At 71.2% G+C, this 57671-nt stretch carries 47 protein-coding genes and 1 pseudogene (2 of these 48 cut by a window edge); 26 read left to right on the top strand and 22 right to left on the bottom strand.

The annotated features are described in order from the left end of the window. Nucleotides 1-64, bottom strand: the start of a protein-coding gene (locus ACQP1V_RS23025; RefSeq protein WP_433411584.1) for an SDR family oxidoreductase. 851 nt of this gene lie to the left of the window's left edge; 64 of the gene's 915 nt are visible here — the first part of the coding sequence; the start codon lies at nucleotides 62-64; its stop codon lies off the left edge, out of view. Nucleotides 65-272: 208 nt separating this feature from the next. On the opposite strand from ACQP1V_RS23025, the gene ACQP1V_RS23020 reads away from it, so the two are divergent. Further along, entirely contained in the window at nucleotides 273-1052 is a 780-nt protein-coding gene (locus ACQP1V_RS23020) for a GNAT family N-acetyltransferase (protein WP_433411582.1), read from the top strand. Between the two features lies 1 nt (nucleotide 1053). On the opposite strand, the gene ACQP1V_RS23015 is transcribed toward ACQP1V_RS23020, so the two are convergent. Continuing rightward, a complete protein-coding gene (locus ACQP1V_RS23015) occupies nucleotides 1054-2388 on the bottom strand; it encodes an FAD-binding oxidoreductase (protein ID WP_433411580.1) in 1335 nt (444 codons plus the stop codon). Nucleotides 2389-2452: 64 nt separating this feature from the next. On the opposite strand from ACQP1V_RS23015, the gene ACQP1V_RS23010 reads away from it, so the two are divergent. Next, nucleotides 2453-3439 carry a helix-turn-helix transcriptional regulator gene (locus ACQP1V_RS23010; protein WP_433411579.1) on the top strand — a complete coding sequence of 329 codons (987 nt, stop codon included), beginning with the start codon at nucleotides 2453-2455 and terminating at the stop codon, nucleotides 3437-3439. On the opposite strand, the gene ACQP1V_RS23005 is transcribed toward ACQP1V_RS23010, so the two are convergent. The 4 genes from ACQP1V_RS23005 to ACQP1V_RS22990 form a co-directional block, all read right to left on the bottom strand. Beyond that, nucleotides 3436-3894, bottom strand: coding sequence for an ester cyclase (locus ACQP1V_RS23005; protein ID WP_433411577.1), 459 nt, complete (start codon nucleotides 3892-3894; stop codon nucleotides 3436-3438). The two genes, ACQP1V_RS23010 and ACQP1V_RS23005, sit on opposite strands and share 4 nt — an antisense overlap. 88 nt (nucleotides 3895-3982) lie before the next feature. Beyond that, entirely contained in the window at nucleotides 3983-4573 is a 591-nt protein-coding gene (locus ACQP1V_RS23000) for a TetR/AcrR family transcriptional regulator (protein ID WP_387414430.1), read from the bottom strand. A gap of 158 nt (nucleotides 4574-4731) precedes the next feature. Further along, nucleotides 4732-6171, bottom strand: a complete 1440-nt coding sequence (locus ACQP1V_RS22995) for an MFS transporter (protein ID WP_433411575.1) — start codon at nucleotides 6169-6171, stop codon at nucleotides 4732-4734. 171 nt (nucleotides 6172-6342) lie between these two features. Next, a complete protein-coding gene (locus tag ACQP1V_RS22990) occupies nucleotides 6343-7044 on the bottom strand; it encodes a TenA family protein (protein WP_433411573.1) in 702 nt (233 codons plus the stop codon). A 107-nt stretch (nucleotides 7045-7151) separates the two neighbouring features. Between ACQP1V_RS22990 and ACQP1V_RS22985 the strand changes: the two genes are divergently transcribed. From ACQP1V_RS22985 to ACQP1V_RS22965, 5 genes are all read left to right on the top strand, one after another. Then, nucleotides 7152-7259, top strand: coding sequence for a putative leader peptide (locus ACQP1V_RS22985; protein WP_369407201.1), 108 nt, complete (start codon nucleotides 7152-7154; stop codon nucleotides 7257-7259). A gap of 94 nt (nucleotides 7260-7353) precedes the next feature. Continuing rightward, nucleotides 7354-8649: a dicarboxylate/amino acid:cation symporter gene (locus ACQP1V_RS22980; RefSeq protein ID WP_433411571.1), complete on the top strand. Its 1296-nt coding sequence runs from the start codon at nucleotides 7354-7356 to the stop codon at nucleotides 8647-8649. A gap of 349 nt (nucleotides 8650-8998) precedes the next feature. After that, complete coding sequence (locus ACQP1V_RS22975; RefSeq protein ID WP_067133913.1) at nucleotides 8999-9523, top strand: PadR family transcriptional regulator; 525 nt, start codon at nucleotides 8999-9001, stop codon at nucleotides 9521-9523. Further along, nucleotides 9520-10209 (top strand): ABC transporter ATP-binding protein, encoded by a 690-nt coding sequence (locus ACQP1V_RS22970; RefSeq protein WP_433411569.1) that lies wholly within the window; start codon nucleotides 9520-9522, stop codon nucleotides 10207-10209. Before ACQP1V_RS22975 ends, ACQP1V_RS22970 begins: the two co-directional genes overlap by 4 nt. After that, the gene (locus ACQP1V_RS22965) at nucleotides 10206-12503 is read left to right on the top strand and encodes an FtsX-like permease family protein (RefSeq protein WP_433411567.1); all 2298 of its coding nucleotides are present in this window, start codon (nucleotides 10206-10208) and stop codon (nucleotides 12501-12503) included. Before ACQP1V_RS22970 ends, ACQP1V_RS22965 begins: the two co-directional genes overlap by 4 nt. A gap of 451 nt (nucleotides 12504-12954) precedes the next feature. Here the strand turns inward: ACQP1V_RS22965 and ACQP1V_RS22960 are convergent, their stop codons facing one another. Both ACQP1V_RS22960 and ACQP1V_RS22955 read right to left on the bottom strand, forming a co-directional pair. After that, nucleotides 12955-13392, bottom strand: a complete 438-nt coding sequence (locus ACQP1V_RS22960) for a hypothetical protein (protein ID WP_433411565.1) — start codon at nucleotides 13390-13392, stop codon at nucleotides 12955-12957. Between the two features lie 624 nt (nucleotides 13393-14016). Further along, nucleotides 14017-15960, bottom strand: coding sequence for a DUF222 domain-containing protein (locus ACQP1V_RS22955; protein WP_433411563.1), 1944 nt, complete (start codon nucleotides 15958-15960; stop codon nucleotides 14017-14019). 1853 nt (nucleotides 15961-17813) lie between these two features. Between ACQP1V_RS22955 and ACQP1V_RS22950 the strand changes: the two genes are divergently transcribed. The 6 genes from ACQP1V_RS22950 to ACQP1V_RS22925 all read left to right on the top strand — a co-directional run bounded on the left by ACQP1V_RS22950 (nucleotide 17814) and on the right by ACQP1V_RS22925 (nucleotide 27183). Beyond that, on the top strand, nucleotides 17814-18239 hold the full coding sequence (locus ACQP1V_RS22950) for a hypothetical protein (protein ID WP_433411561.1): 426 nt from the start codon (nucleotides 17814-17816) through the stop codon (nucleotides 18237-18239). Between the two features lie 464 nt (nucleotides 18240-18703). Next, nucleotides 18704-18949 carry a hypothetical protein gene (locus ACQP1V_RS22945; RefSeq protein WP_433411559.1) on the top strand — a complete coding sequence of 82 codons (246 nt, stop codon included), beginning with the start codon at nucleotides 18704-18706 and terminating at the stop codon, nucleotides 18947-18949. A 6-nt stretch (nucleotides 18950-18955) separates the two neighbouring features. Beyond that, nucleotides 18956-22633, top strand: coding sequence for an RICIN domain-containing protein (locus tag ACQP1V_RS22940; RefSeq protein WP_433411557.1), 3678 nt, complete (start codon nucleotides 18956-18958; stop codon nucleotides 22631-22633). A 195-nt stretch (nucleotides 22634-22828) separates the two neighbouring features. Continuing rightward, on the top strand, nucleotides 22829-24214 hold the full coding sequence (locus tag ACQP1V_RS22935) for a purine-cytosine permease family protein (protein WP_433411555.1): 1386 nt from the start codon (nucleotides 22829-22831) through the stop codon (nucleotides 24212-24214). Between the two features lie 199 nt (nucleotides 24215-24413). After that, nucleotides 24414-26168 carry an adenine deaminase gene (locus tag ACQP1V_RS22930; protein WP_433411553.1) on the top strand — a complete coding sequence of 585 codons (1755 nt, stop codon included), beginning with the start codon at nucleotides 24414-24416 and terminating at the stop codon, nucleotides 26166-26168. Nucleotides 26169-26181: 13 nt separating this feature from the next. Then, nucleotides 26182-27183, top strand: coding sequence for an adenosine deaminase (locus tag ACQP1V_RS22925; RefSeq protein ID WP_067139395.1), 1002 nt, complete (start codon nucleotides 26182-26184; stop codon nucleotides 27181-27183). Nucleotides 27184-27244: 61 nt separating this feature from the next. Here the strand turns inward: ACQP1V_RS22925 and ACQP1V_RS22920 are convergent, their stop codons facing one another. Further along, the gene (locus ACQP1V_RS22920; protein ID WP_433411551.1) at nucleotides 27245-27796 is read right to left on the bottom strand and encodes a hypothetical protein; all 552 of its coding nucleotides are present in this window, start codon (nucleotides 27794-27796) and stop codon (nucleotides 27245-27247) included. Beyond that, the gene (locus ACQP1V_RS22915) at nucleotides 27714-30467 is read right to left on the bottom strand and encodes a BTAD domain-containing putative transcriptional regulator (RefSeq protein WP_433411549.1); all 2754 of its coding nucleotides are present in this window, start codon (nucleotides 30465-30467) and stop codon (nucleotides 27714-27716) included. Before ACQP1V_RS22915 ends, ACQP1V_RS22920 begins: the two co-directional genes overlap by 83 nt. A 250-nt stretch (nucleotides 30468-30717) precedes the next feature. On the opposite strand from ACQP1V_RS22915, the gene ACQP1V_RS22910 reads away from it, so the two are divergent. Continuing rightward, the gene (locus ACQP1V_RS22910) at nucleotides 30718-32109 is read left to right on the top strand and encodes an FAD-binding oxidoreductase (protein WP_433411547.1); all 1392 of its coding nucleotides are present in this window, start codon (nucleotides 30718-30720) and stop codon (nucleotides 32107-32109) included. Nucleotides 32110-32150: 41 nt separating this feature from the next. On the opposite strand, the gene ACQP1V_RS22905 is transcribed toward ACQP1V_RS22910, so the two are convergent. From ACQP1V_RS22905 to ACQP1V_RS22895, 3 genes are all read right to left on the bottom strand, one after another. Further along, nucleotides 32151-33698: a PucR family transcriptional regulator gene (locus ACQP1V_RS22905; protein ID WP_433411545.1), complete on the bottom strand. Its 1548-nt coding sequence runs from the start codon at nucleotides 33696-33698 to the stop codon at nucleotides 32151-32153. A gap of 63 nt (nucleotides 33699-33761) precedes the next feature. Beyond that, nucleotides 33762-34427, bottom strand: a complete 666-nt coding sequence (tenA, locus tag ACQP1V_RS22900; protein ID WP_067139086.1) for a thiaminase II — start codon at nucleotides 34425-34427, stop codon at nucleotides 33762-33764. A gap of 62 nt (nucleotides 34428-34489) precedes the next feature. Further along, a complete protein-coding gene (locus ACQP1V_RS22895; protein WP_433411543.1) occupies nucleotides 34490-35437 on the bottom strand; it encodes a helix-turn-helix transcriptional regulator in 948 nt (315 codons plus the stop codon). Nucleotides 35438-35645: 208 nt separating this feature from the next. On the opposite strand from ACQP1V_RS22895, the gene ACQP1V_RS22890 reads away from it, so the two are divergent. Then, nucleotides 35646-36845 carry a hypothetical protein gene (locus ACQP1V_RS22890; protein WP_433411541.1) on the top strand — a complete coding sequence of 400 codons (1200 nt, stop codon included), beginning with the start codon at nucleotides 35646-35648 and terminating at the stop codon, nucleotides 36843-36845. Nucleotides 36846-36909: 64 nt separating this feature from the next. Here ACQP1V_RS22890 and ACQP1V_RS22885 read toward each other — a convergent pair whose 3' ends face one another. Beyond that, the gene (locus ACQP1V_RS22885) at nucleotides 36910-37878 is read right to left on the bottom strand and encodes a LysR substrate-binding domain-containing protein (protein ID WP_433411539.1); all 969 of its coding nucleotides are present in this window, start codon (nucleotides 37876-37878) and stop codon (nucleotides 36910-36912) included. A 31-nt stretch (nucleotides 37879-37909) separates the two neighbouring features. Beyond that, complete coding sequence (locus ACQP1V_RS22880; protein WP_387416720.1) at nucleotides 37910-39235, bottom strand: MFS transporter; 1326 nt, start codon at nucleotides 39233-39235, stop codon at nucleotides 37910-37912. A 177-nt stretch (nucleotides 39236-39412) separates the two neighbouring features. Between ACQP1V_RS22880 and ACQP1V_RS22875 the strand changes: the two genes are divergently transcribed. From ACQP1V_RS22875 to ACQP1V_RS22840, 8 genes are all read left to right on the top strand, one after another. Further along, nucleotides 39413-40846 carry a 2-hydroxymuconic semialdehyde dehydrogenase gene (locus ACQP1V_RS22875; RefSeq protein ID WP_433411537.1) on the top strand — a complete coding sequence of 478 codons (1434 nt, stop codon included), beginning with the start codon at nucleotides 39413-39415 and terminating at the stop codon, nucleotides 40844-40846. A gap of 8 nt (nucleotides 40847-40854) precedes the next feature. Further along, nucleotides 40855-41667, top strand: coding sequence for a 2-keto-4-pentenoate hydratase (locus tag ACQP1V_RS22870; protein WP_433411535.1), 813 nt, complete (start codon nucleotides 40855-40857; stop codon nucleotides 41665-41667). Then, the gene (locus ACQP1V_RS22865) at nucleotides 41664-42413 is read left to right on the top strand and encodes a 2-keto-4-pentenoate hydratase (RefSeq protein WP_433411533.1); all 750 of its coding nucleotides are present in this window, start codon (nucleotides 41664-41666) and stop codon (nucleotides 42411-42413) included. Before ACQP1V_RS22870 ends, ACQP1V_RS22865 begins: the two co-directional genes overlap by 4 nt. Beyond that, nucleotides 42410-42835 carry a RidA family protein gene (locus ACQP1V_RS22860; protein WP_433411531.1) on the top strand — a complete coding sequence of 142 codons (426 nt, stop codon included), beginning with the start codon at nucleotides 42410-42412 and terminating at the stop codon, nucleotides 42833-42835. The genes ACQP1V_RS22865 and ACQP1V_RS22860 overlap by 4 nt, the downstream gene beginning before the upstream one ends. After that, nucleotides 42832-43374 (top strand): 3-hydroxyanthranilate 3,4-dioxygenase, encoded by a 543-nt coding sequence (locus ACQP1V_RS22855; RefSeq protein ID WP_433411528.1) that lies wholly within the window; start codon nucleotides 42832-42834, stop codon nucleotides 43372-43374. The genes ACQP1V_RS22860 and ACQP1V_RS22855 overlap by 4 nt, the downstream gene beginning before the upstream one ends. Further along, the gene (locus tag ACQP1V_RS22850) at nucleotides 43371-44363 is read left to right on the top strand and encodes an amidohydrolase family protein (RefSeq protein ID WP_433411526.1); all 993 of its coding nucleotides are present in this window, start codon (nucleotides 43371-43373) and stop codon (nucleotides 44361-44363) included. The genes ACQP1V_RS22855 and ACQP1V_RS22850 overlap by 4 nt, the downstream gene beginning before the upstream one ends. Continuing rightward, nucleotides 44360-45541, top strand: coding sequence for a carboxylesterase family protein (locus tag ACQP1V_RS22845; RefSeq protein ID WP_387416727.1), 1182 nt, complete (start codon nucleotides 44360-44362; stop codon nucleotides 45539-45541). Before ACQP1V_RS22850 ends, ACQP1V_RS22845 begins: the two co-directional genes overlap by 4 nt. A 275-nt stretch (nucleotides 45542-45816) precedes the next feature. Next, nucleotides 45817-46638, top strand: coding sequence for a nitroreductase/quinone reductase family protein (locus ACQP1V_RS22840; RefSeq protein ID WP_433411524.1), 822 nt, complete (start codon nucleotides 45817-45819; stop codon nucleotides 46636-46638). Between the two features lie 43 nt (nucleotides 46639-46681). Here ACQP1V_RS22840 and ACQP1V_RS22835 read toward each other — a convergent pair whose 3' ends face one another. The 5 genes from ACQP1V_RS22835 to ACQP1V_RS22815 all read right to left on the bottom strand — a co-directional run bounded on the left by ACQP1V_RS22835 (nucleotide 46682) and on the right by ACQP1V_RS22815 (nucleotide 53820). Beyond that, the gene (locus ACQP1V_RS22835; RefSeq protein WP_433411522.1) at nucleotides 46682-47521 is read right to left on the bottom strand and encodes a patatin-like phospholipase family protein; all 840 of its coding nucleotides are present in this window, start codon (nucleotides 47519-47521) and stop codon (nucleotides 46682-46684) included. Between the two features lie 127 nt (nucleotides 47522-47648). Next, a complete protein-coding gene (locus ACQP1V_RS22830; RefSeq protein WP_433411520.1) occupies nucleotides 47649-49235 on the bottom strand; it encodes a hypothetical protein in 1587 nt (528 codons plus the stop codon). A gap of 88 nt (nucleotides 49236-49323) precedes the next feature. Further along, on the bottom strand, nucleotides 49324-51573 hold the full coding sequence (locus ACQP1V_RS22825; RefSeq protein ID WP_433411518.1) for an N-acetylmuramoyl-L-alanine amidase: 2250 nt from the start codon (nucleotides 51571-51573) through the stop codon (nucleotides 49324-49326). A gap of 166 nt (nucleotides 51574-51739) precedes the next feature. Continuing rightward, a complete protein-coding gene (locus ACQP1V_RS22820) occupies nucleotides 51740-52402 on the bottom strand; it encodes a CatB-related O-acetyltransferase (protein ID WP_433411516.1) in 663 nt (220 codons plus the stop codon). 134 nt (nucleotides 52403-52536) lie between these two features. Continuing rightward, nucleotides 52537-53820 carry an erythromycin esterase family protein gene (locus ACQP1V_RS22815; protein WP_433411514.1) on the bottom strand — a complete coding sequence of 428 codons (1284 nt, stop codon included), beginning with the start codon at nucleotides 53818-53820 and terminating at the stop codon, nucleotides 52537-52539. Nucleotides 53821-54451: 631 nt separating this feature from the next. Here ACQP1V_RS22815 and ACQP1V_RS22810 point away from each other — a divergent pair. After that, nucleotides 54452-55633 (top strand): annotated as a pseudogene (locus ACQP1V_RS22810) (RNA-guided endonuclease InsQ/TnpB family protein). Nucleotides 55634-55827: 194 nt separating this feature from the next. After that, the gene (locus ACQP1V_RS22805; RefSeq protein WP_433411512.1) at nucleotides 55828-56391 is read left to right on the top strand and encodes a dihydrofolate reductase family protein; all 564 of its coding nucleotides are present in this window, start codon (nucleotides 55828-55830) and stop codon (nucleotides 56389-56391) included. 198 nt (nucleotides 56392-56589) lie between these two features. Here ACQP1V_RS22805 and ACQP1V_RS22800 read toward each other — a convergent pair whose 3' ends face one another. Further along, a complete protein-coding gene (locus tag ACQP1V_RS22800) occupies nucleotides 56590-56946 on the bottom strand; it encodes a hypothetical protein (protein WP_433411510.1) in 357 nt (118 codons plus the stop codon). 58 nt (nucleotides 56947-57004) lie between these two features. On the opposite strand from ACQP1V_RS22800, the gene ACQP1V_RS22795 reads away from it, so the two are divergent. Then, nucleotides 57005-57169: a hypothetical protein gene (locus ACQP1V_RS22795; protein WP_433411508.1), complete on the top strand. Its 165-nt coding sequence runs from the start codon at nucleotides 57005-57007 to the stop codon at nucleotides 57167-57169. 218 nt (nucleotides 57170-57387) lie between these two features. Here the strand turns inward: ACQP1V_RS22795 and ACQP1V_RS22790 are convergent, their stop codons facing one another. Then, a protein-coding gene (locus tag ACQP1V_RS22790) for a DinB family protein (RefSeq protein WP_433411506.1) crosses the window boundary here: on the bottom strand, nucleotides 57388-57671 show its 3' portion. Its footprint extends 262 nt past the window's final position; 284 of the gene's 546 nt are visible here — the last part of the coding sequence; its start codon lies off the right edge, out of view — the gene reads right to left on this strand; the stop codon is at nucleotides 57388-57390.

The raw sequence follows: 57671 nt of genomic DNA, 5'->3' as shown, positions 1-57671 counted from the left end.
CCCGTCCCGCGCCCCGCGTCGCCCCCGCGACCAGGGCGACCTTGCCGGCCAGTGGTCCTGACATGGGTGTCCATCCTTTCGTCCGTGCTTCATTCCGCGCTTCATTCCGCGCTTCATTCCGCGCTGTCTTCTGTGTCCGGTCACGCATGATGTCGCGGATACCCGACACCCTCTGTCGCCTTTTCGTGGGCTTTTCTCGATGAGATCAGGAGGCGTCCTATCCCCGGGAAATCCGGTTGCCGGACGTGGGGCGCGGCTGGTGGGGTGTGCGGATGAATCAAGACATGGTGCTGGCGCTGTTCGACCGCCAGATGAGACAGGACGCCCGGCCCGACAACGCCGGAGCGCTGATCGAGCGGGCCGACGGGGTGGTCCGGCAGGTCGGCTCCGGCGACGACTGGAACGGCGTGCTCTGGTCGGACCTGGACGAGGCCGGCGCCGACGCCGCGATCGCCGCCCAGGTGCGCCGCTTCACCGCCGCCGGGCGCGAGTTCGAGTGGAAGCTGTACGCGCACGACCGGCCGGCCGACCTTCCCGCGCGGCTGCGCGCGGCCGGGTTCGCGCCCGAGCCGGAGGAGACCGTGATGGTGGCCGAGGTCACCGACGTGTCGACCGCCGTCGATCTCCCGGACGGCATCCGCCTGCAGCCGGTCACCGACGCCGCCTCGGCGAAGCCGATGGCCGAGGTCCACCGGTCTGCCTTCGGCGTGGACCGGCCCGAGATCGTGGCCGGCTTCCTCGCCCGGCTCGCCGAGGCGCCCGAGACGGCCGCCGCCGTCGTCGCCATGGCCGGAGACGTGCCGGTCAGCGCGGCGCGCATGGAGATCTACCCCGGCACGGACTTCGTGGGGCTCTGGGGCGGCGGCACCGTGCCGGAGTGGCGCGGCCGCGGCATCTACCGGGCCCTGGTCGCCTTCCGCGCCCGGCTCGCGGCCGAGCGCGGCTGCCGTTTCCTCCAGGTGGACGCGTCCGACCAGAGCCGGCCGATCCTGCTGCGGCTCGGCTTCGTGCCGCTGACCACCACCACGCCGTACGTGTACCGGCCCCGGTAGGTCAGCGGGCCGGCGCGATGTTGTGGTTGAACCGGAACATGTTGTCCGGATCGTGGCCGGCTTTCAGCCGGGTGAGGCGGAGCCAGGCGTCGGCGTCGTAGGCGGCGCGCACCTGCTCCGCGGTGGCCGGGCCGTAGTGGAAGTTCAGGAACGTGCCCGATCCGCCGAGCGCACCGACCAGGCGCCGGTGCGTCTCCTCGACGGCCGCCGGATCGTGGCCGTCGAGGACGGAGAGCACATACAGCGCGTATTCGGCGTCCCGGTGCCCGACGACGGCGGGGGACGGCTTGGCCAGCGCGCCACCCAGGTGGCGTACCTGCAGCACACACGGGACGGCTGCGCCCGGCCCGGCCAGGTCGAACGCGGTGGCCGCGTCCAGGCGGCCGAGCATGGCGGTCTCGCTTCTGTAGGCGTGTGCGAACGGCGGGTCGTTGCTGATCGACCCCGACTCGGTGTACGGCAGCTCGCGCAGCGTGTCCATGAGCACCGGGCCGGCCGTCCGCAACGGCGCGACGAGCCGCTCTCCGACAGACGGGTCGCCGGTGTAGGCGATCCGGACGTGGGCGATGTGCCGCCCGCGCAGCGGGGCGGGGACCACGGGCAGGTCGGGCATGGGGGCCAAAGCGATGGCCGAGGTCAGCTCCTCCGGCACGGTGGCGGTCCAGTCGCGCCACGCCTCCAGGACGTCGGCCGTGGCCGGGAAGTACAGGCCGCCGCCGTACAGGCGGGTGACGGGAACGAGCCCGATCTCCATGCCGGTCACCACGCCGAAGTTGCCGCCACCGCCCAGCAGCGCGGGGAACAGCTCGTCGTCGGGCGTGAGCCGGATCCGCCGGGCGCCGGCGGTGACCAGCTCGATCGCCCGCACGTGGTCGGCGGCGTAGCCGTACCGGCGGGCCAGCAGACCCAGACCGCCGCCGAGGGTGTAGCCGACCGCGCCGACGTGCGGCGAGCTGCCCGACAGCGGGGCGAGCCCGTGGCGGGCCGCCGCGTCGATCACCTGCCCCCAGCGCGCGCCCGCCTCCAGCCAGGCGGTCCGCGCCGCGGGATCCACCCGGACGCCGGTCATGGCGCGGGTACTGATCAGCACGCCCTCCTCGGCCGGAACGGCGACGCCGTGCCCGGTGGCCTGCACGGCGACCGGCAGGTTCGCGGCGGCGGCGTGCGCCACCGCGGCCCGCACGTCCTCCGGACCGGCCGCCCGCACGATCACCTGGGGCCGGTGCCGCCCGGCCAGTTGGAAACCGGTCCGCTCCTCGTCGTAACCGGCGTCACCGGGGCGGAGCACCGGGCCGTTCACGTGGATCATCTCGCCGTCCTCTCGTCGATCGATCAAGGTGCGCCGACGCTAGGGCCCCTTCAGGACAGGATCTGTCCGCAAGGTGTGGCAGATTCAAGAAATGAGCACCGACCTGCCCGCCCGGCTGCTGCGCCTGCTGTCCCTGCTACAGAGCAGGCGCGAATGGCCGGGCCCGGAGCTGGCCGAACGGCTCGGGGTCAGCGACAGGACCGTCCGGCGCGATGTGGGGCGGCTGCGCGAGCTGGGCTACCAGGTGGAGAGCACGACCGGGACGGCGGGTGGCTACCGGCTGGTCTCCGGCCGCGACCTGCCGCTGCTGCTGGACGACGACGAGGCGGTGGCGATCGCCGCCGGGCTGCTCACCGCCGCGGACGGCACGGTGACCGGCATCGCCGAGTCGGCGGTGCGGGCGCTGGCCAAGCTGCGGCAGGTCCTTCCCGTACGGCTCAGCGGCCGGGTCGCGGCCCTGGCCGAGGCCATCAGCCCCGTGGCCCGGGCCGGACTGCCGCGGGTGGATCCGATGGCGCTCGCGGCCATCGCCTCCGCCTGCCGCGACCGCGAGCTGCTGGCTTTCGAGCACCGCAGCCGGGAGGGGGTCGTCAGCCGGCGCCGGGTCGAGCCGTACAGCCTGCTCAGCACGCACGGCCTGTGGTACCTGCTGGCCTACGACCCGGACCGGGAGGACTGGCGGACCTTCCGGGTGGACCGGATCGGCGACCCCCGCTCCACGGGATGGCGGTTCACGCCGCGTGAGTTCGTCCCCGACGCGCGGGCGTACCTCTCCCAGGCGGTGGCGCGAACGCCGTACCGCTACCGGGCGCGGGCCACGGTACGGGCGTCCGCGGAGGAGGTGCGCGTCCGGGCGCCGTCGGTTCTGCCCGGCAGGATCGAGGCCGTGGACGAGCACACGTGCGTCGTCCACCTCGGCGCGGACTCACCGGAGCGGATCGCGCTCGACCTGGTCGCGCTCGACGCCGACTTCACCCTCGGCGGGCCCCCCGAGCCGCCCTCGGAGCTGCTTCGCCATCTGCGGGAGGTGGGCGAGCGGCTGCTGCGGGCCGGCGGGGAGATCAGGACGGCGGACTAACTGGGGAACGGCCCGCCACCGTCGGACAGGGTGAGCCCGAGCTGGGTGAATATCTGCAACTGGTCGTAGTAGAGGCGCTCGGAGGCGATGAGGTCGTCCTCGATGGTGAAGACCCAGCAGGAGCGGATGCTGACCCGCCGGCCCGTCGCCTGGAGCACGTAGCCGTTGAGGCCCAGGTAGGGGCCGCTGTGGGTGGCAGCGCCGAGCGCCTCGATCACGATGAGATCGCCGCACACCGCCTTTCCCATGACGGCCATCTTCACGCCGGGGAACCCCTGCCACATATGGGCGTGATAGGAGGCGATCTGCTCCCGGCCCTCGGCGACGATCTCGGGGGTCACCGCCACCGCCTGCGGGGTGTAACAACGCATCACCGCGTCCAGGTCATGGGCGTTGATCGCCTCGAAGAGGCGGTCCGTGGCGTCCGGTCTGGCGGCGGTCTCCTGCTCACCCACAACACCGACGCTAGCGAGCCGGCGGTAAAACCCGGTCCAAGACCGGCCGATGTTTGGCGTGCCGGGCTGGACGGCCGCCCGACGACGGCTACCGGCCCGCCGCGAGTACCGAGCGCAGGGTCGCTTCGAGCACGCGGGCCGCGTCGGCGCGGTCGAGCCGCCCCGCCTCCACCTCCTCGGCCGCGCTGTGCAGCGTGGCGTAGAAGTGCGTGACCAGCCAGCTCAGCGGCAGGTCCGTACGGAAGACCCCCTCGTCCCGGCCGCGGCGGATGAGCCGCTCGACGTGGGCGAGCGCGCCGTCATGGTGGTGGCGGATGCGTTCGGCGGGCAGGACGCGGTCGGCGGCGGTCCGCAGCCGGCGGCTCCCGTCGAGGATCTCCCACGCTGAGGCGATGAGCCGGCTCATCGCCTCCTGCGCGGGCAGCTCCTCGTACGCCGGGTCGTCGAGGGCGGCCTCCGCGAGGGCGACCGCGCGCTCGAGCACCGCTTCCACGAGCGCCTCCCGGGTGGGGAAGTGCCCGTAAAGGGTGACCCGTCCCACCCCGGCGGCCTTGGCGATGTCGGCGGTGCTCGCGTCGGGATCCTTGGCGAGCAGGTCGAGCGCCGCCGTGACGATCGCCGCGATGTTGCGCTCGGCGTCGGCGCGCCGGGCGGGCCGGGGCTGCCGGGGAGGCGTCATGGACGTGATCTCCTGCTCGCTTCGGAGCCGCGGGCACGGCGGCATGCCCGCGGCCGGGTACGGTGCGTCGCCCGCCGGGGGGCCGGCGACGGCGCCGGGCGCGTCCGCGAGGTCCGCGGAGCCGCGTGCCGGACGCAACGAGCCTAGTGCCCCTCCCGTCAGTGGACGCGGGGGCCGTCGAACGCGGGCAGGCGGCCCGGCGGCAGCAGGGCCAGGGCGACCAGCGCGGCGACCGCGCCGATGACTGCCCAGGACGTGAACGCGGTGCTGAACCCGGTGAGCACAGGGCCGATCAGGCTGGGCGCGGCGAGGCTGGACACCACGGCGACGCCGACCGCGCCGCCGAGCTCGTGGAAGGTGTTGACGACGCCGGAGGCGAGCCCCGACTCCTCGGGGGCGGCCAGCGCGAGCGCGGTGGTGGTCCCCGAGACGAAGACCGCTCCGAGCCCGATCGAGGCGACGGTCAGTCCCGTCACCATGACGGCCGGGGTGACGGCGAGCAGGGCGACCAGGCCGGTGCCGGCGGCGGCCAGGGTCAGGCCGATCGCCGCGGGGATCCGCCCGCCCAGGCGGTCCACCAGATGGCTGCCCAGGTGGGCGCCGAGGCCTGTGCCGACGGCCACCGGCAGGAACAGCAGGCCGGTCACCAGCGCGCTGTACCCCTGGTGGCGCTGCAGGTAGAAGGAGCCGAGGAAGAAGAGCCCGATCAGCATCCCGGTGGCGACGAGCATCAGGAACGCCCCGGACAGGACCGGCCGCTGGGCGAGCAGCCGCACCCGCATGAGCGGGGTGCGCACCGCCCGCTCCACGACGCCGAACACCGCGTACAGGACGGCCGCGGCCGCCACGGCCGCGAGCGTGACCGTGTCGCCCCAGCCTGCGTCGCCGGCGGTGACCAGGCCGTAGATCAGGGACGCGGTGGCGGCGGTGACGAGCAGCGCTCCGGGCAGGTCGACGCGCCGCGGGCCGGGACGCGCGGCGCCGCCCCGGACGACGAGGGGCAGCGCGACGAGCACGGCCACGCCGACCGGGACGTTGATGAAGAAGATCCAGCGCCAGCCGGGCCCCGCGGTCAGCGCTCCGCCGAGGAGCACGCCGACGGCCGAACCCGCCCCGCCGAGGGCTGCCCATACGCCGAGCGCCTTGGTGCGTTCGGCGCCGTGGAAGGTGGTGGTGAGGGTGGCCAGCGCGGCCGGGGACAGCAGCGCGGCGCCGAGGCCCTGGCCGACGCGTCCGCCGACGAGCGCGGCGGCGTCGTTCGCGAGGCCGGACGCCAGCGAGGCGAGGACGAAGATCCCGAGACCGGCGAGCATCAGGCGGCGGGCGCCGAACACGTCGGCCAGCCGGCCGCCGAGCAGCATCAACCCGCCGAAGAACAGCGTGTACGCGGTGACGACCCAGGTGAGGGTGGCCCGCCCCAGGCCGAGGTCGGCGCCGATGTCGGGCAGGGCGACGTTCACCACGGTGACATCGAGGATGAGCATGAGCTGGGCGACGCCGAGCAGCGCCAGCACCCGCCAGCGGCGGGGGTCGGGCGGCTCGGGACGGCCGACGGGAGAAACCGGGGAGGCGGGGGAGGCGGAAGAGCTGTGCGCCATGGCATCCTCATTAACTCGAACACTGATGTACGAGTTAATACCATAGGCGGGCAGGGTATGTGCAAGGCCGCGACGGCCCAGGGGAGATGTGGGCGCCCGGGCCGGCTGTATGCGGGCCCGGGCTGCCCGTGGCGCGTACGGTGCGGACGGCTACGAACGGCTACCAGGCGGCTATGGGCAGGCCTGGCCGGACGCCCCCGCGGCCATGTCGAAGAAGCGCCGCTCCAGGTGGGTGGCGCGGCGGAAGACGTCGAGGACCCGCCGCTGCTCCGCCTCCGGCAGGCCGGGGCCCAGGCGGTCCAGCTCGCCCCGGAGGAACCCCACCCAGGCGCGGAACTCCGGGCCCTCGTGCAGCTCGATCCACTCGCGGTGGACGAAGTTCTCCGGAAGCGGGCCGGTGGCCCGGCTCGCCCAGCCGAGATAGGTCCACTCTGCGACGCAGAGCACCGCGATGATCAGCGGATAGTCCGCGCTGGAGCGCGCCTCGTCCATGAGGGCGCGGAAGTCCGCAGTCACCGGCTCCGGCGTCGGCGCGGCGAAGTTCACGCCGAGCGCGGCCAGCGCGCGATGGAAGTAGCCGCGCTCGGTGTCGGCCACGGTCAGGCCGAGGAACCGGCCGATGGACACCCGGGCCTCGAACGAGTCGGCGCTCGCCACGGCGGCGCCGAGCAACGCGGTGAAGGCGTCCACGAACTGGAAGTCCTGCGCGAGGTAGTGCCGCATGTCGGCCTCGCCGCGCGTGATCGCCGCGGCGAACGGATGGGTCACCACGTCGGTCCAGTCCGGCTCACTGGAGGAGCGCAGCCATTCGCTGAAGGCGGGCGCGCCCGCCGTCACGCGCCATCGGTCGAAGGAAGTCACATCGTCACTCATGGGTTCCAGCCTGCCGCGACGGCCCTCTGCGGGACGCGGAGGGGGTCGGTTGCATCCGAAATCTGCGCCTTGTGAGGTACATCACAGATAAACCTGGAATAAGACCTATGTGCGTCGTGTTGGAGCGGCTCGTGAGGTTCTCGGTGGTCGTCGTGTTGCTCGTCGAGCGGTTGCACGTCGATCTGTGCCGCGTCAACGGCGATCTCTGTCGCTGACCCCGCGCTCGACTATTCCACTTTCTCCACCTTTCCCCCACCTCACCCGCGCGCCGTCTGAGTTTCGGCGCGCCCTCTTCCCGGAGTCTCGTTCGTGAAGAAGTTCTCGTTCTCCCTGCAGTTGTTGCTGGGCCTCCTCGTCGGCGTCGTCCTCGGGCTCGTCGCCCGCTCCGCAGAGGTCGGCTGGCTGACCGACACCCTGACCCAGGTCGGCAAGATCTTCGTCCAGCTCCTCAAGCTCGCCGTGCCGCCGCTGGTGTTCACCGCGGTCGTCGTCAGCGTCGCCAACCTCCGCAACGTCAACGGAGCCGCCAGGCTCGCCGGCAAGACCCTGCTCTGGTTCATGATCACTTCGCTGATCGCCGTGGCGGCCGGCATCGGCCTCGGTCTGGCGATCAACCCCGGCCAGGGCGTGACCATCGCGACCGAGGGCGCCAAGGCCGTCGACCTCGAAGGTGCCGGCACCTGGCTCGACTTCCTGACCGGAATCGTCCCGACCAACATCGTCACCGCGTTCACCGAGCTCAAGGTCCTGCAGATCGTCTTCATCGGCGTGGTTCTCGGCGCGGCGGCCATGGCGGTCGGCGAGAAGGCCGAGCCGTTCCTGAACCTCAGCCGGTCGGTCCTGGAACTGGTGCAGAAGGCCTTGTGGTGGGTCATCCGCCTGGCCCCGATCGGCACCGCCGGTCTGATCGGGAAGTCCGTCGCCACCTACGGCTGGGACCTGCTGGCCCCGCTGGCGAAGTTCAGCGCCGGAGTCTACGCCGGCTGCTTCATCGTGCTGCTGGTGATCTACCCGGTGCTGCTCGCCTTCGTGGGCAAGGTCAGCCCGCTCACCTTCTACCGCAACGCCTGGCCCGCGATCGAGCTGGGCTTCGTCTCCCGTTCGTCCGTCGGCACCATGCCGCTCACCCAGCGCGTCACCACCGAGCGGCTCGGCGTGGACCGCGACTACGCCTCCTTCGCGGTGCCGTTCGGCGCCACCACCAAGATGGACGGCTGCGCGGCGATCTACCCCGCGCTCGCCGCGATCTTCGTGGCGCAGGTGTTCGGCGTCCAGCTCGGCATCGGCGACTACCTGCTGATCGCGTTCGTCTCCGTGGTCGGCTCCGCCGCGACCGCCGGTCTGACCGGCGCCATCGTGATGCTGACCCTCACCCTGAGCACGCTCGGCCTTCCCCTGGAAGGTGTGGGCCTGCTGCTCGCCATCGACCCGATCCTCGACATGATCCGCACCGCCACCAACGTCGCGGGCCAGATGGTCGTCCCCGTCCTGGTCGGCCGCTCGGAGAACCGCCTCGACGAGGCCGTCTTCACGGCCCCGCCGCAGCCCCTCGACGACGCGCCCGCCCGTAAGACGGGCGGATCGGCCGAGCCTGCCCTGGCCTGAGCACCACGCGGGGGCGGCTCCTTCCCGGCCGGTGAATCCGGTCACGGGACGGGGTCGCCCCCGTCGTCTTTCCCCCTGCGGCCTGGCTCGGTCTCCAGCCCACCCCAACCGGTCCGGCTCGGTTTCCAATCCATCCCCTCCGGACTGACTCGGTCTCCAGTCCCACCCCCATTCGGCCGCCGAGTCGGCGGCCAAGGGCCTTCTCGTCGGCACGCCGGTGGCGGTGACGGACCGCGCCCGCAGACGTGATCCGACAGTCATTGGCACGCGGGCCCGAGCGGCCCGATTCCCCTGACCTGCGACTTCTCTCTATACATAGTGTGTATAGAGAGCGTGTATAGTCGCGGTCATGTCACTTTCCCACACGTTGCTGGCGCTACTGGAGCGCGGCCCCCGGCACGGATACGACCTCAAGCAGGAGTTCGACGCGCAGTTCGGCCAGGACCGCCCGCTGCACTACGGGCAGGTGTACGCCACGCTCGCGCGCCTGCTGAAGAACGGTCTGGTCGAGGTCGACGCGGTCGAGCACGGCGGCGGTCCGGAGCGCAAGCGGTACGCCATCACGACCGCCGGCGTCACGGACGTGGAGGAGTGGCTGTCCCAGCCGGAAAGCCCCGCGCTCTACCTGCACAGCACCCTCTACACCAAGGTGGTGCTCGCGCTGCTGACCGGCCGGGACGCGGCGGCGGTCCTCGACGCCCAGCGCGCGGCCCACCTCGACCTGATGCGGACCCTGACCCGGCGCAAGACTCGTGGCGACCTGGCGGACGCGCTCATCTGCGACCACGCCATCTTCCACCTGGAGGCCGACCTGCGCTGGCTTGAGCTGACCAGCGCCCGGCTGGACCGGCTGGCCGAGGAGGTCCGGTCGTGACCGGCGACGCTCCGCTGCTCATCGCCCGCGACCTGTCCAAGGTGTACGGCACGACCCGGGCCCTCGACGGGGTGAGCCTGGACGTGCGGGCCGGCGAGATTCTGGCGGTGATGGGCCCGTCGGGGTCGGGCAAGTCGACGCTGATGCACTGCCTGGCCGGGATCGTCCGCCCCGACTCCGGAGAGCTGCGCTACCGCGACCGGGACCTGATCGCCGCGTCCGACGCCGAGCGCAGCGCACTGCGCCGCGGCGAGTTCGGGTTCGTCTTCCAGTTCGGCCAGCTCGTCCCCGAGCTGACCTGCCTGGAGAACGTGGCGCTGCCGCTGCGGATGGAGGGCGTCCGGCGCAAGGAGGCAGAGCGGCGGGCCGCGTACTGGCTGGAGCGGCTCGACGTCGCCGACGTGGCCGGGAAGCGCCCCGGCCAGGCGTCCGGCGGGCAGGGGCAGCGGGTCGCGATCGCGCGGGCGCTGGTCACCGAGCCCAGCGTGGTGTTCGCCGACGAGCCGACCGGCGCGCTCGACTCACTCAACGGCGAGATGGTGATGCGGCTGCTCACCGAGTGCGCCGAGCAGTCGAGGACCGCCGTCGTGCTGGTGACCCACGAGCCGGCCGTCGCCGCCTACTCTCACCGCGAGATCGTCGTGCGCGACGGCAGAATCCGTACGAGCGCGGGGTCGGCCCGATGAGCGCGTCATGGCTGCGCCAGCTCGCCTTCGGCGTACGGCTCGCTTGCCGGGGCGGCGTCACCGGGTGGACCCGGGTGGCGCTGACCGCGACGGCCGTCGGCCTGGGCGTCGCCTTCCTGCTGCTGGCCGCGTCCGTGCCGAACCTCCTGGAGGCGAGGGACACGCGGGTCGCCGCCCGCGTGGACGACGCCCAGGATCCGGACCTCCCCGACGGCACCCTGCTGGTCGTGATGACCGACACCGAGTTCCGCGGCGTCACGATCCGGGGGCGCCTGCTGCAGCCGCAGAGTGCCGCCGCGCCCACGCCACCCGGCGTGTCCGCGCTGCCCAAGGCGGGCGAGATGGTGGTGTCGCCCGCGCTGGCCGAGCTGCTGGCCGAGCCGGGAGGCGCCCTGCTGCGGGCCAGGCTCGACTACCAGGTCGTGGGCCGCATCGCGGACGAGGGCCTGGCCGGGCCGGGTGAGTTCGCGTACTACGCGGGCGGCGACCGACTCGACGGCAAGGCGGGCGTACGGCGGGTGGCCGCCTTCGGCAATCCCTATCCGAGCCCGGGGCCCGATCCGCGGCTCATCCTGATGGCCGTCGTCGCCTTCGTGGTGCTGCTGGCACCGGTGGCGATCTTCATCGCGGCCGCCGTCCGCTTCGGCGGCGAGTCACGCGAGCGCCGGCTCGCCGCGCTCCGCCTCATGGGGGCCGACCTGGCGATGACCCGGCGGTTCGCTGCGGGGGAGGCGCTGGCGGGCGGCCTGCTGGGGCTCGGCGTCGGCGCCGTGATCTTCCTCGCCGGGCGGCAGCTGGTCGACCGGTTCACGCTGTGGGACATCAGCGCCTTCCCCGCGGACGTACGGCCCAGCCTCCCGCTGACGGCGCTGATCGCCGTCGCCGTCCCGGCGCTGGCCGTCGGGGTCGCCCTGGGTGTGCTGCGCAAGGTTGCCATCGAACCGCTCGGTGTGGTGCGCCGGGCCGGGCAGGGGCGCCGCCGGCTGTGGTGGCGGCTGCTGCCACCCGTCGCGGGCCTGGCCCTTCTTGCCCCGATGCTCGCCGGGCTGGTGGACACCGACGGACAGCTCGCCCGCGTCCAGGTGGGCGGCGGCGCGGTCCTCATGCTCATGGGGGTGGCGACGCTGCTGCCGTGGCTGGTGGAGGCGGTCGTACGGCGGCTCGGCGGCGGCGGCCTTTCCTGGCAGCTCGCCATCCGCCGGATCCAGATGGACAGCGCGTCCGCCGCCCGCCTCGTCAGCGGGGTCGCGGTGGCCGTCGCCGGGGCCATCGCCCTGCAGACGTTCGTCGCCGGGATGGAGTCGGCCTTCACCGACGCGACCGGCGCGGACCTCAGCCGCGCCCAGGTGACCGCCGCGCTCAACGAAGGCGCGACGCCGGCCCGAGCCCGGGAGATCTCGGGACGGTTCTCCGCGACCCCCGGCGTCCGCTCCGTCACGAGCGTCGCCTACACCGACGTCGACCTCCCGGACACCGACAACTACTCCTCGCTGGTCGTGGGCTCCTGCGCGGAGTTGCGCGAGCTGGCCCGGATCTCCCGATGCCGTTCCGGTGACACCTTCATCGTGGAAAGCGCCCGGGATGAACACGACACCGTAGACACCGCCGAGCCGCCGCGCCCCGGCGCGCGCGTCACCGCCCTAGGGACCGGCTGGACCATCCCGGCGACGGCCACCCAGGTGAAGGCACGGACCCTGCCGGACGGCTCCACATGGAACCGGACGATCCTCGCCACACCCGCCGCCGTACCCGCCCTGGCGGCGAAGCCGCTGCGGCTGCGGTACTTCATCGACCTCGACCAGACCCGCCCGGACACCGGAGAGCTGGTCCGCAATACCGCGGCCCAGGTCAGCCCCCTGATGGCCGTCTACGGCATCCGCGAGGTCAAGGTGGACAGCAAGTTCTCGGGGATCCTGCGGGGCACCCTCGTCGGCACGGTCGCGCTCCTGCTGCTGATCGGGACGAGCATGCTCGCGACGACGCTGGACCAGCTCAGGGAACGGCGCGCCCTGCTGGCCGCGCTGACCGCCTTCGGCGCGAAGCGCGGCGCACTGACCCGGGCCACGCTGTGGCAGATGGCGGTGCCGGTCGCGCTCGGACTCGTCCCCGCCGTGCTGGCCGGCACCGCACTCGGAGTGGCGCTGCTGGCGATGCTGGGCTTCCCGCTCCACGTCAGCCTGACACAGCTGCTCGTGACCGTGGCCGCCGGCGCCGGTGTGGTCGCGCTCGTGACCCTCGCCAGCCTGCCGGTCCAGCTCAGACTCATGCGCCCGGACGGGCTGCGCGTCGAGTGATCCGACACTCGCGTACGGCACCGTACGAGGGACGCCGCTGATCTGGGTGAACGGGGTCGTGCCGCGGCGCGGATCCGCCACCCATGAACGGCCCCAGGCAAGGTACGCCCCAATGGGTGGGCGGGCGGCCGGAGAACAACACCACGGATCCGCCCCATAAACGGCACCGTGCAAGGAACGCGGCATAAGGCCGGCCAAGTGAGGAACACCGCGAAACCCACCAGAGCGCGCGATCAGCTCCAGCGACACCCCGAGGTCGGCTTGCCGGTCGCCTACCCTGCATCTCGGCCGCTTACGTCCGGCAGTCGAGGTGGGGATCGCTACCGACCGACCCCGGCCTCGCGCTGGGCGGCGTAGCGCCCTCACTCGCTGCGGAGCGCCCTGTGAGGGCGCCGGACTTCCTGGTCAGCGGCATACGTGGCGGGCGTGGGGGGCAGATCGACGTGGGGAGTCAGGTCGAGGGGAGCGCGGCGGCGAGCACGATGATCCCGACCGAGCCGACCAGGGAGGCCACCGCCAGGACACGCGCCAGGCGGGGCCGCCCCTTGGCCGAGGCCACACCGTGCGCGCCCGCGGCCGCCATCACGGCGCAGAAGAGCGCCAGCTTGGCTGCCAGGATCTGGCCGTAGCCGGGTTCCATGAGCGAGGCCCAGGTGACGCCCTTGCGCCAGGCCATGGCCACGCCGGTGCCGATCTGGACCGGCAGGAACATCGCGGCCGTGAACACGCCGAACCGGCGCCCCACCGCGTTCAGCACGGTTGCGCGCTGTTCCGCGTCCAGCAGGCGCCGGGCCAGTGGCAGGACGACGAGGGAGACGGTGAGCTGGCCGCCCACCCACAACGCGGCCGTCAGCACGTGCAGGAAGCGGACTACCGACCACCAGGTCATAGCGCGCTCACCCGCAAAACGCCGTGCGGGACAGCCTTGACGTGGCGCATGTCGTGGTCCGCGATCGGAGTGATGGCCGGCCGGAGAAGGGGCAGCTCGACCGAACCGTTCTGGGCAGGGGCGAGGTCGAGCGCCTGCGCCCCTCGGGGATCACCCTGTCGCAACGTTGGGACGCCTTCCTTGTTCACCATGTCCTTATGGCGCGGCCCTATGGCGCGCCGAGCCGTGGAGCACGATGCCGCCGTCGCTCGACGCGGCCGCGACGGTCCAGGTCCGCACCCGCTCGCCGGCCTTCACCTCGAACGGGGCGTGGCCGTAACCACCGCCGTGCCCGTTGGGTAAGCATGCGTCGGCACGGTCCGTCGATCTTTTCGGCTGGACCTGGCCGCTCGAGCCCAAGTTCGAGCCCCAAGGTACAACTCGCCCTGATCGGTGACGTATTCGCGGTCCACACCGGACCCCTCACAACCCGCCCGGACGGCCGCCGGGGCCGTTTGCTCGCGGCCGGGGCTGCCTGAGTATCGCCGCGCTGGGCAGGTCTGGCCGCCGGGGGAGTGCCGGGGGCGTGCTGAAAGCCTCGTTCAGGTGCCTGGGCCCCGTCGGTGGACGGTGGCTGCGTGGGGTTCAGGTTCGCTGGTTTCGGGGGCTGATGTAGGTGAATCCCCAGCGGTTTTTGCCGACCTGGTGGAGTTGGTAGTGGGCGGGGTTGCGGTAGCGGTCGCGGTTGTGGAACTGGCAGGTGGGTCCGAGGTTGTCCAGGTCGGTGGTGCCGCCGTCGGACCAGTTGGTGATGTGGTCGATCTGGCACAGGTGGGCGGGCATGGGGCAGTGGTCGACCATGCATCGGGTGTAGCGGGTGAGGATGGTCCGGCGTTGTCGTCGGGTGGCGCGGCGGGCGGTGCGTCCGACGTCGAGGACGCATCCGTCGGCGTCCATGACCAGGCGGGTGAGTCCGGAGGTCTGGGCGAGGCGGTGGATGTCGGTGACGGGCAGGAGTTGTCCGGTGGCGAGCAGCAGCCCGGGCAGTGTGCGTCCTGAGATGAGCCCGCCGGGCGTCGCCCAGTCCGCACCCCGCCCCTGTCCCTGGCTCTGTGCCTGGCCTTGTCCCTGTCCCGGCCCCCGCGCCTGGCCCCGTGCCTGTCCCCGCTCCCGTGCCTGGCCTTGTTTGCGCTGTTCGCTATCGCGGGCAGGCCGATTGCTCGGCCTATCGGCCCGGGTGCCCCGGCCGCCCGCTCTCTGACCGCGCTCCGCGTCGCGCCCAGCGCTCCGACCATGCTGGCCGCCGTCGTGAGTGCCCTGGCCAGGTGTTCCCTGGCCACGCTCCTCCGCGTCGTGCCGAGTTTCTTCGTCTCGCCGCCCGCCGTCGTGAGTTTCCCGGCGATGCCCGGTGTCGTGCCCAGCGTTCTGGTCGGGTTGCCCGTTGCTGCGGGCGCCCTGCTCGCCGCTCGTGTCATCTTGATCGCTGTGGCCGAGCCGCTCATTGTCCCGGGCCAGGCGATCACGCCGCACACCACCGCGAGCGGCCTGATCGCCTCGCCCGCCGTCGTCCTCGGGCTGCCGGGTCTGCTGCGGTTCCGGCTTGTGCCGCACGCCATCGTGAGCGCTGCCTTCCGGCGGGCCGGACGCGTGGGCTGACGAAGCAGCAGACGCCTCACCGCCCGAGAAGGAGGACGTTCCGGCCGGTGTGGAGTCGGACACCTCACTGCGCGAAGGGCCGGATGTCTTGGAGCGCGCGGGGTCGGACGCCTTCGGCCGCGAAGGCGCGGGCGTTCCCGCTGATGAGGAATCGGACGTCTCGCCCCGTGAAGAGGCGGGAGGGTCGTCGGGAAGGGACTCGGCGTTGATCAACACCAGCAACTCGGTACCGATCTGCTGCTCCAACAACGCGATCAACACATCCGCGTTCCGCACCCGCAGCGGCCGCTCATCCCCCGCCACCCTCGGCTTCGCATACGCCTCCAACAACGCCCGCAACCGCGCCCCCGCCTCCCGAGGCAGCCGAAACTCCCCCTCCACCCCGCCCGAAGCGCTCTCCCGTACCAACAGGAACCGGCCCCGATAATCCGCCTCGCCGTCGTCGGCTTCCCCGTCCGGGTCCAGCACCGCACGCAGATACCGCCCCGCACGTGCGATCTCCGCAGGAGTCGCCTGGTCCGCCAGCCCGACCAGAATCGGCTCCGCCAACGCCGCCTGCTCATCCGTCAGCCGCGCGGTCGCCGAACAGATCGCCGTCACCGCACCCTCAGCCAGGCTCCCCTGCGCAAACCGCGCCCGCACGGTCGGCAGGCGGGCAAGCTCGGTCGCCAACGCCAGCACCCGGCCCGCCCCGGCCACACTCATCCCCGCCGCCCCCCGCAACCACGACCGCGTCGAGGCATGCCCAGCCCGCCTGGCCTCACCCGCGGCATGCACCCGCTCCACCCGCGCCGCGATCGCCGAAATCAACCGGTCCCGCGCGAACAGCAGATCCTCCGCCTCCGCCAGACACACCCCCGGAGCGTCCGGCACCACCCCCACCGCCAACGCCGACGCGACCTGCCGGACCTGCGCCACCAACGGCCACGACACCCCACAACCCCGACCCTCACCAGACCCAGCCGCAGACGCGGACCCGGCAGAGGACGGGTCCGCGTCGGCGTCGGACCCGGAAGCCGCACAAGGGTGTCCGCCCTCGTCATCCGACGCGGCCGGGGGGTGAGCCTCCGCCGCCGACCGCCCCTCGGTCGGGTCCGCCGTCGACGGCGACGAAACCACAGCCTCTTCTCCATCGGCGGCGGTGGCTGTCGCAGCGGTAGATGTCCCCTCAGAGCCGGAACGCGCAGAGCTGGACGCAGAGCCGGAGCGTGACATGCCTGGCTTGCCATTTAGAGGGGAGCCGCTCGATGGCGTGGTCTCAGCGGGCGACTGCGGGGGAACGACGGGAACACCCGGGAATAGGGGGCTGCGGCCCGGCCGGTCGGAAAGCGGTGCCGTTTTCGCCACAGCCGCGTCCGGACCCAGGCAACCGAGGAACGGCGACACGGCTTTTTCCAAGGTCGCGCTATTCGCCGTCGAATTGCCTCCTTTCGCTGCGTCAGGGAGAAAGTCGTCAATCGTAAACATGGCGGCACTACGGGGCGTTTCGCCCGTTTGGGCTGACCCGAGGGTTGCGGCGCGCCCCCACCAGTCAGCATCACTGGGACGGGACTCGTCGCAGTCTGACAACTCCTCTGGAAAGAACCCGGCGGGCTCGAAGAGCTGAGTCATGCCCACCCCCGATCACGATTAGAACGCCTGTATGAATAATGCCAAAAGTGGCGGCGCTAATCAAGTCGAATTCGCAAAGAATTTCGAGGCGAATATCGATATTATATTTCGAGAAATGTCGGATTTTGGGCAATGCTAGTTTGGGGCGGTATGCCCCGAGGTGCGTCGTGTGCGCGCGCCCAAGCCCTGAGGGCATCCCATCACTGACGGCATCCCACGACTGACAACGGCAGATCACTGACGAGGCTGGATGATGGACAACGTCTGGTTGCAGGACGCGCGCCGTCTGGTCGGCCTCTCCTGGGGCCGCCGCACTTCAGGTCCCTGGCAATCGGACGGGACGTCACGCCGAGGGGCGCCCGGAACGCGACTTGGTGTCGGGCGCCCCTCGCTCCTCACAGAGGCGTGCGTTCGTTCCTCGGCGAGGCTTTCCGTCCACTCCGGGGCACGGCCGGGGCCGATGCACGACTCCGCACCCGAGACCTGGACGCGCTGAATGTGCGCGGGGATGAGCCGGCGGCGGAGCCCGATCGGCAGGTCGTCGAAGTCGGGAAGCAGGACTACTCCCGTCGCGCCGGGTGCGAGCACGCGACGCAGCTTCGCCCATCAGAGTGAGGTGGATGTGGAGAGCAGGCCACGACAAGCAGGCCACGGCCGGCGACCTGCTCGCCCCAGGGCGGATTGCTGAGGATCCGATCGACGCTGCTGTCCGGCATCGGTAGACGTCCCGCGTCGGCCGGGGCGAAGACGACTTGGCCGATACTGCTGCCCGGCGTCGGCGGGCGTTCCGCACCGGTGTGAAAGGCGTGAGAGGCGACGGGCAACCCGGCCGCGTTCCCGCGGGACGCGCGCAAAGCGCTCACGTTCAACCGAGAATCCGGCCGATACGAATCCGTGTGAGACGCATCCCATCGAGGCGTCGTCCGATTGGGACAAGAACGGGAAAGAACAGGAAAGAACGGGAAGAATGCGGAGTTCGAGCGGATCCGAGGCGAGGCGAGCAAGATGGACGCATGCGCAGTCTCCTCGCCGTCGGCGTCGTTCTGATGGGATTGACCGCCGCATGCGGCACCGCCGATCCGCCCGCGCGACGACAGGCCCCCTCCCCGGGTTCTCCCGCCGTCTCCCCAGCGTCTCCTGCGGCTGCCTCCGCGTCTGTACGGTGCGACGAGGGGATGGACGGGGCAGCCGCTCCTCCCGCCGACTTCCAGGTGGTCGGCGATGCGGTGGCTCTGCCGACGAGCGATGTCAGGAAGGCGGCCCTGCAGGCGGCCGAGGCGAAGATGCCGGACGGAAGCCCGGGATCGTACGCCAAGCAGGGCCTGCTCGTACGGCGCGGACGCCATGTCGAGTTGTCCGTGCCGGAGAGCCTGACCGGCCGGGCTTGGCTGGTATGGGGTAAGCCCGGCTCGCCGGGTGCGCGCGTGGTGGCGGACCGGTGCCAGGGGGACAAGGAGTGGATCGTCTTCCCTGGGGGCTACCTCGTCCGCGACATGGGATGCCTGCCGATCCGGGTCCGGGTGGACGGCGGCGCCGTCCAGGAGGTGCTGATCGGCGTCGGCGCGCCGTGTCCGGGACAGGGGCCCGCGCCCCAGATCTGATCCCCGCGCCAGGATCGGTAACGAGGTCGGATCGACGACTCGGTTGATCCTACTGCCCGGCGTCGGTGAACCCCCGGCGTCGGTGAACCCCGGGGTCGGTGCCATTGAAGATGGCCGGAGCGGTGCCACTGTCCGCTGTCGGCAGCCCTTCCATTTCAGGCCCGGTGACCAGGGCCGGGCCGACGTCGCTGTCCGGTGTGGTTCGCCGTCCCGTGCCGGCCTGAGCGAAGAGGGGTCCTGTGCCGGCCTGAGCGAAGACTGACGGATCAAGGTCGCAGTCCTGTGCAGGCATCCCCGGCCTGGACCCGAGCCTGGCGGCACCGGCGCCCGTGCGAGGCGGGCTTCCCGTGATCGCGGGCCATACAAACGTGATCGTCGACCATACAAAACAGTCGCTATTACGAAATGCCGGGCGATGCGGAAAATGACGTCGAAACCGTCAGGCATGGCAGTGGGCAGCGGCGGTGTCGGCACGGGCCACCACGGCCGTTTCCGGCGCGGCTGGCCGGTACGTGGCTTCTGTCCGGTACGACGAACAGAACGGCAATCCCGGACGAACAGCAATTCAGGACAAACAGCACGGCGATCCGGGGCGAACGACGATCCCGGACGAACAGCACGGCAAGCCAGGTGGTGTCAAGGAGATCGTGCCGGTCGGAGGCGCGGAGGAGTTCCTCGCGGGGCCGCCCGACGCGGTGACACGGAGGTGAGGGTGTGTGAGACGCCGTCAAGGGCCGGCCATCGTTGTAGCCGGTCTACTCGTCCTGTTCGCATCGGTGATGCCCGCCTGGTCGGCGGGCGATCCTGATCTCAGTTTCGCCAATCGCGTCGCCGCGCCCGTCGGGTTGTCCGACTGGTCGAGGGTCGGATATCTCGGCGGCCAGCGGCTTCCGGGTGACGGCGACGTCAGTGGCGACGCGTCCTGCCGGATCACCCCAGATCAGCTGGCGTCCGGCTTCGGTGTGGTCGCGGACGACGGGGTGGACGACACCGCTGGCCTGCAAAACGCCATCGACCGCATCAAGAGCCAGTGCTCGCCGCGAGCCAACTATCACCGGCTGGCGCTGATCTCGTTGCCGGCCGGACGAATCGACCTGTCCCGCCAGATTTACGTCGACGCCAGCTTTCTGATCCTGCGTGGGCAGGGCTCAGGCGTCGGCGGCACGCGGCTGGTGTTCCGGCCGGACCTCGACACCCGATACGACACGCTGACCGCCGACGGCAGCCGCTGGGACCAGGACGGGATGGAGTTCGGCAGCGGCAACGACGTCGGCAAGGGCGGCTGGATCTGGCCGGGGCGGGCGATGTTCCGGGTGCAGACCCGCGCCGTGGCGACCAGATACCAGGACGAATGGCAGGCCGCTCCGGCCAACCGCAAGGATCTCTTCGAGGGAAGCGTCAACCAGCACTGGGCTTCCGGCATCAAGCTGGCCAACCGCGCCGGTGATCCGGGATACGCCGCCCGGCAGGGGCAGAGCGTCGTGCAGTTGGTCGCCAACGCCGACATGAACAAGTTCAGCCTCGGCGGATACGTCTGGGTCGGCGCGGCCAACAGCCTCAACTTCTACCTGCAGCAGGGCGTCACGGACCAGAGCCTGATGGAGAACCTGCACATGCGTCAGCAGGTGTTCCGGGTCACCCGGATGGACGCGGCGGGCAAGACGATCACGCTGGACCGGCCGCTGGAGTACGACCTGCCCGTCGACTCCGCCTCAGACGGATCGCCGCCGCTGTTCGGCGGCGCTCCGTATCCCAGCAAGGTGACCCCGCTGCAGGTGGTCGAGGGCGTGGGGTTCGAGAATTTCGCGTTCACCCAGGACATGTCGGGGCTGCCGAAGCTGAGCGGCGGCACGTACTCGCCGTCGCCGGCCGACGCCGTGCACAACTACGGCAACCTGGCGCCGGAGTACGCCATGCACGGCATCCTGTTCAAATGGGCGGTCAACAGCTGGGCGCGTGGGCTCAACGCCACGATGACCGGCTCGCACCCCATCGTCACCGAGGTGGCGCGCAATCTGCAGATCGAGCACAACAGCTTCGACGGGGCGTGGAACAAGGGCAAGGGCGGCAACGGCTACCTGAGGGGCAGCCGGGTGTGGGACTCGTTGTACGCCTACAACACCAGCCGGAACCTGCGGCACTTCACCTTCCAGTGGTCGGCGAGCGGCAACGTGGCCTTCCACAACGACCTCGACTCCGACCTCAACCTGCACGGCGGGTGGGAGCGCTACAACCTGTTCGAGCAGAACACGGTGCGGGTCCCGTACGACCACCGGTCGGGCAGCTGTACGGCCAACTGTGGCGGGGAGGGCGGCGAGCTCGACGACGGAACCTGGTATCCGATCTGGTGGGCGGCCGGCCCCAAGGCGGCCAAGTGGTCGGGTTCCTCGGGACCGCAGAACGTCTTCTACCACAACACCTTGATCAAGCAGGCCACACCGGGCGGGCCGTTCGAGACCTTCACGCCGTACTCGCTCGGCAGCCCCGGCGTGCAGGCCGACACCATCTTCCAGTTCGGTTCGGACAACGCCGATCCGCGCCGGTTCCGGCCGCTGAGTCAGGGCGGGCAGGCGATTCCGGACTGGGGCGGCCGGGAGACCCTGGACTACATCGGGCAGGGGGTGGTGGCCCGTGTCGACGGGCGCCGGCCGTCGCTGTTCCTGCGCGACGCCGGCCAGGTCGACCCCCGCCTGGACGGCAGCCGCAAGGTGGCGACCTGGAACATGCAGGGCGCGGGCACCCAGGGCGGATGGGCCGACATCGGCGGTGAGTACGAGTCCAAATACGGATACGGGGTGCTCCCGCTGGCGGTGCAGAGCGGCGCCGAGGTCATCCTGCTGCAGGAGGCCGGCGCCCCGCCCGGAGGCGCCACGCATATGACCGACATCCCGCAGAACGTCTTCACCCGCGCGGACGGCACGCAGCCTCCTGTTCGGGAGTACCGCTACGGCGGGACGGCCAGCCGGCCGCAGGGATATCTGTACTGGCTGCACACTGACACCTCGGCGAACCCGCCCAACCGGGTCAACATGGCCGTCGCGACCCGTACCCGGATCGCGGCCGCGGACGTCTTCGTCGTCGATTCGCCCATGGGAGGCCGGCCCGCGCTCGGGGTGAACATCGACGGTGTCGTCTACTTCACCGTGCACGGTTTCTCCGGCAACGGGAACGACATGGCGGGCCTGGTGAACCAGATCCGGATCCAGATGCTGGCCGCCGGTCCGAACGGGGCGGCGCTGGACTGGGTCGTCATGGGCGATTTCAACCGCCAGCCGGATTCCCTGCGGACCGCCCTGGACAATCTCGCTCCCGGGCAGTTCGCCGTGTACGGCCCACCGTCGGCGACCCATCCGACGCTGAATCCGCAGAGCAGCTATGACTACGCGGTCATGCCGAACGCCAACAACGTGCCGTTCGTCCGCTCCTCGACGGTGGTGCGTGATCTGACGCTGTCAGATCACCTGCCCGTCATGTACGAGATCGGCGGGCTGCAGGCCGGTGCCGAACCTCCGCCGCTGGAGCAGCAGCCCAGCCCGCCGGATGTGGCCGTGCTGCGCAACGCCGGCACCACCAACGTCGCCAGCGCCTTGCAGGGCAGCACCAATGTCATCGCCGACGCGCCGTTCGACGCGGCCCAGGTGCAGTCGTGGAGCCTGCATCCCGAGCCCGAGTTTCCCGGCTACTACCGCCTGGTGAGCCGGATCAGCGGCGACTACATGGGCCAGCAGAGCGGCGCCCGTAACGCGCCGGTGGTGCAGTGGGGGCGCGAGGCGGCCGACCAGCTCTGGCAGCCGGTCTACCAGGGCGACGGCACCTGGACCCTGCAGAATTTCGTCACCGACCAGGTGCTGACGGCCGTCAACGGTGGCGCGGCGCTGAGTGGCCGCGACGTCGACGGCTTGGCCGCGCAGCGCTGGTTCTTCGAGAGCCCCGAGGAGATGGGGGATGTCGTCGAGCTCGGCCTGGTCGCGCCCACACCGGTGCGCTTCGTCGTCGATGTGGATCACGCCGGCACCGCGGAGAACACTCCGGTGATCCTTTTCGCCGATCATGACGCGCCCAACGAGCGGTTCTCCCGAATCCCCGCCGGGCAGACCGGCGGCGAGGACTGCAACTACCTGGTCTACGGCGGGAAGTACCTCAACTCGACGGCGGCCAGCCTGGATCCGTTGAGCGGCAACGGGGTCACGCTGAACTCGTTCCGCCCCAACAGCGACGGCTACCTGTGGTGCGAGAGCGACGGGCCGGACGGGATATCGGTGAGCAACTACTCGTTCCGCTCGCGACTGGCCGAGGAACACATGTTCCTCACCGAGAACGGCGAGAACAACCAGTTGACCATCACCGCGGGTTCCGCGGTGAACACGTGGCGCTGGCTGCCGGTCACCCAGTGACAAGCGGGCGGGTCCGGCCGGAGAGCCTGACCGGCCGGGCCCGGCCGGCGTGGGGCACGCCCGGCTCGCCGGGCTTGGAGACGGCTACAGGAAGGAAAGCCATGGCTCGTGGCGTTCGCCAATGGCCAGGGTCGACGTTCGCTGGTTTCCTGGAAACGCCCAATATGTCGCTTTTAAAGGTAAAGAGGGGGGCCGGTGGCCGTCGAGCAACGCGGCATTGAGCTGGTATCGCAGCAGGAGAGGTACGGCAGGCCCCGCGACCTGCTCTTCCTGTGGTCGGGGACGACGCTCGGCATCTTCACCCTGGTCTACGGCACGGTCGTCGTGTCCCTCGGCCTCAGCTTCCCGCAGGCGGTGGCGGCGATCGTCATCGGTAACCTGCTGTCCTTCCCGCTGGTCGGACTGACCAGCCTCCAGGGCCCGGCCGTAGGCACGTCCACGATGGCCGTCTCCCGCGCGGCGTACGGCCCCAAGGGCGCCCGCGCGCTGGGCTTCTTCGGCTGGCTGAACATGGTCGGATTCGAGGCGGGCGGCATGGTGCTGATCACCTTCGCCGCGCTCGCGCTGCTGGACAAGGCGGGCGTCCACGATCAGGGGATCGGGCTCAAGGTGGCCGTGATCCTGGTGGCCGCGCTGATCCAGCTCGTGCTCCCGCTCGTGGGGCACGCCGCCGTCATGAAGGCTCAGAAGTACTTCACCTGGGTGTTCGTCGCCATGTTCGCGATCATGGCCGTGCTGATCGGGCCGAAGGTGGAGATCACCGCGAGCGGCGGCGCCGACTTCGCCACGTTCACCGGCGCCGTCGCGCTGGTCATGTCCTGCGGCGGGCTCTCCTGGGCCCCGCTGGGCAGCGACTACTCCCGCTACCTCCCGCAGAGCGCGAGCCGCAAGGCGGTCTTCGGCTACGCCGCACTCGGCGGCTTCGTGCCGTACGTGCTGCTGATGACGCTGGGCGCGGCGGTGGCCACCGTGGTCAAGGACGCGGGGGACCCGATCTCGGGCCTGCCCGGCGCGCTGCCCGGCTGGTTCACCGTGCCCTACCTGCTGCTCGCCATGGTGACGCTGTTCGCGGTGAACACCACCGACCTGTACTCCTCGGGCCTGAACCTGCAGGCGGCCGGGATCAACGTCAAGCGCTGGGTCGCGGTCGTGGCCGACCTGGTGATCTGCGTCGCCGTCACCTATGTCGCCGTGATGTCCGACTCGTTCAACACCATGCTGAACACCTTCCTCGGCCTGCTGATCATCTGGCTGGCGCCGTGGGCCGGGGTCTACCTCTCCGACTGGCTGCGCCGCAGGGGCTCCTACGACGGCCCGGCGCTGTTCGACGAGAGCCCGGCGAGCCCCTACTGGGGGCATGGCGGCATCCGGTGGTCCGGCATGGCCGCGCAGATCATCGGCATGATCGCGGCGGGGCTGTGCATCAACTCCGTCGCGTTCGTCGGCTGGATCTCGCAGGCGATGGGCGGCGCGGACTTCAGCATCTTCGCCGGGGCGATCGTGGCGGGCGTCACCTATCTGGCGCTGGAGCTGGTGCTGAAGCGGCGGCCCGCCCTGCAGACCGCGCCCGACGCCGCCTGACCTCGCACCCCGGAGAAACCCGAAGAAGCCCCGGAGAAGCCCCGGAGAAGCCCCGGAGGCATCCGGAGAAGACCGGACAGTTCCGGAGAGACCCGTCAGCCCCCCGCCTGAACCGGTCGCGGGGAGCGGCCGGAGCCCGCGCTGACCGCGCCCCGGCCCGCTCCCGGCGCGACCACGACAACGAAAGGCACGACATCCGATGGCCGACCGCCTCCTGCTCGACGTCGCCTACGGGCGACGCCCCGCCGACCGCATCATCACCGGCGGCACGCTGGTCAACGTGCTGACCGGCGAGACCTACCCCGCCGACGTCGCGATCAGCGGCACGCGGATCGCGGCGGTGGGGGACCTGCCCGAGGCGCTGCGAGGCCCCGACACCGAGATCATCGACGCGCGCGGCGGCTACCTCGTGCCCGGCCTGATCGACGGCCACCTGCACATCGAGTGCAGCAAGCTCTCGGTCACCAGCTTCGCCGACCTGGTCGTCCCGCTCGGCACGACCAGCGTGGTGTCCGGCCTGGACCAGATCCTCGTGGTCGACGGCCTGCCCGGTGTGCGGAGCTTCCTGGACGAGTCCAAGAACACCGGCATGCGCATCTGGTGGGGCGCCCCCGCCAAGGCGCCGTACACGGTGCCGGAGTCGACGGTCGGCCACACCTTCGGGCCGGAGCAGCACGCGGAGGCGCACACCTGGCCGGAGTGCGTGGGCGTGTGGGAGACCGTCCAGGAGATGGTGGAGCACGGCGACCCCGCGGTCATGGACGCCCTCGACCTGGCCGAGCGGCACCGGCTGCCCGTCTTCGGCTGCGCGCCGCTGTCCGACGCCCGCCGGATCGGCGGCCTGGCCGCGGCCGGGGTGCGCCTCGACCACGAGTCGTACTCGCACGAGGAGATGCTGGAGAAGCTCCGCCTCGGCATGTACGGGATCGTCCGCGAGTCGTCGGTGGCGCACTTCCTGGACGAGAACATCCAGGTCGTGGCCAAGGTCGGCGCGCGGCGCGTGGCGTTCTGCACCGACGACGTCCACGCGGCCGACGTGCTGGCCGGCGGGCACATGGACAAGCTGGTCCGGATGGCCGTCAAGGCGGGCGTCGACCCGGTGACCGCGATCCAGATGGCCACGATCAACTGCGCCGAGATGTACCGGATCGACCACCTGGTCGGCAGCATCGCCCCCGGCCGCTTCGCGGACGTGCTGATCGTGGACTCGCTGGAGGACTTCCGCGTCCGCGAGGTCGTGGCCGGCGGCGCCCTGGTGGCGCGCGGCGGCACCATGATCACCCCGACGGCGCCGCCGGAGCGCGGCGCGGTGCGGCCGCTGCCCGTCCGCGAGGTCACCGCCGATGACCTGGTGCTGCGCGCGCCCGAGGGCGCCTCGCAGGTGACCGTGCTGACCATGAACATGACGCCGGAGCAGGTGTTCGTGCGCAAGCGCCGCGATGTGACGCTGCCCGTCACCGGCGGGCTGGTCGAGCCCTCGGTGGCCGAGGATGCGCTGCTGGTCACCGTGGTCGAGCGGTACGGCAAGACCGGAAACATGCCGGTGGCCATGGTGAGCGGCATGGGCCTGCGCAAGGGTGCGATCGCCACCAGCGCCGCCCCTGACGACAACAACATCATCTGCGTGGGCGCCTCGCGCGCCGACATGGCGGTCGCGATCAACGCGGTCGTCGCGGCGGGCGGCGGCCAGGCGGTCGTGGTGGACGGCGAGGTCGCGGCGCTGCTGCCGCTGCCGGTCGGCGGCATCGTCTCCGACCTGCCCGCGGCCGAGATGGCCGCCGCCGAGACCCGGCTCGACGACCTGGCGCGGGAGCTGGGCTGCGCGCTGCCCGCTCCGCTGATGTACCTGTTCTTCCTCTCGATCACCGCGATCCCGGACTACGCGATCACCGACCTCGGCCTGGTCGACTGCGTGGCCCTGGACGTCATCGACCCGATCATCTCGGAGGCCTGACATGCCCGAGTCCATGAAGGACTTCATCGCCGGACTGCCCAAGTGCGAGCTGCACCTGCACATCGAGGGCACGCTCGAACCCGAGCTGAAGTTCGAGCTGGCGAAGCGGAACGGCCTGGCCCTGCCGTACGAGTCGGTCGAGGACATGCGGGCCGCCTACGACTTCGACGACCTGCCGTCGTTCCTGTCGGTGTACTACGAGGGCATGAACGTCCTGCGCACCGAGCCGGACTTCTACGACCTGGCCATGGCGTACCTGAGCAGGGCCGCCGCGCAGAACGTGCGGTACGCGGAGATCTTCTTCGACCCGCAGGCGCACACCTCGCGTGGCGTGCCGTTCGACGTGGTGGTCCGCGGCCTGCGCCGGGCGCTGATCGACGCCGAGAACCAGCTCGGCGTCCGCGCCCAGCTCATCATGTGCTTCCTGCGCGACTTCCAGGCCGAGTACGCCATGGCGACGCTGCTGGAGTCGCTGCCGTACCGGGAGTGGATCGTGGGCGTCGGCCTGGACTCCGACGAGAAGGGCAACCCGCCGGCCAAGTTCGCGGCGGTGTTCGCCCGGGCCCGGCAGGAGGGCTACCTGCTGACCATGCACTGCGACGTGGACCAGGAGAACTCCACCGAGCACATCCGCCAGTGCGTCGAGGAGATCGGCGTCAACCGGATCGACCACGGCGTCAACTCCCTGGAGGACCCGAAGCTGGTCGAGGCCATCAAGGAGCGCGGGCTCGGCCTGACCGTGTGCCCCATCTCCAACGGGTACGTCACCGACTCGATGAAGACGGACGCCATCCGCCGGATGCTCGACCTGGGCCTGCGCGTCACGATCAACTCCGACGACCCGGCGTACTTCACCGGCTATGTGCAGGAGAACGTGGCCGCGGTGCAGGAGGCGCTCGACCTGTCCCGTGAGGAGCTGGTCCGGCTCCAGCGCAACGCCTTCGAGATCACCTGGCTGCCCCGCCAGGTGAAGGACGCCTACCTGGCCGAGCTGGACGCCTACGCCGCGTCCTGAATCGGCGAACCGGCACGCCCGTCCGGCCCGGCGCATGCCGGGCGGGGCGGGCGTCGCCGCGTCAACCGGAGGAGAGCCGCCGGAACAGGGCGAGGCTGCGCTCCTCCAGGTGGCGCAGGCCGAGGCGGCGGTGCGTCTCACGGCCGGCTTCGGCGTGGGCGAGCGCCCCCGCGACGTCTCCGGTCCGGTGGAGCAGCATCGCCACCACGTCGTGCAGAGCACCCCAGGAGACGCATCCGGTGCCGAGCGTCACCAGCTCGGCGGCGATCGGCCGCAGCTCGTCGAGCAGGTCGCCGGGGTCGGGACGGCCGAGCCTGGCGGCGATGAGCCCCCACTGCCACATGACGAACTGCCAGGTCCAGTCGCGCTGGACGGCCGTGCCCCAGCGGTCCATCAGCCGGTGCGCGAGCCCCTCGTCGCCCGACTCCACCGCGGCGAGCACGGCCGTGGGCCGTACCAGCAGGTTGGACTCGTTCGCGCCGCCCTCGACCAGCGCGGGCAGGAGCGCCGGCCCGCGTCCCTGGCCCCATTCACAGAAGAACGTGCCGATCAGCTTGAGGGGGTCGGGTCCCCACAGGCTGGTGCGGCGGAAGGCGCCCGTGGCGAGGCCCACCAGACGGGTCGCCTCCGTCCAGTCGCCGCCGAGGATGGCGCGCCCGGTCGTGGCGAACGTGACCTGGGTCTCGATCTCCGGCATCCGGACCTCGTCGATCATCCGCAGGCAGCGGGCCAGCTCCGCGTCGTACTCGGCGAGCCGTCCGGCGCGGAGCAGGGTCGGCATCCGGTGCAGGCGGGCGATGATCTCGGTGGCGCGCGGCAGCGCGGGCAGGGTGAGAATCTCCTCGGCGGCCCGGCAGCGCTCCTCCTCGTGCTCCGGCCGCCACGCCGCGATGACGAAGTTGTTGAGGGCGCACCATGCCCTGGTCGACCATGCCGTAGTGGCGCCAGTTCCACAGCGTCACGCCGCCGAAGACCGCCGCGGCCTCGATGACGGCCTCGTCGTCGCCGATCTGGGTGCCGAGTGTCACGGCCTCGTCGAGCGTGGCGCGCGCCCCTTCGACATCGCCGGTCGCCCGCCGGGCCCGGCCTAGCTCGATCAGCAGCCGGCAGCGGCGCACCGCCGGCTCGCCGGTGGCCGCCTCAAGAGCCCGTTCCCAATGCATGACCGCCTCGTCGTAGGCGAGCGTCGCCGCGGCCCGGCGCGCCGCCTCGGCGGCGTACGCGATCGCCTTGCCCGTGTAGCCCACCCGGGCGGCGAGCCCGAAGTGGCGGGCGAGGGCGGACAGGCGCGAGGCGGCGTCACCGTGGGACAGGCTCTCGACGGCCTCGCCGACCCGGCCGTGGAGCTGGGCGCGCTGGCGGCGGCTCAGGCCCGAATACAGTGCCTCCTGCACCAGAGCGTGGGAGAAGCGGTAGTCCCAGCCGCCGTCCACCTCGACCAGCAGGCCCGTGGCGACGGCGGGCTCGAGCAGGGTCATCAGCCGCGCGCCGCCGATGCCGGTCGCGGTCTCCAGCACGTCGGCGTCCACGTCCCTGCCGATCACGGCCGCCGTCCGCAGCAACGTCTGAGAGTCCTCGGGCAGGCGGGACACCCGCTGGTTGATGACGTCCCGTACGCCGTCGGGCACGGCGAGGGCGAGCACGTCCGAGGCGTCCACCCGGTCCTTCGTGCGGACGCTGGACAGCAGGCGCAGCATCTCTCCGAGGAAGAACGGGTTGCCACCGGTCCGGTCGTGCAGGGCGCGGGCGAGCTCGGGCTCCGTGGCCGGACCTCCCGCCTCGGCCAGGTAGTCGACGATCTGCTCAGAGGTCAGAGGGGCGACGCCCATCCGCTCGGTGCCGCGCTGCCGGGTGAGCTCGGCCAGCGTCTCGGACAGCGCCTGGCGGTCCGCGGCGGGCTCGGACCGGGTGGTCACGAGCACGAGGAGCGGTACGCGGTGCAGGTCCGCGCCCAGGAAGGTGAGCAGCTTGAGCGAGGCGGCGTCGGCCCAGTGCGCGTCCTCCATCAGGATCAGCACCGGCGACTCGGCGGCCTGCTGGAACAGGTTCCGCGTCACGGTGTCGTACAGGAGGAATCGCGCGGTGTCGGGGTCGGGGGCGCCGGGCTGGTCGCCGTCGCTGAGCCGGTGGGCGAGCCGGGGGAGATCGCCGGGCAGCGCCTGGAGCGCCTGGATCCACGGCCAGAACGCCGGGGCGCCGCTACCTTCGACGCACCGGCTCCACGCCACCGTGACGCCGCGTTCCGCGGCCATCTCGGCGGCTGCCTCGGCCAGGCGGGTCTTGCCGATGCCCGACTCGCCGGTGACGAGGAGCACGCCGCCGGCCGTCTGCCTGAGGTCGTCGAGCCGTTCTCCGATGCGGCGCAGGTGGGGCTCCCGCCCGACCAGCCGGGGGAGTGTCGGGCCGGGCGGTCTTCTCAGCTCGGCCACAGGTGGCGCGGCGGGGGACCAGGACCGGACCAGGAGCTCATCCTGGTTCAGGACGGCCTGCTCCAGCCCGCGCAGCTCAGGGCTCGGATCGATGCCCAGTTCGTCGCCGAGCAGCGCGCGGCACCGCTGGTAGGCGGCGAGCGCCTCGGCCTGCCTGCGGTCCTGGTACAGGGCGCGGATGAGCAGCGCCCACAGGCCCTCGCGGTACGGCTCCCTCTCGAGCAGCCGCTCGACCTCGACCGCGGCGGCGGCCGGACGTCCGAGCGCGAGCCACGCCTCCGCCCGGACCGTGAGCGCCGACAACCGGACGGCGACCAGCCGGGCGATCGTGGACTGTGCGAAGGCCTCGTCGGTGAAGTCGGTGAGCGGGTCTCCCCGCCACTCCACCAGCGCCGGGCGCAGGATCCGCTCCACGTTCTCCGGTTTGCCGTCCGCCAGAGCGGCGTAGGCCGCGTCCGCGGCGCGGGCGAAGCGCTCGGCGTCGAGCTGGGAGGGGGTGATGTCCAGCAGGTAGCCGGGCTCCCGGGTACGCAGGACGCGGGCGGGGGAGCGCGGGCTACGACGGGGCTCCAACGTCCGGCGCAGGTGCGAGATGTACGCCTGGAGCGTTCCCGTGGCGCTCGACGGCGGTTCGTCGGCCCACAGCCGGTCGATGAGCTGGTCGAGCGGCACCACATGCGGTGCGTTCAGCAGGAGAAGCGCCAGCAGGGCCCGCTGCTTCCGTGACCCGATGTCGAGGCGGGCTCCCGCGCCGTCCACGACCTCCAGAGTTCCGAGGACGCGGAAGTCGAGCCGGTTCCCCGGCTGCGAGGAGGCTCCGCCTGCCCGGCGACCCGGCGCGTCCGCGTCGTCCACACCCGCCCGCATCATTTCCCCCGAACGAGCCAGGCCGCTGATTTCCGGCTCATCATACTGATATGTCGGTTGATGTCTGATCGCGCTGGTGAGCCCGCCACGCGGCCGCTTGCGCGGCTCTTGGACGTCGCTTGGATTCCGGCGGGACGGCCTCAACCAGCCTCCAAGTCGATGGTGCGACAACTGGGTCCGCTGAGACACACATCCCAGTCACACATCTCAGTCACACATCGCGACATCAGGAGAAGATATGGACACCACGCACTCCTCTATGGAGGCCGCACTGCGCCGCGAGGTCATCGGGCCCGTCCTGATCCCCGGCCAGGACGGGTTCGAGGAGGAGGCCGCCGGCTTCAACCTCGCCGTACGGCACCGCCCCGCCGTGATCGTGGGGGCGACCGGCGTGGAGGACGTCGCCGCGGCGGTGCGGCTCGCCGCGGCGCACGGACTGCCGGTGGCGGTGCAGGCGACCGGCCACGGTGCGGTTCAGGCGGCGGACGGCGCGTTGCTCGTCAGCACCCGCCGGATGAGGGAGATCGTCGTCGACCCGATGGCCCGGACCGCGAGAATCGGCGCCGGCTGCACCTGGGCCGAGGTCGTCGCCGCGGTGTCGCCGTACGGTCTGGCGCCGCTCAGCGGCTCGGCGTCCGGCGTCGGCGCGGTCGGTTTCACGCTGGGGGGCGGCATCGGGCCGATCGCGCGGACGTTCGGGTTCGCGGCCGACCACGTCCGCGAGATCACGGTCGTGACGGGAGACGGCCGGATCCGCACAGCCGACACGGGCCGGGAGCCGGACCTGTTCTGGGCGCTGCGTGGCGGGAAGGGCGGCTTCGGCGTCGTCACCTCGATCACCGTTGACCTGTTCCCCATCACCGCGGTGTACGGCGGGGGCCTGTTCTACGCGGGCGAGGACGCCCCGTCGGTCCTGCACGCCTACCGGACCTGGACGGCCACGTTGCCCGAGGCCACCACCACCTCGGTCGCCCTGCTCCGCCTCCCTCCGCTGCCCGAGCTGCCGCCGCAGCTGAGCGGGCGGTTCGTCGTCCACCTCCGGATCGCCCACATGGGCGAGGAGCGGGAGGCCGAGGCGCTGCTCGCTCCCATGCGGGCCGTCGCCGCGCCGGTCCTCGACGCCGTCGGGCCTCTGCCGTACACGGCGCTCGACGCCATCCACCAGGACCCTGTCACCCCGATGCCGGTGGCCGAGCGGGGCATGCTCCTGCGGGAGCTGACCGGTGAGGCCGTGGACGCCCTGCTCGCCGTCGCCGGCCCCGCGGCCCAGGTCCCCCTCGCTGTGGTGGAGCTGCGGCAGCTCGGCGGCGCGCTGGCCCGCGAGCCCAAGGAGCCCAACGCCGTGGGCGGGCGCGACGCGGCCTTCTCCCTGCTGGTCATCGGCGCGCCGGTGCCCGAGCTGATGGACTCGGCCGTCCCGGCCGCCGTCCGGACGGTGGTCGAGGCCGCCGCGCCGTGGTCGACGGGAGGGACGATGATCAACTTCCAGGGCTCCGCCCTCGCCCCCGAGCAGCTCTCCCGGGCGTGGCCCGAGCCCGTGCTGGCGAGGCTCGCCGAGCTGAGGGACCGCTTCGACCCGGCGAACCTGTTCCGCTTCGGCCACGTCGTGCCCCGGCGTTCCGGTCGCTGACGCGCGCCGCGAGAGGGCGGAGGTGTGCGGGGACCTGCGAATCAGCGCATTCTGAGGGCGAGCAGGAAGTCCACCCGCTCCTCCAGCGTGTTGAGGGAGCGGCCGGTCAGCTCCTCGATCCGCTTCAGCCGGTAGCGCAGCGTGTTGACGTGGACGTGCAGCCGGTCGGCCGTCGCCGCCCAGGAGCCGGACTCCTCCAGGAAGGTCTCCAGCGTCTCGATCAGGTCGGTCTGGTTGGCGGCGTCGTACTCCTGCAGCCGGCCGAGCAGGCGGGTGCGGAACGACCGGCGCAGGTCGCCGGGGATGGCCGCGAGCAGTGACCGGTGTGAGCCGACGTCCTCGGCGGTCATCGCGCTCACCCGGTCGCGCCCCAGCGCCGCCAGGGTGCGCGCGTGCCGCGCTTCCTCGATGAGGCTGCTCAGCCCGGCCGGGCCGGTCGTCACGCTGCTCAGCCCGAGCGCGATCCGGGCCTTGCCGAGACCGGCCTCCAGGGTCCGCGCGCCGCGCAGCACGTGCTCGGCGATCTCCTCGGCGGTGTTGCCCGCGAGCGGCACGAGCGCGACCGCCTCGCCGTCCTCGCGCGCGGTGGCCACGCCCGGCGCGATCGGGCGCAGCAGCTCGTCGAGGACGGCGGCGCCGACCTCGTCCGCCCGGGCCACGCCCTCGATCCGCAGTGTCGCCGCGAGGAGCCCGTGCTCGGTCTCGACGTGCAGCGTGTGCAGTCGCGAGACGACCCCGGGCAGGTTGGCCTCGCCCGAGGCGAGCAGGTCGAGGAGCTGGTCGAACACGCGCCGCTCGATCCGCTGCGCGGCCTCCAGCCGGGAGCGTTCCAGCGCCACCAGCGCGGCCAGCTCCACGATCAGGTCCTCGTGCTCGCCGCCGACGCCCGCCTGCTCCCCGGCGTACGCGAGGAACCAGTTGGCGATGCGGTGCGGCGCGCCCTTGCTGACCGGGAAGACCGACAGCAGCGTGCCGTCCTCCCGCGTGGACATGCCGGGCAGGAACCGCGCCGACAGGAACGAGTGGGCGAGCCGGGCGCGGTCGTGGGCGGCGAGCGGCTGCGACCCCACGATGACCCGGCCGGTGGCCGACATCACCCAGCAGGGCACGTCCAGCTCTCCGGCGACGGCGGTGACCAGCTTGGTCAGGCTGCCGCCGTCCACGAGCACGCTCGCCAGCCTGCGCCGGGAGCCCTGGAGGCCGCGGGGCGCGGCGCCGAGCTCGTCGATCAGACGACGCAGGACGTACTCGGTGACCGCGCTGAACGGCACGTCCACCGACAGGCAGAGCAGCGGCAGGCCGGCCTCGGCGCAGGCGTCGATCAGGTCGGAGGGCGGCACCTTCAGCGCGGTGCCCGAGCAGAGCGCGGTCACCCCCACCCCGGCGAGTGCGGCGACGAAGCGCCGCGCGGATTCGGGGCCGTCGTGCCAGGTCAGCTCGGTGAGGACCAGCTCTCCGGGCTTGACGAACCTGGTCGGATCGGGCAGGTCGGTCGTGGACACGCCACGCACGCGCCGGTCGAGCAGGTCGTGGCCGGTCAGGACCTTCAACCCCAGATGGTCGACCTGGCACAGGTCCCGCAGCCGCATCTCTCCCAATCCCGTAGCTGTCCGATTTCTTCCGTCGAATGCTCTATTGAGAGTATCGGCAGCTCAGACGGGCCACTCCTCTCGCCGCCAGGCGGCGTCCCAGAACATCCACTCGTAGCGCGCGGTGGTGGTGGCGTTGGCGAGGAGTCGCCCGCGTTCGTCGTCGGTCAGGCCGGCCGCGACCTCGTCGAGCAGGTCGAGCACGCCCGCGACGGTCTCCTGGTACTCCGCGCCGCCGTACGTCTCGATCCACCAGGCGTACAGCGGGTCGGGCGAGGAGCGGCCGAGCAGGGTCTCGCCGACGCGGGCGTAGATCCAGTAGCACGGCACGATCGCGCCGAGCGCCTCGGCGAAGGTGCCGAGGTGGCAGGCGCGCAGCAGGTACGACCCGTAGCCGAGCGCGGTCGGCGGCGCCGGGTGGCGGCGCGCCTCCGCCTCCCCGATGCCGAACGCGTTGAGCAGCTCCACGTGCAGGCTGTGCTCGACCTCGACGGTGCGGGCGGCGTCGGCGGCGAATCGCTGGACGGCGGCCGGGTCGGGCGCCTTGACGGCGCACGCGGCCAGCGCCCGCGCGTAGTCGGGCAGGAAGTGCGCCTCCTGCAGGACGAAATGCCGGAAGACCTCTTTGGGGAGGGAGCCGTCGGTCAGCCCGGTGAGGAAGGGGTGGGCCAGGATCTCGTGGTAGATCCCGTCCATCGCCCGCCACAGCTCGTCGCGGAAGGGACGCATCCGCCGATGCTATCCAGCCCGCCGACGAGCCCGGCGTCCAGTCCGGGTGAGGGGGCCGCCGTCTAGATCCAGCCCTTGCGGGAGGCCTGTACGCCGAGCTGGAAGCGTGTCTGGGCGCCGAGGACGTCCTGCAGCCTGGCGATCCTGCGGGCGACGGTGCGCTCGCTGACCCCGAGCTCGCGGGCGATGGACTCGTCGGTGAGTCCGGCGCTGAGGTAGCTGAGCAGCCGGCGTTCCTCGGCGGTCGGGCCGGCGTCGAGGTCGTCCGCCTCTACGGTGGCGGCGAGGGGCACCGCCATTCTCCAGAACGACTCGAAGATCCCGGTGAGTCCCGTCAGGAGGCCCGACGGCTGGATCGCGATGGCGTGGCGCGTCTCGCCGTCTCCCCGGAAGATCAGCAGGGCCTCGCGGTCGTCGCCGATGAGCATGTGGAGGGATATGTCGGGGAACACGCGGGCCTGCTCGCCGGCCTCGACGCAGGTGCGCAGGGCGGCGAGCGCGGCGGGCCGGCGCAGGATCTCGGCTCCGTAGACCGCCCGGATGGCGACGCCGCGGGCCAGCGCCTCGAGGGTGCCCGCCGCCACCCGCGGGGTCTCCTCGGGACGTGAGACCGGTCCGAGGACCAGCGCCCGCACCTCGCCCTCCGCCTGGTCGAGCAGCTTGCGCTCCATCGCCGCCGTGCCGTCCGCGGAGGCGACGCTCTCGAGGTAGCTCGCCGACCGCTGGTGATCCTGCCAGATCCTGGCCAGTACGGCGGCGCTCTCCCTGGCCAGCAGCGCCTCACGCGCGCGGCGCTCGGCGTAGGACGCCAGGGCGCTGAGCGGGGGCAGCGGGGACACGCGGCCGTCCTCCACGGTGACCAGCCCCAGCGCCTCCAGCTCGGCCAGCGCACGCTCGAGGTCGTCGCGCAGCGCGGGCAGGGCCTCCACGGGGCTCTGGCCGGCTTCGGCCAAGGAGAAGTAGATCGCTTCGGCCGTCGGCGAGAGGCCGAGCGCCTGTAAGGGTCTCACCGTGTCGCTCACCTTCCCGAGGAGTCCGGGAGTCTCGAGGAGCCCCGAGGAGATCGCGGACGCAACCGAGGGCGCTCCCTGGCGGGTTCGCCTTCCCATTCCTTGTCATATTCCGGACATGCCGGATCTTGACACGTCAGGATCGTTCACAATCGATGTCAGGAATCTGGAGACTTTCGCCAAGCGCTTTCACGTCGAAGGAGTCCTTTTGCGTAAGCCCTTGGCCCTGCTGGCCGCCGCCGCCGTCGCCGCCGCCCTCACGATCGGCGCCCCGGTCTCGGCGCAGGCGACATCCCCCACCTCCGCGCTCGAGAGCGCGATCAACTCACTGCACGTCGACGACGCCACCAAGGCGCGCTATCTCGAGACCGTCAAGGCCCTGCCGGCCGACTGGCAGGAGCGGGCCGCCCGGTTCAAGGCCGGGCTGGGCGTCACCGGCTCGGCCTGGAACGAGATGGCGCTCAACGCCATCGATCCGAACGACTACCGGTGCGCGGACACCACGCTGAGCGCGTGGCTCGACGCGCGGCTCGAGGGCGCGGACTTCAGCACGATCTTCATCGTCGTGATACTCGGCGGCCTGGACATCCCCGCGTACGACGCACTGCTCTTCAACTCGGGCGACACCCCGCAGAGCTACGGCGAGAACGGTGAATACACCACCACCGTCACGCACGAGCTGCGCGACCTGAAGAAGTTCTGGGACATCAAGTCCGACGACATCCGCGGCGTCGCGATGCACGGCGACGTGCTCAAGGACGCCGACCGCACCGCCCGCGTCCTCGAGGTGCTGTGGGGCCTGCCCGCCGGTGAGGGCAGGGACCTGGCCGACCTGCTGATCGAGGTGCTGGCCGCCGACCCGGTGCTCAACGCCGACAACCCGATCTTCACGTTCAACGCGTTCGCCTTCACCGCCGAGGGAGACCCGGACCCGGTCGTGCAGGGCATCCCCGACAAGATCATCATGGGTGACGGCATCATGAAGGGCATGGCCGGGATCGGCCTGGACGACGAAGTGGCCGCCAAGTCCATCCTGAGCCACGAGTTCGGGCACCATGTCCAGTACGAGGACAACCTCTTCGACAGCCCGCTCACCGGCCCCGAGGCCACCCGCCGCACCGAGCTCATGGCCGACGCCTTCGCCGGGTACTTCCTCACCCACAAGCGCGGCGGAACCCTCAACGCCAAGCGCCTGCTTCCCGCGGTGCAGTCCTTCTTCGAGGTGGGCGACTGCTCCTTCTCCAGCGCCGGTCACCACGGCACGCCGAACCAGCGGCTGGCCAGTTCGTCGTGGGCCGCTGATCTGGCGCAGGACGCGCAGAAGCAGGGCCACATCATGCCCTCGATGACCTTCGCCAACCTGTTCGACGCCCAGCTTCCGGTCATCGTCAAGCCGGACGCCCAGTAGTACTGCCGACATCGGGGGCCGGTCGCCGGACCGGCCCCCTTTCATGTCAGGAGGCCGGCGACCGCTATCCGGCGGGCCGGGCCGTCTCGTCCTCGGCCGCGGGCAGCTCGTGCTGGAGCGCCTCCGCCTGGCGGCGCAGGTGGTCGAGCATGGCCTTGGCGGCGGGCGTGAGCGGCCGGGCCTCGGGCAGCGTCACGCCGACCGAGCGCCGTACGGACGCGAGCGGCACCGGCAGCTCCGCGAGCTGGTCGTCGGTGCGGACGAGCAGCGCCGGCAGCGCGGCGATCATGTCGGTCGCCAGGAGCAGCGAGCGGATCGTCAGGATCGAGGTGCACTCGACCCGGTTCTCCGGCAGCGGCAGCCCCTCACGCTGGAAGACCTGCTCCAGCTCGTGTTTCAGGGCGGTCTGGTCCAGCGGGAGGATCCACGGATAGCCGAGCAGCTCGGGCAGCGTCCGCGCGTGCCCGGCGGGGTGCCCGGCGCGGGCGACGAGCAGGGTCGGCTCGTTGTAGAGGGGGATCTGGTGCAGGCCGGGCCGGCCCTCGATGGGGTTGAGCCGCCCGAGGATCAGGTCGGTGCCGCCGTCGATCAGCCGTGGGACGAGCGAGTCGAACGTACCCTCCCTGACGATCACCGTGATGCCGGGCCGTTCGGCCTTCAGGGCGGCGATCGAGCGGGGCAGCAGCACGTTGGTCGCGGCCAGGAGGGTGCCGACGGTGACGGTACCGGTCTCGCCGTCGGCGAGTCCCGCGATCCGGTCGCCCGCCCGGCGCAGCTCGGCCTGTACGGCACGGGCGTGGTCGATGAACGCCTCGCCGAAGAGGGTGGGCGTGACGCCGCGCGGGCCGCGGCGGAACAGCTCCACTCCGAGGATCTGCTCCACCTCCCGCAGCCCGCGTGTCACGGCGGGCTGCGCCAGGTGGAGATGCTCGGCGGCACGCAGGACGCTGCCGTGCTCGGCGATGGTCGTCACGAGCACCAGGTGCCGGAGCTTGAGCCGGCCGCTCAGCAGGTCCAGCGGTCGGGATATCACCGCCACATCATATAAGTCCGAAAAGTGGGACCTATTTTGCTATATCGGCAGGCGAGGCGGGCTGTTCGGCGGGGAGATCGCCCAGGCGCTCGGCGTCGTTGCGCGGGATCACGAGCGCGGCGACGAGGCTGATCGCGGCGACCGCGGTCAGGTAGCCGGTGATGGACAGCGAGCTGCCGGAGGCCGCGAACAGCGAGGCGGCGATGAGCGGGGTGATGCCGCCGCCGAGCAGCGAGGCGAGCTGGTACGCGACCGAGGTGCCCGAGTAGCGGATGGCCACGGGGAAGAAGCTCGCGGTCAGCGTGCCCTGCGGGGCGTGGGTCATCGACAGCACGGCGCCCATCGCCACCATGAACACCGCGATGAGGGCGGTGTTGCCGGTGTTGATGATCGGGAGGATCGCCACGGCGCCCACCAGCAGGACCACGGAGCCGCCGGTGAAGATCGCGCGCAGCCCGCGCCGGTCGCCGATGTGCGCCCAGATGGGCGCGGTGGCCAGCCACACTGCGGCGCCGCCGATCACGCACATCAGCAGGAAGGTGCGGGACAGGTGGACCTCGGCCTCGCCGTAATTGAGGATGTAGACCATGAAGATGTAGGAGACCGCGCTGTTGCCGACGACCACGCCGATGGTGTGGATCACCTGGCGCCAGTGGTCGCGCAGCACGACCGCGATCGGCAGCCTGGCGGGCTTGCGGCGCTCGACGAGGTTCTCATACGCGGGGCTCTCCTCGATGCGCAGCCGCAGGTAGAGCCCGACGCCCACCAGCACGACGCTGAGCAGGAACGGCACCCGCCAGCCCCACGACAGGAAGCTCTCCTCGCTGAGCAGCGACGACGTGCCGAGGAAGACGAGGTTGGCGGTCAGCATGCCGGCGGGCGTGCCCATCATGGGGAACGCGCCGAAAAGCCCTCTTCGGCCCTTCGGGGCGTGCTCCATGGTCAGCACCACGGCGCCGCCCAGCTCGCCGCCGAGCCCGATGCCCTGCGCGACGCGCATCAGGACGAGGAGCACCGCCGCCCCCACACCGAGGGTGGAGTACGTCGGGAGCAGGCCGATCAGCGTGGTGCCGATGCCCATGATCAGCAGCGATACGACCAGCGTGTTCCGCCGTCCGATGCGGTCGCCGAAGTGGCCGAAGATGATGCCGCCGAGGGGACGGGCGAGGAAGCCCACGGTCATGGTGCCGAACGAGGCGATCGACCCGGCGACCGGGTCCATGGCGGGGAAGAACTGCTTGTTGAAGACCAGTGCGGCCGCCGTGCCGTACAGGAAGAAGTCGTACCACTCGATGGTCGTGCCGATGAAGGCCGCCCACGAGACGCGGCGCGCGGCCTTGCGGCGGTCTGTGTCCATAAAACACCTGTGCCTTTTCGGTCGGGGAGTAGGGATGAGGATGCATCCAGGTGGTATGCCGCGACGAATACCGATCTGGGCGTGAGGTATGCGGATCCTGATATATAACGAAATTGAGATAGCTGAGACCTAGAGCGGTATTAGACTGTTATGCCATTGCGCAGCACAATTGCGGCCATGAAGCCCGCGCACTACGTCAACGGTGTCTTCGCGCCGACGGAAGCGACCTTTCCGCTGCTTTCCCCCGTCGACGGAAGCCAGGTAGGAGTCGTCCCCGAAGCCTCGCGCGACGTCGTCGACGCGGCGGTCCGCGCCGCCAGGGCGGCGCTCGACGGCCCGTGGGGACGCACGAGCGTCGAGGAGCGGTGCGCGTTCCTGCGCCGGATCGCCGACGGCATCGAGGCCCGCTTCGACGAGTTCGTCGCCGCCGAGGTCGCCGACACCGGCAAGCCGCACGACCTGGCCGCCACGGTGGACATCCCGCGCGCGATCGGCAACTTCCGCGCCTACGCCGACCTGGCCTACGGACGCCCCGAGCGGGCCTACCCCACCACGGTCCCGGGCTGGAGCGGCAGCGGCCAGGCGCTGAACTACACCGTCCGCCGCCCGCTCGGCGTCGTCGCGATCATCTCGCCGTGGAACCTGCCGCTGCTCCTGCTGACCTGGAAGGTCGCGCCCGCGCTCGCCGCCGGCAACGCGGTCGTCGCCAAGCCGTCGGAGGAGACCCCGTCCACCGCCACCCTGCTCGCCGAGGTGATCGGCGAGGCGAGGCTGCCGGACGGCGCCTTCAACCTCGTCCACGGCCACGGCGCCGGCGCGGCGGGGGAGCACCTGACCTCCCACCCGGGTGTGGACGCGATCGCCTTCACCGGCGCGTCCGCCACTGGCGCGGCGATCATGCGCAACGCGGCCGAGCACGTCACGCCACTGTCCTTCGAGCTCGGCGGCAAGAACCCGGCGCTGGTCTTCGCGGACGCCGACCTTGCCGAGGCGGTCGAGGGGACCGTGCGGTCGAGCTTCACCCACTCGGGCCAGATCTGCCTGTGCACCGAGCGCGTCTACGTGCAGCGGCCCGTCTTCGACGAGTTCGTCCGCGCCCTGGCCGAGCGCGCCCGCGCGCTCAGCGGCTACGGCCCGATGATCTCGGCCGAACACCGCGACAAGGTGCTCTCCTACTACCGCCTCGCGGTGGAGGAGGGCGCCACGGTCCAGGCCGGCGGCGGCGTGCCGACCTTCGGCGACGCCCGCGACAGCGGGTTCTACGTCGAGCCGACCGTGCTGACCGGGCTGCCGCAGAGCGCCAGGACCGTACGCGAGGAGATCTTCGGCCCCGTCTGCCACGTCGCGCCGTTCGATGACGAGGAGGAGGCGATCCGGCTGGCCAACGACAGCCCGTACGGCCTGGCCGCCACGGTGTGGACCACCGACCTGTCGCGCGCCCACCGCGTGGCGCCGCGCGTCGAGGCCGGGATCGTGTGGGTCAACTGCTGGAACCTGCGGGACCTGCGCACCCCCTTCGGAGGGGTGAAGGCGTCCGGCATCGGACGTGAGGGCGGCGAATACTCGCTCGACTTCTTCTCTGAGCCCGTCAACGTGTGCGTCAAGATTTGAGGACATCCGTGACAGAGAGACACCAGGCCGCCGCGGCACGGCTGCTGGAGGCGTACGCGTCCGGCCGCCCGTGCGAGCCGGTACGCGACCTGATCGACGGCGTGGACGACGCCTACGCCGTGCAGAACCTGGTCACCGAGCGGTGGCTGGCGCAGGGACGGCGCCTCACCGGCCGCAAGATCGGACTGACCAGCAAGGCGGTCCAGCGGCAGCTCGGGGTGGACTCGCCGGACTTCGGCATGCTCTTCGCCGACATGGCGGTGCCGGACGGCGAGGAGATCCCCGTCGGCGCGGTCCTGCAGCCGCGCGCCGAGGCGGAGGTCGCGCTCGTGCTCGACCGCGACCTGACCCACGAACGGCACACGGTCGCCGACATCATCCGGGCGACCGCCTTCGCGCTGCCCGCGATCGAGATCGTGGGCAGCCGGATCCGCGACTGGGACATCACCCTGATCGACACCGTCGCCGACAACGCGTCCTCCGGCATGTACGTCCTGGGTACCCGTCCGGTGTCGCTGCGGGACGTGGACCTGCGGATGGCCGGAATGGTGATCGAGCGGCGCGGCGACCAGGTGTCCAGCGGCATCGGCGCGGCCTGCCTCGGCAACCCGCTGCACGCTGCGGTGTGGCTGGCCGACACGCTGGTCCGGCTCGGCCGCCCGCTCCAGGCGGGCGACACCGTGCTGACCGGGGCGCTCGGGCCGGTCGTCCCGGTCGCGCCCGGCGACGTGCTGGAAGCGCGCATCGACGGCCTCGGCGACGTGCGGGCCGCGTTCGCCGCCGAGAAGCCCGCCGAGAAGTCCGCTGAGGAGGAAGTGTGAACCCGCGCCTGAACGCGTTCGCGGAGACCCTGGACGAGGCGGTGCTGAACCGCCGGGCCGTCCCCCGGCTCACCGACACCGCGCCGCTCGACGTCGCCGAGGCGTACGAGGTACAGCGGGCGGTGATCGAGCGGAGGCGGGCCAGGGGTGAGGCGCTCATCGGCGTCAAGATGGGCTTCACCAGCCGCGCCAAGATGGTGCAGATGGGGGTGGACGACGTCATCTGGGGCCTGCTCACCGACGCCATGCTGGTCGAGTCGCACCTGGACACCTCCGGGCTGATCCACCCGCGCATCGAGCCGGAGATCGCGTTCCTGCTGGACCGGCCGGTGCGCACCCCCGCGGACGCGGTCGCGGCCATCGGCGGGATCGCCGTCGGCTACGAGGTGCTCGACTCCCGCTACGAGGGCTTCAGCTTCACCCTCGCGGACGTCGTCGCCGACAACGCCTCGGCCAGCGGCTTCGGGCTCGGCCCGTGGCACGCTCCCAAGGACGTCGGCAACGTGGGCATGCTGCTGGAGATCGACGGCCGCCCCGTGGCGAGCGGCTCGTCGGCGGCCATCCTCGGCGACCCGCTGCGGTCGCTGAACGCGGCCGCGCGCCTGGCCTGCGCCGCCGGGATCGAGCTGCAGCCCGGCTGGGTCATCCTCGCGGGCGCCGCGACCGCGGCCGTCCCGCTTCCCTCCGGCGCGCACGTCCGCGTCAGCGCCGCCGGTCTCGGTCACGTGGAGGTGACGACGCGATGAGCGACGCGCTGCTCGTCCAGGGCAAGGCCACCCCTCGGGGGAGGTTCCCGCACATCAGGCGGGCGGGCGACTTCGTGTTCGTGTCCGGCACCAGCTCGCGCCGTCCCGACGGCTCGTTCGCCGGGGCCCGCGCGGACGCCATGGGCACCACCGACCTGGACATCCGCGAGCAGACCAGGGCGGTCATCGAGAACATCCGCGACCTGCTCACGGCCGCCGGCGGAGACCTGTCCGACGTGGTCAACGTGACCAGCTACCTCGTCAACATGAACGACTTCGGCGGCTACAACGAGGTCTACGGCGCGTACTTCGACGAGACCGGGCCCGCGCGCACCACGGTCGCCGTCCACCAGCTCCCGCACCCGCACCTGCTCATCGAGATCTCCTGCACCGCTTACATCCCCCAAAGGAGCGCACAGTGATCCCTCCCTTCAACCTCCAGAAGTGGATCGACGAGCACCAGGACATGCTGCGGCCGCCCGTCGGCAACGTGCAGATCTGGAAGGACGCCGACCTGATGGTCACCATCGTCGGCGGCCCCAACCAGCGCACCGACTTCCACGACGACCCGATCGAGGAGTTCTTCTACCAGCTCAAGGGCGACATGGTGCTGCGCGTCATGGAGGAGGAGGGCAAGCCTCCGGTGGACGTGCAGATCAAGGAGGGCGACGTCTTCCTGCTGCCGCCGCACGTGCGGCACTCGCCGCAGCGTCCGGTGCCCGGCTCGATCGGCCTGGTCGTCGAGTACGCCCGCCCGCAGGGCGAGCTGGACGCCTTCGAGTGGTACTGCACGGAGTGCCACCACCGGGTCCACCGCGCCGAGCTTCAGCTCCAGTCGATCGTCGAGGACCTGCCGCCGGTCTTCCAGGCGTTCTACGACGGCGACCGCACCTGCCCGAACTGCGGGACGACCCACCCGGGCAAGGACTGGCCCGAGCACATGCGGCCGGTGATCCGATGACCCGTTCCGGTCAGGTCATCGACGTCCACGCGCACGTCTTCCCGCGCATCTCCCGCGAGGAGAGCCGGATCCTCGCCGGGGCGGGCGAGCCGTGGCTGCGTGACGGCATGATGATGAGCGGCGACGACGACTACCGTCCCGTCACCCCGGAGCTGTGGGACGCGGGGGCCCGCCTCGCGGCGATGGACCGCCTCGGCGTCGACATGCAGGCGGTCTCGTCCACGCCGCTGCTGTTCGGGTACGCGGCCGAGCCGGATCGCGCCGCGGACTGGTGCGAGATGGTCAACGACCGGATCCTCGCCTACTGCGCCGAGGATCCCTCCCGTCTGCTGCCCCTGTGCCAGGTGCCGCTGCAGGACCTGGCGACCGCGTGCGCGATGGTCGACCAGGCCAAGGCGGCCGGGCACCGGGGCGTCCACATCGGCAACCACGTGGGCCCGCGCAACCTCCACGACCAGGACATCGTGGCGTTCCTCACCCACTGCGCCGACGTGGACATGCCGGTGCTCGTCCACCCGTGGGACATGCTCGCCACCGACCGCATGGCGGGCTACATGCTGCCCTGGCTGGTCGGCATGGCGACCGAGACCCAGCTCAGCATCCTGTCGCTGATGCTGTCCGGCGCGTTCGAACGGCTGCCCTCCTCGCTGCGGCTCTGCTTCTGCCACGGCGGCGGCAGCTTCGCGTTCCTCCTCGGCCGCGCCGACAACGCCTGGCGCAACCGGGACATCGTGCGGAAGGACTCGCCCAAGCCGCCCTCGGCGTACACCGACCGGTTCTACGTCGACTCGGCGGTGTTCGACCCGCGGGCGCTGCGCCTGCTCGTCGAGGTCATGGGCGTCGAGCGGGTCATGCTCGGCACCGACTTCCCCTTCCCGCTGGGCGAGCAGGAGCCGGGCGCGGTCGTGCGCGACTGCCCCGAGCTGGACGAGGCCGCCCGGGCCGCGATCCTCGGCGGCAACGCCACGAGGTTCCTGGGGCTGGGATGACGCTCGCGCACCCGCCCCTCGGCACGCTGCGCGGCGTGGACCTCGGCGGCGTCTCCGCGTTCACGGGCGTGCGGTACGCCGCGCCGGCCCGCCGGTTCGCCGCGCCCTCCCCGGCTCTGCCGTGGGAGGGCGTCGCGGACGCCGTCGCACCCGGCCCGCCCGCGCCGCAGCGGCCGGGGCGGATGGGCTGGGTGCCGGGGCTGGAGATCGACCCGTCGAGCGGCCGCGAGGACTGCCTTTTCCTGAACGTCTGGACGTCCTCGTGCGAGGGGCGGCGGCCGGTGCTGGTGTTCCTGCATGGGGGCGCGTTCGTGTTCGGCTCCGGCGCGCAGCAGATGTACGACGGCGCCGCGCTCGCCCGCGACCACGGGCTCGTCGTCGTGACGGTGAACTACCGGTTCGGCTTCGCCGGGTTCTGGTACGGCGACGGTGTGCCGGCCGACATCGCCCTGCGGGACCAGCTCGCCGCGCTTGAGTGGGTGCGCGACAACATCGCGGCCTTCGGCGGCGACCCGGAGCGGGTCACCCTCGGCGGCCATTCGGCGGGCGCGACCAGCGTGCTCGCCCTGATGGCCCTGGCGCCCGGCCTCTTCTCGCGCGCCGTGGCCATGAGCCCCGTGCCGTACGGCTTCGCCACCCGGGAGGAGGCCGCGGCCTGGACCGCGGCCGCCCGCGAGGCGCTCGGGGGCGCCGACCCGTTCACCGCCCCGCTCGTGGACCTGCTGGACGCCGAGGGGGCCGCCGCGCGGGCGACGCCGCCGGTGGGCGGGCTGCTGCCGGTCGCGCCGGTCGTCGACGGCGACCTGCTCGCCGTCCATCCGATGGACGCGATCCGCTCGGGCGCGGCCGCTCCGGTGCCGCTCCTGGTGACGACGACGTCGCAGGAGATGCGGCTGTTCGCCGCGATCGGCGGGGGAGACCCCGGCAGGCGCGACGTGTTCGAGGAGCCCGCGCAGGAGGTCGTCGAGGCACATCGGGGGCCCGCGCGGCTGCTGGTCTGCGACCACCGCTCGCCCCTGCGCCACGGCGGGATCACGCTCGGCGCCTGCCATCTCGTGGACGTGCCGCTCTACTTCGGCAACCACGGGACCCCGCTCACCGGCGCCGGTCCCGAGGTGGACGAGCGGGCGGGCACGATGACCAAGGAGTTCGCCCGGTTCTGCCGCGGCGAGGAGTGAACGCGATGAGTGAAGCGGCCACGGTCGCGGTCACCGGATCGGGGGACATCGTCACCGAGCAGATCGCCTCCGCCTTCGGGAGATCGCCGGCACGCAGGTTGCCACCTTTGCGGAGAATATCGTGATGAAGTAGCGTGATCTACGTGACTGCCGGGTCGGCCTTGGGCCACGCACCAGAGAGCAGCCCGGCTGACGCTTGATCGCCGGGCGGGCCCGCGGCCCGCCGCCTTCTTCTCCATTCAGAACGGCACAGCAGGAACCACCAATGGAGAAGAATGGATTTCAACAAGCCGGTCATCGACGAGTTCCGCGCCAACAACGGCCAGGTCGGTGGCTATTTCGAGGGAGCGCGACTGCTCCTGCTCACCACCGCCGGCGCCCGCTCGGGTCGGCCGCACACGACCCCGCTCGGCTACCTGCCTGACGGCGTCGAGCGCATGCTGGTCATCGCCTCCGCCGGGGGAGCGCCGAACAACCCGGCCTGGTACCACAACCTGAAGGCCAACCCGCGCGCCGTCGTCGAGACTGGCGTCCTCATCTTCGATGTCGAGGCGGAGGTCCTGGAGGGCGCCGAGCGTGACGCGGCGTTCGCCCGCGCGGTGGAAGGCGACCCTGGCTGGGCCGACTATCAGGCGAAGACGACGCGCACCATCCCCGTCGTCGCACTTCGCGTGGCTGGTCCGCCCCGGGATAGCGCACCGTCGGGCGGTGCGTACCTCAAGCTGGTGCACGACGGCTTCCGCCGCGAACTCGCGCTGATCCGCAAGGAGCTGTCCGATTCAGGACGGCCAGGCCTGGGCGTGCAGCTTCGGATCAACTGCCTGACCGTCTGCCAGGGGCTGCACCATCACCACACGGGCGAGGACACCATGATGTTCCCCGGCCTGGCCGAGCAGCATCCCACGCTCGCTCCGACCTTGGAACGGCTGGCAAGTGAGCACGAGCGCGTCACTGTACTCCTGGAAGAGCTGAAGCAGGCCCTTTCCAGTGAGGATCCGCTGAAGGTACGGGCCGAGATCGAGCGGCTCGTCGAAGAGCTCGAAGCGCACCTGGCGTATGAGGAGCAGCAGCTGATCCCGATTCTCGACCTCGCCTGAAGTCCGAGGAGTAGCACCCCGCCAGATTTTGCGTGGCAGGGACTCAGGGGGTCCAGACGGCGGCGACGTCCTCGGTGACATCCAGCGATCGGCCCGCCTCGGCCGCTATGGGGGCGCGGGCGGGATCGAGCAGGCCGCCCCGGCCGCTGATCGCCCGCCAGGTCTTCGGATCGGGGCTCACCAGCGCGACGCGGGATCTGCTGCCGAGGGCGTCGATCTGCTGCTGGACGGACGGCATCACGCCGCCGCCCCGGACAATGGGAGCGATGACCACGATGCGGTCGTATCCGGCGGCCAGGTCGACGTTGGCCGGTGAGCGCATCCCGCCGTCGATGTACCGGCGCGCGCCGACGGTGGCCGGCGGACGTACGCCCGGCCCGGCGGTGCTGGCGCAGACGGCGTCCAGCAGGGTCACCCCGCTGTTCGCGGCGAAGTTCGCGGGTTCCCCCGACTCGGCGTCCACGGCGGTGATGATCAACGGCGTGCCGGGCCATTCGCGAAGGTTCCCGAGCCAGCGCTGGACCTCGGCCCGGCGTCGCTCCTCCGGCGGCGTGGCGGCGGCCAGGGCGATACGGCCCATGCGGGCGCCGAACTCCCTGCCGTCCTTGGCCTTGAGCAGTTCCCTGACCAGGCGGAAGAGCCCGAACATGGAGGGTTTCGGCGCAGGCTCGCCTTCCTGGGGGCCGAGCCGCTCGCTGTAGAGGACCCTCGGGTCGAGCCCGGCCGCCAGCTGGGCTCCCACCACGGCTCCGGCGGACGTTCCGACGATGAGGTCGGCCTCGCGGAGGTCGAGACCGCGTGCCGCAAGTGCGGCCAGGACCCCCGCCTCCCAGGCGATGCCTGCCACGCCCCCGCTTCCGAGCACCACTGCCCTGCTAGTCATGATCTTTGCCTCTCGGTCGGTCGGCGAAGGTCAGAATCCGTGCGATGGTCAGCTCCGGCCGTTCCTGGGGCAGGCCGTGTCCGGCGCCCGCGACGATCTCCGGCCGCTCGACCAGTCCGTGGAGGGCTCACCACCACAGGAGGGGGCCGTCGTCGGAGGGGGCGAGCGCGGTCAGCGGCCGCGGTAACGTGCCGGTGAGATCGGCGATCAGGAGCTCGGTCAGCGTCCCGTCGAAGGTGTACCGGTCGAACTCCACGTCCCAGGTGATCGTCCACCGGTCGGGGTCGGAATGAGAGGTGTCCCACCAAAGCCACTCCCGGCCCTCGGTGGACCCGCACCAAAGCAGGCCGCCGGGTTCGGGATGGACGCGAAGAGGAGCCCCGTCCTCCCCGTCGTCCAGTTCGCCCGCGAACTCGTCGTGCCGCTCGCGAAGATCCTCCGGCTGTTCGACGAAGAGGCCGTTGATCACGACGGGATCGTACGCCCCGGTGAGGCGCTTGTAGTCGGCCGGCAGGCGCAGCCCGACCGTCCGCTCGATCTCCGTCCAGTCGCGGGGAGACGCGGCCGTCGGCTCGCCGATGATCGTACGGAGCTGGGCCAGCGGGTCCCGCGGCATCTCGGCGACGGTGAGGCCGGGATGGGCGGCGCCCGGGGGCAGGAGAACCCGCGGACGCGGGACCGCGGACAGTGACAGCACCGGCAGGTCGAGCTCGCCGTCCAACCAGCGCTCCAGGAACGCCGTGGCGCCGTACCGCAGGCGCTGCCAGCCGACGCCGTCGGCGTCGAGGATGACAACGGGCCACTCGCCCGGGTCGCCGCTCACCGGCAGCCACCAGCACGTCTCGCCGCTGTCGAAGACAGCCCACAGGCGGAGGCCGCCGGGTTCGGGGGCGATCGGGGAGCGGACCACCCGTTCCCCGGCGACGCGGCGCGCCCGCAGCCGGGCTCCCTGCGCGCGCTCCTCCGCGTCGATGTCGAAGCCGTGGGGCGCGCCGGGGGCGAGCAGGCGCAGGACGCCGGCCAGCCGTCCCACTCCGAGCTCCGTGAGCAGCTCGGCGTAGTCGGCGGGGCCGTCGAATTCGGAGACCTCGGCCCGGGCCCGGGGCCCGGCCACGTGGACGGTGGCGGCCGGCGATCGCGTGGCGACCGGCAGCGGCGTCCCGCCGCCGTCACCGGACAGGACGAGCGGCTCGGTCGGCCAGGCGTATCGCGGCGACCGGGGCGGCAATGCGGGCAGGGCGTGCCCCGGGAGCTCCAGGGCGCCGCGTGCGCGTGCCGCGAGCACCTCGGTCATCGGCAGGCGCGCCGTGTGCCACCGCCCATTGCTGAAGATCACGCTCGGCCATCGGCACGGATCCTCCGACGCCGAGGTGTCCCAGAAGTACCGCTCGTCGCCCCGCGAGTCACCCCACAGGAGCAGACCGCCCGGCTCCGGATGGACGGCGAACGGATGCGCCTGGGGGTCGTCGTTTCGGAGGGCGCGCAGCAGTGAGCGGCCCTCGTCGAGCTGCTCGAAATAGCCGCCCCGCTCCGAGTCGTGGGGCAGGACGACCCAGATCCACTCCCCGGCCAGAACGGGCCCGTACGTCTCGGCGAACGCCTTGAAGTCGCCGGGGAACCGGACGCCGACGCGTCTTTCCACACCGGGCCAGTCCACGGGGAACGGCGACTCCGGCGGCGGGCCGATGACGGCGGCGAGGGCGGTGAGATCCACGCGGCTGATTGTGGACCACGGGACCGACAATCCGCCGAGACATGCGTGGGGGTGACGGCCGACCGGCCGTCACCCCACGTCGTCTCGGTCAGCTCTCGTCGGCGGATGCCGGGGGAGCGGCGGTCACCGGCGCGGTCGGCTCCGACGTCGCCGTGCCGTCCGCGTAGCCCTCCGCCGACACCGTCACACGTACGGACAGGCGCGCGCCGCGGTCGTCTCCCTTGAGGTGATAGGTCCGCCCGGTCGCGTCCTTGACCGGGACGCCGTCACGCAGCCACTGGTACGCGACCGTCCCCGCCTCCGGCGACCAGGTGCCGGGCGACGCCTTCAGCGACCAGCCGATCTTCGCGACGCCGGTCACGGCCGGGGGCGCGGTGTTGAGCACCGCGGGCGTCCGCGCGTCGTTCAGGTCAACCTCGGCCGCCCGGACGAACACCTGCCGGTGGGCGTACCAGAGCTGGTAGTACTTGTCCTGGCCCTTGAGGTCGGTGCGGTCGCCCGCGGCCGACCCGTCGAACGTGGTCGCCCGGTAGTAGTCCGTGACCACGGCCTCGTCGCTGACGGCGTACGACTGCCCGGCCGGGATCTTGTACTCCAGCGCCGAGAGCGCCTGGACGGGGATGCCGGTGCCGGCGTAGGCGGCGGCCTCGGGATAGGCCCGGCCGTAGATCGAGGCGGGCTGGGTCGCGGACGACTTCCCGGTGACCGTCTTGGCGAGCGTGCGGACGACCACGGGCTTGTCGGCCGGGTTGTGCAGCCAGGCGAGCGAGCCCGCCCACCACACGCCCAGCCAGTCGCCGCGGACTTCGGCGACGACGAGCTTGTGGCCGGAGACGACGCGCGCGCTGATGTCGCTCGCGTAGGTCGTGCCGTCGGCGCCGTTCGGCTTCCACCCCGGGTCCTTGGCGAGCGGCGCGCTCTCGGAGGGCGACTGGCGGAGCGGGACGAAGTTCGTGCCCGCCCCGGGGACGCAGTCCGGCGAGTGCGGCGACGCCTGCGCGCAGCCGGTCACGGGTTGCGGGTTGTCCTGGTAGCCGGTCCGCACCTCCACGACGTCTCCCGCCGCGACGTTCGCGGTGGCCTCCCGGGTGCCGCCGACGGGGGCGCCGAGCAACTCGAAGTAGTGGTCCCAGTCCCAGTACGGCCCCGGGTCCCAGTGGACGTTCTTGGTGTTGCCGAACACGGTCCCGGGCACCTGGTCGTGGCCGATGATGTGCGCGCGGTCCAGGGGGATGTCGTACTTCGTGGCGAGGTGCTTCACCAGCGCGGAGGAGGTCTGGTACATCGCCTCGGTGAACCAGCCCGCGGTCCCGGCGAAGCCCTCGTGCTCGATGCCGATCGCGTGCATGTTCACGTACCAGTTGCCGGCGTGCCAGCCGACGTCCTTGGCGTCGAGGTGCTGGGCGATGTGGCCGTCGGAGGAGCGGATCGTGTAGTTCCACGCCAGGTACGTGGGGTCCTGGGCGAGCTTCACCGAGGGTCCGTAATACCCCTCGGTGTCGTGGATGACGATGTACTTGAGCTTCGGGCCTCCCGGCCCGGTCCGGTCGGCGAGGTCGTGGTTGCCGTAGTCGGTCGTGCCGTCCGGCAGAGTGGGGGAGTCCTTGGCGTACGGCGCCTCCAGCCACTCGCAGTCGAGCCCGGCCGGGCAGTCCACGGCGGGGGCGGCGGCCGCCTGCGCGCGGGGGAGCGCGACCGAGGGGTCGGCAGCGAGCGTCACCTTCTGGCCGTCGTCGGTGACGCGGCTCTCGCCCTTCTGGAGGGTCTGGTAGACCTGCCGGACGAAGTCGCTCCGTGCGCCGAAGCGCGCGACCGCGTCCTGCCAGGAGGCGAGGTCGTCGCCTGCCCGCTGAGTGGACGCGTGGCCGGATGCGCCGGACGCGCGGTAGGACGCCAGCAACGCCGCGCCGCCGCAGATGTTGGCGTTCGACTCGCCGGTCAGGGCGGCGGCCGTCAGACCGGTCAGCTCGGCCGCCGCCGCGACCTGGCTCTTCGCCTCGGTCGTGCGGCCCTTGCCCGCGCCGTCCCATGCCTCGGGCGTCCGGGTGTTCAGGTCGAACACGCCGTAGCCGCCGTCACTGCTGGGCCCGCCCTGGTGCTGGTCCCAGCGCGACAGCATGTACGCCACCGCCTTCAGCAGGGACTCCGGCACACTCGCGGCGCGGGACGCCTCGGAGAATGCCGCTTCTCTGCTGGGCGCGGACAGCGTCGCCGCGCAGGACACCTGTGCCTCGGGAGTGCGCGCTGATGTGGCGCCCAACGCGGCGGGCGCGACGGACAGCGACACCGTCGCCACCGCCGCGCCCGTGATCGCGACACTCCGGAGTGAAGATCTCACGTGATGTGACCCCTTCTCGTGCTGCCTGTGGGGGTTCAGGCCGGGTAATCACATCGCCGTGATGGTCTCTCACGCCAGGGCCGTCGGCAAATCTCGGCAAGATTGTAATTTTTCGCCAAACATGGCCGGTTGTATGAAAATCACCGTCTCGCCGGGGAGGCCGCCGCTACCGGTGGCCGGGCGCCGCCGCCTCGAGGTCGTCGATGCTGCCGGACATGATCGTCCGGAGGTGTTCGGTGATGTGCGGAAGCGGCCAGTCCCACCAGGCCAGCCGCAGCAGCCGGGCGACGTCCTCGTCGCTGTGGCGGCGGCGGATGAGCTGGGCCGGGTTGCCGCCGACGATGCCGTAGTCGGGGACGTCGTCGACGACGACGGAACCGGAGGCGATGATCGCCCCATTGCCGATGCGGACGCCGGGCATCACCATCGCCTGGTACCCGAGCCACACGTCGTTGCCGACCACGGTGTCGCCGCGTCCGGGGAGGCCGGCGATCAGATCCATGTGCTCCGCCCAGGAGCCGCCCATGATCGGGAAGGGGAACGTCGAGGGGCCGTCCATCCGGTGGTTGGCGCCGTTCATGATGAACCGCACGCCCTCGGCGAGTGCGCAGAACCTCCCGATGATCAGCTTTTCCGGTCCGTAGTGGTACAGCACGTTGCTGGTCTCGAAAGCGGTCGGATCAACCGGGTCGTCGTAGTAGGAGAACTCGCCGACCTCGATCAGGGGCGACGTGATCAGCGGCTTCAGCAGCACCACACGCGGTTGTCCGGGCATCGGATGGAGCACGGTCGGATCGGCGGGAACAGCCGGCACGGCACGGTGGGACATTGAGAACTCCTCATGGATGGGTGAGTGCATACAGGATCCGGCGGATGTCAGCCGTCGGCGGTGGACGTTCCCGCGGGCGCGGCGCGAGGTCCACGAGGCGTCGAGGAGCCTCGCGCCGCGGCCGGTCGTGTCGATCAGAAGTCGACGGTGGCGTCGAGCGTCGCGGTGGGCGTGCACACGACGGCGTCGAAGGCCTGGTGAAGCGGGGTGTCCATCACGGCGCTCTGCGATCGGATCCGATCCGGCGACGCCGTCACCGGATCCGGCTGACGCAGGTCGGTCACGGTGACGACCTCGCCGAGCCCGGCGTCGATCAGGGCTCGTTCCACGCTGCCGGGTTCCGGAGCGTCCAGGCGGACGGGTTCGACGGCGAAGCCGACCGGCGACCCCTCGGCCGGGACGCTCATCTCCGGCACCTCACCGGCGGTGTGCGTCATGGCCACGGCGCGGTAGTGCGGGCCGAGTTCCCGCGCCAGGTAGTGGCCCATGGGCAGACCGGCGAGGTGGCCGCCGAAGGTGACAGGGGTCTTCTGTATGTGGTTGTTGTGCGCCACCAGCACGATCCGCGCGCCGACGCCGGCGCGAGCCAGGTGCCAGTGCACGCACGTCGCCATGAAGCGGTCGCGGACCGAGGTGTCGCCGGGCAGCCCCGCCCCGGAGAACAGGTTGTTCATGGCCTGGAGCATGTAGTCGGCGTGGCAGGCCGCGTCCAGCTGCCGCCGGGCGGCGTCGTAGCGCTGCTGGTCACTACGGGAGACATAAAGCGGCTCCAGCGCGCGAAGTCGCAGCGACAGCCGGGCCAGGCCCGCGGTGAGCGCGTCCCGTACCGCCGGATCGAGGCGTCCCCACTGGGGTGCCGACACGGCGGCCGACCCTCCGGTGATCTCGTCCGCGGTCCGCAGGACGCCCGCGACGAGGTCGCCGGCGTCCGGGTCGACCAGCCGCAGGTATTCGGCGACCGGATCGAGGTCCGGCCGCAGGGTGAGGGTGTTCGGCAGATCGATCCCGATGACCTGGACGGGACGCGGCCTGCCCCGGTTGTAGTCGCGCAGCCAGCGCAGCAGCTCGCCGAACACGCCGAGGGTGAGCGGGCTGCTCAGCCGGGAGAGGTCGGACTCCTCGCCGTCGCCGGCGAGCCAGGGATTGACGGCGACCGCGTCGGCGGCGCCGAGTTCGAGCGCCACGTGCGTGAAGCCGTGCCGTTCAAGGAGGTAGCGGATGAGCCGCGCGCGGGCGAGGTTGAACTCGTGGACGAAGTGAGCTCCCTCGCCGATGCCCACGACCCGGGCGTCGGCGACCACGCCACCCAGTGGTTCGAGATCGTCGAGGAGTGGCTCTCGGGGATCGAGGGTGGTCAGGACGGCGGTCTGCCCCGCCTGGGTGTGGGCGAAGCGCGCTGAAGAGGCGCTGGACGTCATGGTGTGCACTCGTTTCTCTGCTGATGATGATCCGGTCATCCACGTGGTGAGAAACGCAGGGCGAAGCACCGGGACGCCCCCGGAATCCGGCTCGGCGAACGCCGAACCGGCGCCGGAGTCATCGCGCTCCAGCGCAGCTGCGTCAGCTCACCGACCGGTGTCAGCGAAACAAGGTGCCAGGTACCATAAGTCGATCTTATCCGGATTTCTGCCGCACTCAGGACCACACGCTCGGCCCCGGGAAGGCGCCGCTCGCAAAACGTGCGCGCGAGGCCGGTCCGAGGCTCCGCGCCGTGCGCTGTCCGCAAACGTTCACCGGGGTCGAGGGGGCGGAGCGGAAGGGTCCGAGGACCGGGGCGTTGCAGCGTCGCGTGCAGGAATTCGGTGCGCGCCAGGACGTTCGGCCCCAGCATCGGACGGCCCATCAGCGTCGCGCTCCACGCCCACGAGCTGTTCTGCCGTCTGGCGGCCCGAGCCGGGTTCCGGGTGCTCATCGGAAACCTCCGAGGAAACCTCCGCCTTCAGGCGGAGGAGGAATCGGACTCTCTGCAGGGCAGGGCAAAGGTAGGCGATTCGCCATAAGTCGAATACGCGTTCGATTTTTGGCTGATCGCGTGGCATGATGCGCGGCATGGCGCAGACCGTGAAGCGGGCCTACAAGTACCGCTTCTCCCCGACCCCCGGACAGGCCGCCGAGCTTGCCCGGACATTCGGGTGTGTGCGCCTGGTCTACAACAAGGCCCTGCAGGAGCGGACCCGCGCCTACACGCTGGACGGCCACCGCGTCCCCTACGGGGAGTCCTCGGCTGCTCTGACGGCGTGGAAACAGACGGAGGAACTCGCCTTCCTCAACGAGGTGTCGTCGGTGCCGTTGCAGCAGGCCCTGCGCCACCTCCAGGCCGGCTTCGCGAACTTCTTCGCCAAGCGCGCCAAGTATCCGACGTTCAAGTCCCGCAAGAAGTCCCGCACGTCGGCGGAGTACACCCGCTCGGCGTTCCGCTGGCGTGACGGCCGGCTGTGGCTGGCGAAGATGGACGAACCGCTGGACATTGTGTGGTCGCGCCCCTTGCCGGAGGGATCGGAGCCGTCCACCGTGACCGTGTCGAAGGACGCGTCCGGGCGGTGGTTCGTGTCCATCCTGGTCCAGGAGAAGATCCGCCCGCTCGACCCAACCGGCAGCGCGGTGGGGGTGGACGCGGGGATCACCGCCCTGGTCACCCTCTCGACCGGGGAGAAGGTGACCAACCCCCGGCATGAGCGGGCTGAGCGGCGCAGGCTGGCCAAGGCGCAGCGGGCGCTCGCACGTAAGGCCAAGGGCAGCGCGAACCGGGCCAAGGCCCGAATCACGGTCGCCCGCGTCTACGCCCGGATCGCCGACCGCCGCCGGGACCACGTGCACAAGCTGTCGACTCGGCTCGTCCGTGAGAACCAAACGGTCGTGATCGAGGACCTGACCGTCCGCACCATGGTCAAGAACCACAGCCTGGCCCGAGCCATCTCCGACGCATCGTGGCGCGAGCTGCGGTCGATGCTGGAGTACAAAGCCCAGTGGTACGGGCGGGAGCTGGTGGTCGTGGACCGGTGGTTCCCCTCGTCCAAGCTGTGCTCGGCCTGCGGGGCGTTGCAGGAGAAGATGCCGCTGAACGTCCGTACCTGGGAGTGCGCCTGCGGCGCGGTCCATGACCGGGACGTGAACGCCGCGAAGAACATCTTGGCCGCCGGGCTGGCGGACAAGTAAAACGCCTGTGGAGCTGGTGTAAGACCTCAACGGAGACCTCCGAGCGGGCAACTGGCGGTGAAGCAGGAAGCCTGACCGGCGACGGTGGGAATCCCCCTTGTTTACGAGGGGGAGGATGTCAATGCCTGGGCCCGTCAAGCAGGCACCGGCTAGTGTTCTCGCGGCGGACTGGCATGGTGGTGAACCGGCCCTCGGTATGGCCTGACCGATGATTTTTCCGCGCCGTGCTGGTCTGTATGCCGAGTACCGACTCACAGGAGGATGACGCCATGCGGAAACTGACCTTCGCCATGAACCTGAGCCTGGACGGCTACATCGCCGCGCCCGGCGACGACCTCGGCTGGAGCGTACCGAGCGACGAGCTGTTCCAGTGGTGGTCCGACCGGGTGGGGGTGACCGGCCTGGCGCTGTACGGGCGCAAACTGTGGGAGACGATGAGCTCCCACTGGCCGACCGCCGACCAGCAGCCTGGCGCCACACCAGCGGAGATCGAGTACGCCCGCCGCTGGCGAGACATGCCGAAGGTGGTGTTCTCCTCGACGACCAGCACGGTCGACTGGAATACCCGCCTGGTCACCGGCGACGCGGTCACCGAGATCACCCGGCTCAAGGCCGAGGACGGTGGCCCCATGGACATCGGCGGCGCCACACTCGCCGCAGCGGCCATGCGGGCAGGGCTGATCGACGAGTACGTGCTAGTCACCGCACCGGTCTTGGTGGGCAACGGCACGCCGTTCTTTACGGCCCTGGACAACTGGGTGAACCTGACCCTGATGGAGACCCGGACGTTCCCCGACGGCGTACTCCTGACCAGGTACGAGACCAGACGCTGAGTACCCAACCTCGGATCGGCCCGTGCTTCGGCCACCCAAGGATCTCGTGGCGCTGTGTTCCGAGGCGATCGTGATACCCGCCCCGGATCACAGGCCGTGTATGTAAGAGCTTCACACCCGGCGCACCCAGATGCCGATCACTCACATGCCTTACATGGCTGACTGAGCCCCAAGCCGCTGACCTGCGAGTTCCATCAACTACCCCAGATAACTGGGACCTCCGGTGAGGGGCGCAGAGTCCTCGACGTCGAGGCCGCAGACCTCGGCGGGGCGGGCGCCGCACACGTAGATCGTCTCGAACAGGACCCGGTCTCGGTCCTCCGCTCCCGAAGCCGCCCCCAGCCCCAAAGTAGGTTCTGATGCGGTGCCGACGGCGGCCCGGGCGCGCCACGCCTTCGTGCGGCACCTGGCCGAGCAGTAGACCGCGTCCCGGCGGTGACGCACTCCGGCCCAGACCACCCGGCGGCAGACCGGGCAGTGCGCCCACGCATCCACTCGATCCCGCCAGTTGGTCGGCAAGGTCTCAAGCCACGCCGACGCTGCCTCCGAGATCACCGTTGCTGCCAGCAGTTCCCGACGCCGGGCGGACCGGCGTGCCCGATAGGCCCGCATCTTGCACGCCACCGAACAGTATCGGCGGCGCGCCGCCGAGCCCGCGGGCAACCGCCGCCGACACACCACGCAGCGCGCCCTCGGACTCGTGCTCAACGCGATGGTGCTGTTCTCCACCCGCTACATGGACGCCGCGCTTACGAAGCTGCGCGCGGACGGCTTCTAGGTACGGGACGCGGACGTCGCTCGGCTCTCGCCGTTCGTGCGCCACCACGTCAACGTGCTGGGCCGCTACTCCTTCCGGCTGCCCGATCTGCCCGGCGGTATGAGGCCCCTGCGTGACCCGGACGCGGCCGATGAGTAGACCGGGAGGAAGGAGATAGCCGCCGACCCCGGCCGGTCTGGCGGCACACGGCCGCCGGACAAGGTCGCCCACGGCCGAAATCAGACGCCTTCGCGCAGGTACAGGTCGCGCAGCAGGCCGATCTCGCCGCCGTGATGCGCGACCTCGACCAGAGCGTGCAGCGCGAGCTTCAGATACGTCTCATCGGCCCAACCGCCGGGGCCCATGCCTATCGGCGCCAACAGGCGCTTGTCGCCAAGGGCTGCGATCCGGGAGATGAAGTGCTCCCAGTCCTCGGCGAGCGCCTGGATGCCTTCTTTGGCGGTGCCCGGCCACACATCGCGGTCGCCGTAGTCGGGAACGTCGTCGAAGAGGTAGATCACGT

Origin of the sequence: Microtetraspora malaysiensis (assembly GCF_050947145.1) — a bacterium.
Classification (GTDB): Bacteria; Actinomycetota; Actinomycetes; order Streptosporangiales; family Streptosporangiaceae; genus Microtetraspora_A; species Microtetraspora_A malaysiensis.
The sequence above is the reverse complement of the archived record's forward strand: the minus strand, read 5'-3'. Positions and strand labels throughout refer to the sequence as shown.

Coding starts and splice junctions, on each gene's coding strand:
- ACQP1V_RS22880 (WP_387416720.1), bottom strand. CDS start 39,235: ATGGACACAGACCGCCGCAAGGCCGCGCGCCGCGTCTCGTGGGCGGCC.
- ACQP1V_RS22965 (WP_433411567.1), top strand. CDS start 10,206: ATGAGCGCGTCATGGCTGCGCCAGCTCGCCTTCGGCGTACGGCTCGCT.
- ACQP1V_RS22850 (WP_433411526.1), top strand. CDS start 43,371: ATGACCCGTTCCGGTCAGGTCATCGACGTCCACGCGCACGTCTTCCCG.
- ACQP1V_RS22905 (WP_433411545.1), bottom strand. CDS start 33,698: ATGCGGCTGCGGGACCTGTGCCAGGTCGACCATCTGGGGTTGAAGGTC.
- ACQP1V_RS22860 (WP_433411531.1), top strand. CDS start 42,410: ATGAGCGACGCGCTGCTCGTCCAGGGCAAGGCCACCCCTCGGGGGAGG.
- ACQP1V_RS22930 (WP_433411553.1), top strand. CDS start 24,414: ATGGCCGACCGCCTCCTGCTCGACGTCGCCTACGGGCGACGCCCCGCC.
- ACQP1V_RS22840 (WP_433411524.1), top strand. CDS start 45,817: ATGGATTTCAACAAGCCGGTCATCGACGAGTTCCGCGCCAACAACGGC.
- ACQP1V_RS22925 (WP_067139395.1), top strand. CDS start 26,182: ATGAAGGACTTCATCGCCGGACTGCCCAAGTGCGAGCTGCACCTGCAC.
- ACQP1V_RS22820 (WP_433411516.1), bottom strand. CDS start 52,402: ATGTCCCACCGTGCCGTGCCGGCTGTTCCCGCCGATCCGACCGTGCTC.
- ACQP1V_RS22990 (WP_433411573.1), bottom strand. CDS start 7,044: ATGAGTGACGATGTGACTTCCTTCGACCGATGGCGCGTGACGGCGGGC.
- tenA (WP_067139086.1), bottom strand. CDS start 34,427: ATGCGTCCCTTCCGCGACGAGCTGTGGCGGGCGATGGACGGGATCTAC.
- ACQP1V_RS23010 (WP_433411579.1), top strand. CDS start 2,453: ATGAGCACCGACCTGCCCGCCCGGCTGCTGCGCCTGCTGTCCCTGCTA.
- ACQP1V_RS22985 (WP_369407201.1), top strand. CDS start 7,152: ATGTGCGTCGTGTTGGAGCGGCTCGTGAGGTTCTCGGTGGTCGTCGTG.
- ACQP1V_RS22975 (WP_067133913.1), top strand. CDS start 8,999: ATGTCACTTTCCCACACGTTGCTGGCGCTACTGGAGCGCGGCCCCCGG.
- ACQP1V_RS22950 (WP_433411561.1), top strand. CDS start 17,814: ATGGACGGGGCAGCCGCTCCTCCCGCCGACTTCCAGGTGGTCGGCGAT.
- ACQP1V_RS22815 (WP_433411514.1), bottom strand. CDS start 53,820: ATGACGTCCAGCGCCTCTTCAGCGCGCTTCGCCCACACCCAGGCGGGG.
- ACQP1V_RS23020 (WP_433411582.1), top strand. CDS start 273: ATGAATCAAGACATGGTGCTGGCGCTGTTCGACCGCCAGATGAGACAG.
- ACQP1V_RS22910 (WP_433411547.1), top strand. CDS start 30,718: ATGGACACCACGCACTCCTCTATGGAGGCCGCACTGCGCCGCGAGGTC.
- ACQP1V_RS22845 (WP_387416727.1), top strand. CDS start 44,360: ATGACGCTCGCGCACCCGCCCCTCGGCACGCTGCGCGGCGTGGACCTC.
- ACQP1V_RS22805 (WP_433411512.1), top strand. CDS start 55,828: ATGCGGAAACTGACCTTCGCCATGAACCTGAGCCTGGACGGCTACATC.
- ACQP1V_RS23000 (WP_387414430.1), bottom strand. CDS start 4,573: ATGACGCCTCCCCGGCAGCCCCGGCCCGCCCGGCGCGCCGACGCCGAG.
- ACQP1V_RS22875 (WP_433411537.1), top strand. CDS start 39,413: ATGAAGCCCGCGCACTACGTCAACGGTGTCTTCGCGCCGACGGAAGCG.
- ACQP1V_RS22960 (WP_433411565.1), bottom strand. CDS start 13,392: ATGACCTGGTGGTCGGTAGTCCGCTTCCTGCACGTGCTGACGGCCGCG.
- ACQP1V_RS22835 (WP_433411522.1), bottom strand. CDS start 47,521: ATGACTAGCAGGGCAGTGGTGCTCGGAAGCGGGGGCGTGGCAGGCATC.
- ACQP1V_RS22995 (WP_433411575.1), bottom strand. CDS start 6,171: ATGGCGCACAGCTCTTCCGCCTCCCCCGCCTCCCCGGTTTCTCCCGTC.